47 protein-coding genes and 3 tRNA genes (1 of these 50 running past the window's edge) are annotated in these 57350 nt (G+C 66.9%); 27 read left to right on the forward strand and 23 right to left on the reverse strand.

The features are described 5' to 3' along the window. Positions 1 to 15: 15 nt before the first annotated feature. Together nth and ORK51_RS15215 are read left to right on the forward strand one after the other, a co-directional pair. Entirely contained in the window at positions 16 to 690 is a 675-nt protein-coding gene (gene nth, locus ORK51_RS15210; RefSeq protein WP_266085654.1) for an endonuclease III, read from the forward strand. 180 nt (positions 691 to 870) lie between these two features. After that, positions 871 to 2082, forward strand: coding sequence for an OprO/OprP family phosphate-selective porin (locus ORK51_RS15215; protein WP_070426968.1), 1212 nt, complete (start codon positions 871 to 873; stop codon positions 2080 to 2082). A 109-nt stretch (positions 2083 to 2191) separates the two neighbouring features. Here ORK51_RS15215 and ORK51_RS15220 read toward each other — a convergent pair whose 3' ends face one another. The 4 genes from ORK51_RS15220 to ORK51_RS15235 are packed head-to-tail and all read right to left on the reverse strand — an operon-like array spanning position 2192 to position 5031. Further along, positions 2192 to 3088: a DMT family transporter gene (locus tag ORK51_RS15220; RefSeq protein ID WP_266085576.1), complete on the reverse strand. Its 897-nt coding sequence runs from the start codon at positions 3086 to 3088 to the stop codon at positions 2192 to 2194. Continuing rightward, positions 3085 to 3765, reverse strand: a complete 681-nt coding sequence (locus ORK51_RS15225) for a 2OG-Fe(II) oxygenase (protein ID WP_266085578.1) — start codon at positions 3763 to 3765, stop codon at positions 3085 to 3087. The genes ORK51_RS15220 and ORK51_RS15225 overlap by 4 nt, the downstream gene beginning before the upstream one ends. After that, positions 3752 to 4876: a HesA/MoeB/ThiF family protein gene (locus tag ORK51_RS15230; RefSeq protein WP_266085580.1), complete on the reverse strand. Its 1125-nt coding sequence runs from the start codon at positions 4874 to 4876 to the stop codon at positions 3752 to 3754. Before ORK51_RS15230 ends, ORK51_RS15225 begins: the two co-directional genes overlap by 14 nt. A gap of 56 nt (positions 4877 to 4932) precedes the next feature. Next, positions 4933 to 5031, reverse strand: a complete 99-nt coding sequence (locus tag ORK51_RS15235) for a pantocin A family RiPP (RefSeq protein ID WP_266085582.1) — start codon at positions 5029 to 5031, stop codon at positions 4933 to 4935. Positions 5032 to 5290: 259 nt separating this feature from the next. On the opposite strand from ORK51_RS15235, the gene pstS (ORK51_RS15240) reads away from it, so the two are divergent. The 10 genes from pstS (ORK51_RS15240) (at position 5291) to rnt (ending at position 14205) form a co-directional block, all read left to right on the forward strand. Then, positions 5291 to 6310 (forward strand): phosphate ABC transporter substrate-binding protein PstS, encoded by a 1020-nt coding sequence (gene pstS / locus ORK51_RS15240; protein ID WP_266085584.1) that lies wholly within the window; start codon positions 5291 to 5293, stop codon positions 6308 to 6310. Between the two features lie 301 nt (positions 6311 to 6611). Beyond that, entirely contained in the window at positions 6612 to 7703 is a 1092-nt protein-coding gene (pstS, locus tag ORK51_RS15245) for a phosphate ABC transporter substrate-binding protein PstS (RefSeq protein ID WP_266085586.1), read from the forward strand. A 133-nt stretch (positions 7704 to 7836) separates the two neighbouring features. Then, entirely contained in the window at positions 7837 to 8805 is a 969-nt protein-coding gene (gene pstC, locus ORK51_RS15250) for a phosphate ABC transporter permease subunit PstC (RefSeq protein ID WP_019185892.1), read from the forward strand. After that, positions 8805 to 9671 carry a phosphate ABC transporter permease PstA gene (pstA, locus tag ORK51_RS15255; protein ID WP_019185893.1) on the forward strand — a complete coding sequence of 289 codons (867 nt, stop codon included), beginning with the start codon at positions 8805 to 8807 and terminating at the stop codon, positions 9669 to 9671. The genes pstC and pstA overlap by 1 nt, the downstream gene beginning before the upstream one ends. Positions 9672 to 9690: 19 nt before the next feature. Further along, complete coding sequence (pstB, locus tag ORK51_RS15260) at positions 9691 to 10521, forward strand: phosphate ABC transporter ATP-binding protein PstB (protein ID WP_019185894.1); 831 nt, start codon at positions 9691 to 9693, stop codon at positions 10519 to 10521. 65 nt (positions 10522 to 10586) lie between these two features. After that, positions 10587 to 11294, forward strand: coding sequence for a phosphate signaling complex protein PhoU (gene phoU, locus ORK51_RS15265; RefSeq protein WP_266085589.1), 708 nt, complete (start codon positions 10587 to 10589; stop codon positions 11292 to 11294). Between the two features lie 217 nt (positions 11295 to 11511). Then, positions 11512 to 11886 (forward strand): HvfA family oxazolone/thioamide-modified RiPP metallophore, encoded by a 375-nt coding sequence (locus tag ORK51_RS15270; RefSeq protein ID WP_266085591.1) that lies wholly within the window; start codon positions 11512 to 11514, stop codon positions 11884 to 11886. Then, positions 11873 to 12745, forward strand: a complete 873-nt coding sequence (locus tag ORK51_RS15275; RefSeq protein WP_037554046.1) for an HvfB family MNIO-type RiPP peptide maturase — start codon at positions 11873 to 11875, stop codon at positions 12743 to 12745. The genes ORK51_RS15270 and ORK51_RS15275 overlap by 14 nt, the downstream gene beginning before the upstream one ends. Next, a complete protein-coding gene (locus tag ORK51_RS15280; protein WP_266085594.1) occupies positions 12738 to 13505 on the forward strand; it encodes an HvfC family RiPP maturation protein in 768 nt (255 codons plus the stop codon). Before ORK51_RS15275 ends, ORK51_RS15280 begins: the two co-directional genes overlap by 8 nt. A 112-nt stretch (positions 13506 to 13617) precedes the next feature. After that, positions 13618 to 14205 (forward strand): ribonuclease T, encoded by a 588-nt coding sequence (rnt, locus tag ORK51_RS15285; protein ID WP_046272216.1) that lies wholly within the window; start codon positions 13618 to 13620, stop codon positions 14203 to 14205. Between the two features lie 6 nt (positions 14206 to 14211). Here the strand turns inward: rnt and ORK51_RS15290 are convergent, their stop codons facing one another. The 3 genes from ORK51_RS15290 to ORK51_RS15300 all read right to left on the reverse strand — a co-directional run bounded on the left by ORK51_RS15290 (position 14212) and on the right by ORK51_RS15300 (position 19537). Then, complete coding sequence (locus ORK51_RS15290) at positions 14212 to 17184, reverse strand: ligand-binding sensor domain-containing diguanylate cyclase (protein ID WP_266085596.1); 2973 nt, start codon at positions 17182 to 17184, stop codon at positions 14212 to 14214. Positions 17185 to 17393: 209 nt separating this feature from the next. Then, entirely contained in the window at positions 17394 to 18812 is a 1419-nt protein-coding gene (locus ORK51_RS15295; RefSeq protein WP_266085598.1) for a sensor histidine kinase, read from the reverse strand. Beyond that, positions 18809 to 19537, reverse strand: coding sequence for a response regulator (locus ORK51_RS15300; RefSeq protein WP_019185902.1), 729 nt, complete (start codon positions 19535 to 19537; stop codon positions 18809 to 18811). The genes ORK51_RS15295 and ORK51_RS15300 overlap by 4 nt, the downstream gene beginning before the upstream one ends. A 172-nt stretch (positions 19538 to 19709) precedes the next feature. Between ORK51_RS15300 and ORK51_RS15305 the strand changes: the two genes are divergently transcribed. The 3 genes from ORK51_RS15305 to ORK51_RS15315 are packed head-to-tail and all read left to right on the forward strand — an operon-like array spanning position 19710 to position 24381. Next, entirely contained in the window at positions 19710 to 20978 is a 1269-nt protein-coding gene (locus ORK51_RS15305; protein WP_070427566.1) for an efflux RND transporter periplasmic adaptor subunit, read from the forward strand. Further along, entirely contained in the window at positions 20975 to 22945 is a 1971-nt protein-coding gene (locus ORK51_RS15310) for a MacB family efflux pump subunit (protein WP_019185904.1), read from the forward strand. The genes ORK51_RS15305 and ORK51_RS15310 overlap by 4 nt, the downstream gene beginning before the upstream one ends. Next, on the forward strand, positions 22942 to 24381 hold the full coding sequence (locus ORK51_RS15315) for a TolC family protein (RefSeq protein WP_266085601.1): 1440 nt from the start codon (positions 22942 to 22944) through the stop codon (positions 24379 to 24381). The genes ORK51_RS15310 and ORK51_RS15315 overlap by 4 nt, the downstream gene beginning before the upstream one ends. 129 nt (positions 24382 to 24510) lie before the next feature. Here the strand turns inward: ORK51_RS15315 and rlmB are convergent, their stop codons facing one another. The 3 genes from rlmB to rnr form a co-directional block, all read right to left on the reverse strand. Further along, a complete protein-coding gene (gene rlmB / locus ORK51_RS15320; RefSeq protein ID WP_019184367.1) occupies positions 24511 to 25257 on the reverse strand; it encodes a 23S rRNA (guanosine(2251)-2'-O)-methyltransferase RlmB in 747 nt (248 codons plus the stop codon). A gap of 97 nt (positions 25258 to 25354) precedes the next feature. Then, positions 25355 to 25831, reverse strand: coding sequence for a GFA family protein (locus ORK51_RS15325; protein WP_266085603.1), 477 nt, complete (start codon positions 25829 to 25831; stop codon positions 25355 to 25357). A gap of 94 nt (positions 25832 to 25925) precedes the next feature. Beyond that, positions 25926 to 28394, reverse strand: a complete 2469-nt coding sequence (rnr, locus tag ORK51_RS15330; RefSeq protein WP_070473714.1) for a ribonuclease R — start codon at positions 28392 to 28394, stop codon at positions 25926 to 25928. A gap of 128 nt (positions 28395 to 28522) precedes the next feature. Between rnr and ORK51_RS15335 the strand changes: the two genes are divergently transcribed. The 3 genes from ORK51_RS15335 (at position 28523) to ORK51_RS15345 (ending at position 29166) form a co-directional block, all read left to right on the forward strand. Further along, a tRNA-Leu gene (locus ORK51_RS15335) sits at positions 28523 to 28609 on the forward strand. 175 nt (positions 28610 to 28784) lie between these two features. Next, positions 28785 to 28871 (forward strand) — tRNA-Leu (locus tag ORK51_RS15340). A 208-nt stretch (positions 28872 to 29079) separates the two neighbouring features. Continuing rightward, positions 29080 to 29166, forward strand: a tRNA-Leu gene (locus ORK51_RS15345). A 154-nt stretch (positions 29167 to 29320) separates the two neighbouring features. On the opposite strand, the gene ORK51_RS15350 is transcribed toward ORK51_RS15345, so the two are convergent. The 4 genes from ORK51_RS15350 to ORK51_RS15365 are packed head-to-tail and all read right to left on the reverse strand — an operon-like array spanning position 29321 to position 34035. Next, positions 29321 to 30892, reverse strand: a complete 1572-nt coding sequence (locus tag ORK51_RS15350; RefSeq protein WP_019184370.1) for a DHA2 family efflux MFS transporter permease subunit — start codon at positions 30890 to 30892, stop codon at positions 29321 to 29323. Positions 30893 to 30899: 7 nt separating this feature from the next. Next, positions 30900 to 32081 (reverse strand): multidrug efflux MFS transporter periplasmic adaptor subunit EmrA, encoded by a 1182-nt coding sequence (gene emrA / locus ORK51_RS15355; RefSeq protein WP_266085607.1) that lies wholly within the window; start codon positions 32079 to 32081, stop codon positions 30900 to 30902. Between the two features lie 11 nt (positions 32082 to 32092). After that, positions 32093 to 33586 (reverse strand): efflux transporter outer membrane subunit, encoded by a 1494-nt coding sequence (locus ORK51_RS15360; protein ID WP_266085609.1) that lies wholly within the window; start codon positions 33584 to 33586, stop codon positions 32093 to 32095. Positions 33587 to 33591: 5 nt separating this feature from the next. Continuing rightward, a complete protein-coding gene (locus ORK51_RS15365; protein WP_019184373.1) occupies positions 33592 to 34035 on the reverse strand; it encodes a MarR family winged helix-turn-helix transcriptional regulator in 444 nt (147 codons plus the stop codon). A gap of 143 nt (positions 34036 to 34178) precedes the next feature. On the opposite strand from ORK51_RS15365, the gene ORK51_RS15370 reads away from it, so the two are divergent. After that, a complete protein-coding gene (locus ORK51_RS15370) occupies positions 34179 to 35057 on the forward strand; it encodes an AraC family transcriptional regulator (protein WP_070426954.1) in 879 nt (292 codons plus the stop codon). Between the two features lie 58 nt (positions 35058 to 35115). Continuing rightward, entirely contained in the window at positions 35116 to 37359 is a 2244-nt protein-coding gene (parC, locus tag ORK51_RS15375; protein ID WP_266085613.1) for a DNA topoisomerase IV subunit A, read from the forward strand. A 382-nt stretch (positions 37360 to 37741) separates the two neighbouring features. On the opposite strand, the gene ORK51_RS15380 is transcribed toward parC, so the two are convergent. After that, positions 37742 to 38230, reverse strand: a complete 489-nt coding sequence (locus ORK51_RS15380) for a bacterioferritin (RefSeq protein WP_266085615.1) — start codon at positions 38228 to 38230, stop codon at positions 37742 to 37744. A gap of 144 nt (positions 38231 to 38374) precedes the next feature. On the opposite strand from ORK51_RS15380, the gene ORK51_RS15385 reads away from it, so the two are divergent. Further along, positions 38375 to 40732, forward strand: coding sequence for a penicillin acylase family protein (locus tag ORK51_RS15385; protein ID WP_429000690.1), 2358 nt, complete (start codon positions 38375 to 38377; stop codon positions 40730 to 40732). Positions 40733 to 40762: 30 nt separating this feature from the next. On the opposite strand, the gene ORK51_RS15390 is transcribed toward ORK51_RS15385, so the two are convergent. Further along, positions 40763 to 42142 (reverse strand): cation:proton antiporter, encoded by a 1380-nt coding sequence (locus ORK51_RS15390; RefSeq protein ID WP_266085619.1) that lies wholly within the window; start codon positions 42140 to 42142, stop codon positions 40763 to 40765. Between the two features lie 88 nt (positions 42143 to 42230). Beyond that, positions 42231 to 43922, reverse strand: a complete 1692-nt coding sequence (gene asnB / locus ORK51_RS15395; RefSeq protein WP_019184380.1) for an asparagine synthase B — start codon at positions 43920 to 43922, stop codon at positions 42231 to 42233. 368 nt (positions 43923 to 44290) lie between these two features. Here asnB and ORK51_RS15400 point away from each other — a divergent pair, with 368 nt between their 5' ends. Continuing rightward, positions 44291 to 45169, forward strand: a complete 879-nt coding sequence (locus tag ORK51_RS15400; protein ID WP_266085622.1) for a tetratricopeptide repeat protein — start codon at positions 44291 to 44293, stop codon at positions 45167 to 45169. Between the two features lie 192 nt (positions 45170 to 45361). After that, positions 45362 to 46045, forward strand: coding sequence for a pentapeptide repeat-containing protein (locus ORK51_RS15405; RefSeq protein WP_266085624.1), 684 nt, complete (start codon positions 45362 to 45364; stop codon positions 46043 to 46045). 200 nt (positions 46046 to 46245) lie between these two features. Here the strand turns inward: ORK51_RS15405 and dapE are convergent, their stop codons facing one another. From dapE to map, 6 genes are read right to left on the reverse strand one after another with little or no spacing between them, the layout of a single operon-like run. Further along, a complete protein-coding gene (gene dapE / locus ORK51_RS15410) occupies positions 46246 to 47373 on the reverse strand; it encodes a succinyl-diaminopimelate desuccinylase (RefSeq protein WP_266085626.1) in 1128 nt (375 codons plus the stop codon). After that, a complete protein-coding gene (locus tag ORK51_RS15415; protein ID WP_019184384.1) occupies positions 47370 to 47732 on the reverse strand; it encodes an arsenate reductase in 363 nt (120 codons plus the stop codon). The genes dapE and ORK51_RS15415 overlap by 4 nt, the downstream gene beginning before the upstream one ends. 43 nt (positions 47733 to 47775) lie before the next feature. Next, positions 47776 to 48648, reverse strand: coding sequence for a hypothetical protein (locus ORK51_RS15420; RefSeq protein WP_026069970.1), 873 nt, complete (start codon positions 48646 to 48648; stop codon positions 47776 to 47778). Further along, positions 48645 to 49724: a 2,3,4,5-tetrahydropyridine-2,6-dicarboxylate N-succinyltransferase gene (gene dapD / locus ORK51_RS15425; RefSeq protein WP_266085628.1), complete on the reverse strand. Its 1080-nt coding sequence runs from the start codon at positions 49722 to 49724 to the stop codon at positions 48645 to 48647. The genes ORK51_RS15420 and dapD overlap by 4 nt, the downstream gene beginning before the upstream one ends. Then, positions 49724 to 52345, reverse strand: a complete 2622-nt coding sequence (locus ORK51_RS15430; protein ID WP_429000691.1) for a [protein-PII] uridylyltransferase — start codon at positions 52343 to 52345, stop codon at positions 49724 to 49726. Before ORK51_RS15430 ends, dapD begins: the two co-directional genes overlap by 1 nt. A gap of 20 nt (positions 52346 to 52365) precedes the next feature. Then, on the reverse strand, positions 52366 to 53139 hold the full coding sequence (gene map / locus ORK51_RS15435; RefSeq protein ID WP_026069972.1) for a type I methionyl aminopeptidase: 774 nt from the start codon (positions 53137 to 53139) through the stop codon (positions 52366 to 52368). 273 nt (positions 53140 to 53412) lie between these two features. On the opposite strand from map, the gene ORK51_RS15440 reads away from it, so the two are divergent. The 4 genes in view from ORK51_RS15440 to ORK51_RS15455 are tightly spaced (at most 8 nt apart) and all read left to right on the forward strand, a layout consistent with a single transcriptional unit that may run on beyond the window. Continuing rightward, a complete protein-coding gene (locus tag ORK51_RS15440; protein ID WP_026069973.1) occupies positions 53413 to 53937 on the forward strand; it encodes a Csu type fimbrial protein in 525 nt (174 codons plus the stop codon). Positions 53938 to 53945: 8 nt separating this feature from the next. Beyond that, positions 53946 to 54692, forward strand: a complete 747-nt coding sequence (locus tag ORK51_RS15445) for a fimbrial biogenesis chaperone (protein ID WP_266085632.1) — start codon at positions 53946 to 53948, stop codon at positions 54690 to 54692. A 7-nt stretch (positions 54693 to 54699) separates the two neighbouring features. Further along, on the forward strand, positions 54700 to 57054 hold the full coding sequence (locus ORK51_RS15450) for a fimbria/pilus outer membrane usher protein (protein ID WP_266085634.1): 2355 nt from the start codon (positions 54700 to 54702) through the stop codon (positions 57052 to 57054). Next, positions 57051 to 57350 carry the 5' end (the start) of a Csu type fimbrial protein gene (locus tag ORK51_RS15455; RefSeq protein WP_266085636.1) on the forward strand. 750 nt of this gene lie beyond the right edge of the window, so 300 of the gene's 1050 nt are visible here — the first part of the coding sequence; it begins with the start codon at positions 57051 to 57053; its stop codon lies off the right edge, out of view. The genes ORK51_RS15450 and ORK51_RS15455 overlap by 4 nt, the downstream gene beginning before the upstream one ends.

Here is a 57350-nt window from a genome sequence, read left to right on the forward strand (position 1 = left end):
TGGCCGCACGTCCTGATGGCAACGATGAAGAAAACCGCCGCACGCACCGCACGCATGCCCAAGGCCGACGTGATCGAAATGTTCACGCGCCTGCGCGAACTCAACCCGCACCCAAAGACCGAACTGGAGTACAGCACACCGTTCGAACTGCTGGTGGCGGTGACGCTGTCCGCGCAGGCCACCGACGTGGGCGTCAACAAAGCCACGCGCAAGCTGTTTCCGGTCGCCAACACGCCGCGGGCGATCCTGGCGCTCGGTGAGGACGGCCTGAAGAAGTACATCGCCACGATCGGCCTGTACAACGCGAAAGCCAAGAACGTGATCGCCGCCTGCGCGATGCTGGTCAGCCAGCACGGCGGCGAGGTGCCGCGTGATCGTGCCGCACTCGAAGCGCTGCCCGGTGTCGGTCGCAAGACCGCCAACGTGGTGCTCAACACCGCCTTCGGTGAGCCGGTGATGGCGGTGGACACCCACATCTTCCGCGTGTCCAACCGCACCGGCCTGGCACCGGGCAAGGATGTGCGCGCGGTGGAGGATCTGCTGGTCAAGGTGATCCCCGCCGAGTTCCTGCTCGATGCGCACCACTGGCTGATCCTGCACGGCCGCTATGTGTGCAAGGCACGCAAGCCGGATTGCCCGCAATGCGTGATCCGCGACCTGTGCCGGTTCAAGGAAAAAACCGCCGCCTGAACGGGGCACGCGACTGCCATATGGGCGCAACCCGGCGGTCATCTGCGCCGGGCATCAATAGCAGCCCCTGACGCCGCTTGGGATGCGGGTGATGACGGTTTGTCTGAAACTGTCACATTTACGCAATCTTCACTAATTAGCCTGCGCAGCATCTTCCCACCTGCCTGCAAGGCTCCTTCCATGAAACTGCATCGCCAACTTCTTACTGCGGCCGTGGCGGCTGCGCTGTTCGTTCCGGCCGCTCACGCTGAAGTGGCCATCGATGTGATCGGCGGTTCGGAAATCACGTTCGAGGGCCTGGTCCAGGCCGACGGCAACTGGTTCGACAACGATGTGACCGACCTCAACGGCGGTGATGCCGGCAACGGCAAGAACAGCGAATTCGAGCTGCGCCGCGCCGAGCTGGTGCTCAAGGGCAAGGGCCCGGGCAACGTGGAATGGGTGGTGGGCTACGACGCCAAGGCCGACAAGTTCCTGGACACCAACCTGAAGTACAAGCTGGCCGGCAACGCCAACCACTTCGTACAGTTCGGCCAGTTCAAGCAACCCAACAGCCTGGAAGAACTCTCCAGCACCAAGAACAACGACTTCATCTCCAAGGCCGCGGTCACCAACACCTACGCCGTGGCCCGCCGCCTGGGTGGCGCCTACAGCATTGGTGACAACAACTGGTCCGTCACCGCCAGCGCCTTCGGCCGCGAGCTGACCCGCAACCTGGCCCACGGCAGCGGCTACGGCGCGCGTGGTACCTGGGCCCCGATCAACGAGAAGGGCCAGGTCCTGCACTTCGGCCTGAGCTATGTGGACTACGACACCGACGCCGACACCCTGCGCGTGCGCGCCCGTCCGAACGCCGACCTGGCCACCGCGCGCCTGGTCGACAGCGGCAACCTGGTCGATACCGACCGCGTCAGCACGATCGGTGCCGAAGCGATGTACATCGGTGGCCCGTTCAAGGCCCAGGCCGAGTACTACACCAGCAAGGCCAAGCGTTACTCGCACGACAACTACAGCAGCGACGGCTACTACGTCAGCGGCCTGTGGAACATCAGCGGCGAGACCTGGGGCTACAAGGGCGGTACCCCGACCACCGGCCTGCCGGACGAACCGGGCCGCGGCATGTGGCAGCTGGGTGCGCGTTACGACCACATGGATCTCAACGACGGCAACCTGAACGCGAATCCGGTGGCCGGCCGCCCGCCGATCGTCGATGGCGTGCTCGGCGGCAAGATGGACATCTGGACCGTGGGCGTGAACTACTACTGGCGCTCCAACACCAAGTTCGCGCTGAACTACGTGATGGTGGACAGCAAGAAGTACAGTTCCACCGCCCGTACGTTCGTCAACGACGATCCGAACATCCTCGAAGCGCGCCTGCAGTTCTTCTGGTAAGCCCTGCAGTACGCGTGTGACACAAAGGCGCAGCTTCGGCTGCGCCTTTTTCTTGTGCCCGGCCCCAGCGCCCGACCCGCAAGGGTTGTTACGAAACCGCCGACGGCGCTTACGGCGTCGTTGCGGCCTGTCGGCGTGATACACCACGCTGGATCAGCATGCTGAGGCTGATCAGGCCAATGCCAAGCAGCTCACGCCCGCCCAAGCGCTCGGAAAAGAACGCAGCCGCGAAAGCTGCGCCCAGAATTGGTACGAACAAGGTAAACCAGGAGGCACGCAACGCCCCGAGCCCGCGGATAGCGTAGTACCACAGCCAGAACACCAGCGCTCCATTAAGCAGCCCCGCATACAGGATACCCACCGCGTCGAACTGCGACGGCATCCGCAAGGGTTGATCGAACGCAACGATCGCGACCAGTACCATCGGCAGGCTGGTCATGAAGGCAATCAGCATCTGCACAGTGACCGCCGTAAAAGGCTGCAGGGCCGTGCCAACCTTGCCCGACAACGTCGTGCCCACCGCCCACAGCACCGCATTGCACAGCACCAGCACGGCCCCTGCGCCCAAACTGGCATCTCCGCTGTAGACCCCTACACCGGCAAGGGCAGCGGCGGGCGCCGCCAGTGTCAGCCAGGACCACGACCGGCGGGTGCCGGCTTGGATCAGGCTGGCAAACGCAGGCATCGTATACATCATCGCCAACACGCTGGAGGCGGGAAAGTATGCCAGCGCGAGCATGTTGAGCGACGCTACCACGCTGCCGGTCAACGTTACCGCCCACAACAGGTACCGACGATCCCGCGGTGGCAGGATCCACAGATCGACCAGGCTGCGGCGCACGAATGGCAGCAGCGGCAACATCGCGATCGCCATGCTGTAGCACCGGAACAACCAAGGACCAAGGTGATGGATGGCTTCCTTGGCGAACGAGAAGCTGGTGCTCCAGATGACGATGACGATCAGGGCAGCGCCCAGGCTACGGCGGTCGATTGGTGCGCCTTTCATTCAACAGTGGCGTCGTAGCGGGCAATCGCTGCCATGCGGGCGCATGGTGGGGTCGCTGACACCATGGAGACAAAGTGCGGCGTAGAGCGCTCACTGGTATCGAACACCAGCGTCTGGAACGCAACCGGCACCAGGCACGCTCTTACCGCGCTCCCACCTTCGTCCAAGATGACAGTGAGCCCACCGTGATTGGGGTCCCAGAAACGTGTCAAGTTCACTGCGACGCCAAAGCTCTGCCCCGGGTCGCGGTGGGTGTAGATAAAGTGCCCTTTCCTGAATCGACTGACATAGCACTGCACGATCCTGCTCGGCTTACGGGCGGTGACATGCAGGAGCAGCTCCGACATCGCCGGCGAATTCAACAAGCCTTTCATACATTGAAGTTCGAGAATTGTGGCATTGGCAGGCGTATCGTTCAGCCTCTCGAAGGAGAATGAAAACCTGCCTGCCCTCAAATCATCCTCTGCCAAACGCTGATGGCCGGCCAGCTCACTGAAGCGGTCAAGCGGGTACTCAAACTCTCCCTCATGATTCTTGACGATATGTGACCACGCGTGTTCTGGAACCAGCTCGAGGCCGCTAGCAGCCACCTGCACTTCTGGGAGGTGCGTCGCCAGATTGAAGTGCGCGAACCCGTCGCGCACAAAAGCAGCACGAATTTCATCAAGCGTACTCAAAGACAATTTCCTCTCTGACTTCATAAGACTGCAGCGATAGGTGGAACCGGCGCCCGATTAATCTGCAGCCATCGTGGCGAGTGATCAGTTTCACTATTTGATCAGCCGCCAATCCAGCCATCACTGCCAGTGAAGGAGAGCTTTGCCATGCGTTTACAAGCCGATTTCCATTGCGGAAATCATTTCGCATTCGTGCTTCCTGAAAGGAGCGGACAAGGGGATCCGCGCTGTAGAACGTCCCCTTCGCCGCTTCGCGGATCGACTCATATGAGGCATGTCGCCCATCGTTTGGAAATATGGGGCCAACTGATATATCTAGCGGATCTCCCCCCAGTTCTATGACAGCAATATTGCGTTCATGGGCAATCTTGTGCACCTCGCGGTCCACTGTCCTTTTTCGGTAGTAGCCCAAGCTCGCCCAAGCGAGCACAACCAGATCGACATCCTCAAGAAGCTGCCCAAGCCGGCCTGTGTCCTCGCTTGCAAACTCTGCCAGCGGCTCCACGCATACATTTGGATTGTGCCGCGCCAAACTATCGGCGGCCGCAGCCACCTTCTTTCGACCAACGTGGGAAGACTCGTACAGAACCTGCCGGTTCAGATTCGATACCTCCACGTCGTCGCCATCGACGATGCGTAGCGAGCCAACTCCCAACCTTGCGAGATTCAGACAACACCACGTGCCCCACCCGCCCATCCCCAGCACAAGGACGCGCGCGCTCTTCAAGCGCTCTTGATAAATGGATCCGTGCGCAACCCGTTCCTCGTCAATGAGGGAAAACTGAAGAATTTGCCGGTCGTATCGCTCCATCTCCTCCACGCTGAGCGAACTGGAGACTCTTCCTCCCTCCTCCAGCAGACCAAATCCAGCCAGTGCCTCAATGAAGTTTTCTATCTCGGTACCGTCTACCTTCAGACCCTGTGCTGAAGCAGTCTTGATGATTCGTGGCAACGTGTGCTGCCCGTCCAGCAACGAGAGCACGCCGCTTGCCCATTCCGGCGGCTGGCGAAGAATCTTTGCTCTCCGCGGGATTTCTCCGATGCATATATCTCCGTCATCCGAGACGATTACATGATGAGATCGCTTCAACAGCGGCTTGGTGTAACGCATCGCATACCTCACTTAGCTTTGAAGGAGGCGGGCTTACGCCCGCCTCCCTTTGGCCCTCACGCAAGATCAATACGCTCGCCATCACGGTACATCGCGTCTTCTTCACTGATCGCTGAGATGCGTTCTTCCAGATCCACAAATACAAGATTGGACATGTTCAACCCCTCCGCTTCGTCATGCGCCACCATTGGCGCCATATGAAACTACGCCTCCTTGCCACAACTTTTAGCGCTGTCGGTCAAGGATCTGAACGCTCGCCAGGGGTATACGGGAAGCGTCCGCGGCCCTGCGGGAGCGCCCCGTGACACATGTCACAACCCAGTCATATGACAGACGCTGCGCTGTCATCGAACCGTTATGGAATGAGCACCGGGCGGGACACCCCGCACCTTCATCCATCCCAGGAGCCACCCCGTGATCCACGCCTTCAAATCGCGCGCCGCTATTGCCGTCCTCGCCGCGTCGTCCGTGTTCGCCGCCAACGCCGCCGATGTGACCGGCGCGGGCGCCTCGTTCATCTACCCGGTCATGTCCAAGTGGTCGGCCGACTACAGCACCGCGACCGGCAAGAAGGTCAACTACCAGTCCATCGGTTCCGGTGGTGGTATCGCCCAGATCAAGGCCGCGACCGTTGATTTCGGCTCCTCCGATGCCCCGCTGAAGCCCGAAGAACTGGCGGCGGCCGGCCTGGCCCAGTTCCCGTCGGTGATCGGCGGCGTGGTCCCGGTGATCAACGTGGCCGGCATCGCCCCCGGCGCGCTGAAGCTGGACGGCCCGACCCTGGGCAACATCTTCCTGGGCAAGATCAAGACCTGGAACGACCCGGCGATCGCCGCGCTGAACCCGGGCGTCAAGCTGCCGGACGGCAAGATCACCGTCGTGCACCGCTCGGACGGTTCGGGCACCACCTTCAACTTCGTCAACTACCTCTCCAAGGTCAACCCGGAGTGGAAGACCAAGGTCGGTGAAGGCACCTCGGTCCAGTGGCCGGTCGGCATCGGTGGCAAGGGCAACGAAGGTGTTGCCGCCTATGTGAAGCAGATCAAGGGCGGCATCGGCTACGTCGAACTGTCCTACGCGCTGCAGAACAAGATGTCCTATGCCGCGATGAAGAACGCCTCGGGCAAGATCGTGCTGCCGAGCGACACCTCCTTCGCCGCCGCTGCCGCCAGCGCCGACTGGGCCAGTTCGAAGGATTTCTACCTGGTCATGACCAACGCCCCGGGCGCCGATGCGTGGCCGATCACCGCCACCAACTTCATCCTGGTCCGCAAGCAGCCCAAGAACGTCGCCAACGCCAAGGCCACCCAGGAATTCTTCCGCTGGATCTACAAGAGCGGGGATGCGCAGGCCAAGCAGCTCGACTACGTTCCGCTGCCGGACACCCTGGTCAAGCAGATCGAGACCTACTGGTCGCAGAACCTGAAGTATTGAGCAAGCCACCACCAACGGTGGTGACCTACCGGTAGGCGCCGACCGTTGGTCGGTACGCGTCGCCCCGACGCAACTACTGGACAGTGCAATGGCGCCGGAGGGACCTCTCTCCCCCTTCCGGCGCCATCGGGCGCGGGCCGCAAGGTTCCGCGCCTTTTTGTTGCCTGCCCCCGACGGGGCGGCCCTTGTGGGACAAGGCTTTGCGTGCGCCAGGTCACGGCGTCATCAAGCTGTAACAAAAACATCATTTCATAGTCGCGTCGCCGGAAAGACCGGCCCTTATCCCGCTATGGAGTGACGCATGAAACTGCACACGGCCAGCATTGCCGCCCTTTCCCTGGCCATCGCGCTGGGTCTTTCCGCCTGCAAGCCGGGCGCTGAAGGCCAGGCCGCCGCGCCGGCCACCGATGCGCCCGCTGCCGCTCCGGCCGCTGGCGATCGCCTGACCGCCGAGATCTCCGGCGCCGGTGCATCCTTCATCTTCCCGCTGGTGTCCAAGTGGTCGGCCGACTACAACGCCGCTACCGGCGCCAAGATCAACTACCAGTCGATCGGTTCGGGTGGTGGCATCGCCCAGATCAAGGCCGGCACCGTTGATTTCGGTTCTTCCGACAAGCCGCTCAGCAGCGAAGAGCTGGCCCAGGCCGGCCTCGGCCAGTTCCCGTCGGCCATCGGTGGCGTGGTCCCGGTGGTGAACATCGACGGCCTGGAAGCCGGCAAGCTGCGCCTGAGCGGCGCCCTGCTGGCCGATATCTTCCTGGGCAAGGTCAAGACCTGGAACGACCCGGCCATCGTCGCCGCCAACCCGGGCGTGAAGCTGCCCGACGGCAAGATCACCCTGGTCCACCGTTCGGACGGCTCGGGCACCACCTTCAACTTCTCCAACTACCTCTCCAAGGTCAGCCCGGACTGGAAGAGCAAGGTCGGCGAAGGCACCTCGGTGCAGTGGCCGGACGGCGTGGGTGGCAAGGGCAATGAAGGCGTGGCCTCGTACGTGAAGCAGATCAAGGGCTCGATCGGCTACGTCGAACTGGCCTACGCGCTGCAGAACGGCATGCCGTACGCCTCGATGCAGAACGCCGCCGGCAACTGGGTGCAGCCGAGCGCGGAAACCTTCGCCGCGGCCGCCGCCAGCGCCGACTGGGCCAGCGCCAAGGACTTCAACCTGGTCATCACCAATGCCCCGGGCGACCAGGCATGGCCGATCACCGCCACCAACTTCATGCTGATGCACAAGCAGCCCAAGGATGCCCAGCGCAGCAAGGACACCCTGGCGTTCTTCAAGTGGGCCTTCGAGAAGGGCCAGGCCCAGGCCAATGAACTGCACTACGTGCCGCTGCCGGCCGAGCTGGTCACCCAGATCGAGGCGTACTGGACGGCCGAGTTCAAGTGAAACAGCCAGGCCCGCGCGCGTCGCGGGCCTGAGCGGTCGTAGTGCCGGGCACTGCCCGGCAGCACCACGCTGCACATGTGTTGCCGGGCATGGCCCGGCACTACCCCTCTTCTTACGGCCCCCGCCTTTTCCCATGAATGCCATCGCCCAGCCTGTTCCCGCACCGTCCCTCCGCGACCTGCGTGATGCCCGCAACGACACACTGTTCCGCTGGGTACTGATCGCCACCGTCATCCTGGTGCTGGTCGCCCTGGCCTGCGCCGCGCTCTCCATGCTGTGGGGCGGCCGCCATGCCCTGCAGGAGCAGGGCCTGAGCTTCTTCTACTCGTCCGAATGGAATCCGGTCGAGAATAAATTCGGTGCGCTCGCACCGATCTACGGCACCCTCGTCACCGCCCTGATCGCGATGGTCATCGCCGTCCCGGTGAGCTTTGGTATCGCCTTCTTCCTGACCGAGGTCGCCCCGCGCTGGCTGCGTGGCCCGGTCGGTACCGCCATCGAACTGCTGGCCGGTATCCCCTCGATCATCTACGGCATGTGGGGCCTGTTCGTGCTGGTGCCGGTGATGACCGAATACGTCACCCCGTTCCTCAACGACCACCTCGGCACGATGCCGATCATCGGCCCGCTGTTCCAGGGCCCGCCGCTGGGCATCGGCGTGCTCACCGCCGGCTTCGTGCTGGCGATCATGGTGATCCCCTTCATCTCCTCGGTGATGCGCGAAGTGTTCCTCACCGTGCCGACCCGCCTGAAGGAATCGGCCTACGCGCTGGGCTCCACCAAGTGGGAAGTGAGCTGGGACATCGTGCTGCCCTACACCCGCTCGGCGGTGATCGGCGGCATCTTCCTCGGCCTCGGCCGCGCCCTGGGTGAAACCATGGCGGTGGCCTTCGTGATCGGCAACAGCGTGCGCCTGTCGCCGTCGCTGCTGGAACCGGGCACCACGATTGCCGCGCTGATCGCCAACGATTTCGGCGAAGCCACTGAAACCTACCGCTCGGCGCTGCTGCTGCTCGGCTTCGTGCTGTTCATCGTGACCTTCGTGGTGCTGGCGATCGCCCGCCTGATGCTGATGCGCCTGGCCCGCAAGGAGGGCAACTGATGTCCACCGCCAACGCCCAACCGCTGTACCTGCGCCGCCGCATCGTCAACGTGGTCGCGCTGCTGATGTCCTGCCTGACCGCGCTGTTCGGCCTGTTCTTCCTCGGCTGGATCCTGTGGACGCTGGCCTCCAAGGGCCTGGCCGGGATCAACCTGGACCTGTTCACCAAGATGACACCGCCGCCGATGCAGGAAGGCGGCCTGGCCAATGCGTTCTTCGGCAGTGCCGTGATGTGCGGCCTGGCGATCGCGATCGGCACCCCGCTGGGCGTGCTCGCGGGCACCTGGCTGGCCGAGTACGGCAACTTCCGCAAGGCCGGCACGGTGGTCCGTTTCGTCAACGACATCCTGCTCTCGGCGCCGTCGATCGTGCTGGGCCTGTTCGTCTATACCCTGTATGTGATGCAGACCGGTGGCCAGTTCTCGGCCTTCGCCGGTGCGCTCTCGCTGGCCTTCATCGTGCTGCCGGTGGTGGTGCGTACCACCGATGAAATGCTGCGCCTGGTGCCCTCGCAGATGCGCGAAGCAGCGCTGTCGCTGGGTATCCCGCAGTGGAAGGTGACCGTGCAGGTGCTGTACCGCAGCGCCGCCGCCGGCATCGTGACCGGCATCCTGCTGGCGCTGGCCCGCATCTCCGGTGAAACCGCGCCGCTGCTGTTCACCGCCTTCGGCAACCAGTACTGGAACAGCAACGTGTTCCAGCCGATGGCCTCGGTGCCGGTGGTGATGAACCAGTTCGCCGGCAGCCCGTATGAATCCTGGCAGGTGCTGGCCTGGGCCGGCGCGCTGGTGCTGACTGTGTTCGTGCTGCTGGTCAGCCTTTCCGCGCGCGGCATCCTGCTGCGCAACCGTATCTCCCATGACTGACCTTTCCACGGACATCGCCATGAACGATCTCTCCAACGCCGTGCCGATGCAGCGCATCGTGGTCCCGGCCTCGCATGAAAACCTGCAGACCCCGGCGCCGATCAAGCTGGCCGCGCGCGGTCTGGATTTCTACTACGACAAGTTCCATGCGCTGAAGGGCATCGACCTGGAGATTCCGGAAAAGCGCGTCACCGCGCTGATCGGTCCCTCCGGTTGCGGCAAGTCCACCCTGCTGCGCATCTTCAACCGCATCTACGCGCTGTACCCCAAGCTGGAAGCGCGTGGTGAAGTGCTGCTGGATGGCGAGAACATCCTCTCGCCGAAGTACCCGATGAACCGCCTGCGCAGCAAGGTCGGCATGGTGTTCCAGAAGCCGGTGCCGTTCCCGATGACCATCTTCGAGAACGTGGCCTACGGCATCCGCCACCACGAGAAGCTCTCCAAGTCCGAGATGACCGACCGCGTCGAACAGGCCCTGCGCCAGGGCGCGCTGTGGGACGAGGTGAAGGACAAGCTCAACCAGAGCGCGCTGGGCCTGTCCGGTGGACAGCAGCAGCGCCTGTGCATCGCCCGCGCCGTGGCCCTGCGCCCGGACGTGCTGCTGCTCGACGAGCCGACCTCGGCGCTGGACCCGATTTCCACCAGCCGCATCGAGCAGCTGGTGGAAGAGCTCAAGCACGACTACACGATCGTCATCGTGACCCACAACATGCAGCAGGCCGCGCGCGTATCCGACTACACCGCCTTCATGTACCTGGGCGACCTGATCGAACACGACCGCACCGAAGTGATCTTCTCGCAGCCCAACAAGCAGCAGACCGAGGATTACATCACCGGTCGTTTCGGTTGATCGGTGCTGTTCCCTCACCAACTGTCCCAGCCAGGCATGGCCTGGCGCTACCCGGATTGCAGACCATGAATCTTCCCAACGACCACATCGTCAAGAGCTACGACGAAGAACAGCAGCGCCTGGTGGCCGAGATCGTGCGCATGGGCGAGATGGCCGTCGCCCAGCTGGAGGCGTCCATGGACGTCATCGAGAAGCGCGATGAGAACGCGGCCCAGCGCATCATCGCCAACGATGAAGCGATCGACGCGCTCGAGCAGCACATCAGCCACGACGTCATGCGCCTGGCGCTGCGCGGCCCGATGGCGCGCGACCTGCGCGAGATCCTGGCCGGCCTGCGCATTCCGGCCGACATCGAACGCATCGGCGATTACGCCGCCAACGTGGCCAAGCGCTCGATCGCCCTGAGCAAGGTGCCGCCGCTGCCGCAGATCCAGGGCCTGCGTGCGCTGGGCCGGCTGGCCGCCCAGCAGGTGCGCCGCGCGATCGAAGCCTACCGTGACAACGACGCCGCCGCGGCGCTGGAACTGCGCGACGACGATGCCCGCCTGGACGCGCAGTACACCGCGCTGTTCCGCGAGCTGCTGACGTACATGATGGAGGACCCGCGCAACATCACCCCGTGCACCCACCTGCTGTTCATGGCCAAGAACCTGGAGCGCGTGGGCGACCATGCCACCAACATCGCCGAGAACGTGTGGTTCCTGGTGCATGGCGAGCAGGGCCTGCCACCGCGCGAGAAGCGCGACGAGACCAGCAGTACCGATCACGTCTGAGCGAGCGCTTCAAAAAAGCAAAGCAAAAGCCGCTGCCTTCGGGTGGCGGTTTTTTTGTGGCCAGAGCGTCCGGACGCTCCGGGAATGAGGCGCTGCACTTCACGAAACGTTGAATCCTGTGTGAGGATTCGATGAGCCGGGCTGGTCGAGCATGGCCGCACCTGCTGCCCCCACGCCGCCATCCCGGGCCCCGGCCCCTTGCAAGGAGATCCACCCGATGAGCACACCCACCCGCTCGCAGTCCCTGTTGGCAGCGGCTGCGCTGGCCGCCGGCCTGGGCGTGGCCGCCTCGGCGTCCGCGTTGAGCATGACCGACCTGGCCCAGGGCTACCTGGTGGCTGGCCAAGCGGCGACCAAGGCGGCCGAAGGCAAGTGTGGCGAAGGAAAATGTGGTGCGCACGGCGACAAGGCCGGCAGCACGGCGGGCGACAAGGCCGCGACCGCCGGTGCCAAGACCGCCGAAGGCAAGTGCGGGGAAGGCAAGTGCGGTGCCGACAAGGGCAAGGCCGCTGGCGGCAAGGCAACGAGCGCCGGCGACAGCAAGGCGGCGGAAGGCAAGTGCGGCGAAGGCAAGTGCGGTGCCAGGCACTGACGCTCCCGCCACTGGGCTGGACCGGTTGCCGCTGCCTGCGGCGGCGACTGGACTTGGCCTGCGCCGCGCCCTGCTGCAGGACCTGCGCGATGCGCCCGCGGGAGATCTCGACTTCCTCGAATGCGCGCCGGAAAACTGGATCGGCGTCGGTGGGCCGGCCGGCGATGCACTGGCCGAACTGGCAACGCGCTACCCGCTCACCTGCCATGGGCTGTCGCTTTCGCTGGGCAGCACCGCGCCACTGGATACCTCCCTGCTCGACCAGGTGGGACGCTTCCTGGAGCGGCACAAGGTGCCGCTGTACAGCGAACACCTGAGCTACTGCAGCGATGACGGCCACCTCTACGACCTGCTGCCGATTCCCTTCACCGAGGAAGCAGTGCGGCACACCGCAGCGCGTATCGCCCGGGTGCAGGACCTGCTGGGCCGGCGCATCGCGGTGGAGAACGTCTCCTATTACCTCGCCCCGGAGCCGGCCATGGACGAACTGGCCTTCACCACGGCGGTGCTCGCCGAGGCCGATTGCGACCTGCTGCTGGACGTCAACAACGTCTACGTCAACGCCTGCAACCACGGCTACGACGCTGATGCCTTCATCGCCGGGCTGCCGGCTGCGCGTATCGTCTGCCTGCATGTGGCCGGTCACCTCGATGAGGCTCCTGACCTGAAGATCGATACCCACGGCAGCGCGGTGATCGATCCGGTCTGGGCGCTGCTCGGCCGCACCTACGCGCGCATCGGGCCCCGCCCGACCCTGCTGGAACGCGATTTCAACTTCCCCCCGTATGCCGAGCTGCGTGGCGAGCTGCAGACCATCCGCCAGCGGATGGCCGCTCATGCCGGAGGCCGGCATGACTGACGTCCCGGCGCGCCTGCACGCGCAGCAGCGAGCCCTCGCCGCGCACCTGCGCGACCCGGCCCAGGTCCCTGCCCCGCCGGGTCTGGACGCGCGCCGGCTGGGCATCCATGAGCGGCTGGTGTTCAACAACGTGCTCGGGCTGCTGGGCAACGGTTTCCCGGTCTGCGTGCGCCTGCTCGGCGAGGCAGCGTGGGCCGCCCTGGTCCGGCGGTATCTCGCAGTACACCGTGCGCAGACCCCGTTGTTCACCGAACTGGCCGCCGAGTTCGTGCAGTGGTTGCAGGGCCAGGCCACGCTGCCGCATCCGGCGCTGGCCGAACTGGCGCACTACGAGTGGGTGGAAACGGCTCTCTACCAGTTGGACGCGTCCCCGCTGCCGCCCGCGCCCGGCCTGGACCCGATGCGCGCGGCGCTGCAGCGCTCACCGCTGGCCTGGCCGCTGCGCTATCGCTGGCCCGTGCACCGGCTCGGCACCGATGACGCGCCGACGCGGCCCGACCCCGAGCCGACCGCGTTGCTGGTCCGCCGCGACCCGGATGGGCAGGTCCGCTTCGCCGCGGTCAGCCCGATGGCCGCGCAGCTGCTGGAGCTGATCGGTCAGCATCCCGGCAGCACCGGCACCACGTATCTGCAGCAGCTTGCGCAGGCACACGGCATGGCTGCCGATGCCCTGCTGCTGCCAGGCGCCGCCCTGCTGCGGCAATGTCACGACAGCGGGGTAATCGGACCGGCCCCCGACGCTGGCCGCCGCAGCGCCTGAGCGCGGGGGGGCATACAGGTCGCTCTGCTAAACTGGGGCGATGACTGACGACCTCCCCCGCTCCGACGCGCCGGCTGCTGCCGACGCACTGCCCGCTGCCGCCCAGCGCTTGATGGCGACCCGCTTCCGCGGCTTCCTGCCGGTGGCGGTGGACGTGGAAACCGGTGGATTCGACTCGGATCGCCACGCCCTGCTGGAGATCGCCGCGGTGCCGATCGAGATGGACGAGACCGGCCTGCTCTACCCCGGCCAGACCGCCAGCGCCCATGTGGTGCCCGCCGAAGGCCTGGAGATCGATCCCAAGTCGCTGGAGATCACCGGCATCATCCTGGACCACCCCTTCCGGCTGGCCAAGGTCGAGCGCGACGCGCTGGACCACATCTTCGCCCCGATCCGGGTGGCGATGAAGAAGTACGGCTGCCAGCGCGCGATCCTGGTCGGGCACAACGCCCACTTCGACCTGGGCTTCGTCAATGCGGCGGTCAACCGGACCGGCCACAAGCGCAACCCGTTCCACCCCTTCAGCGTGTTCGACACCGTCACCCTCGGCGGTATCGCCTATGGCCAGACCGTGCTGGCCCGCGCGGCCACCGCAGCCGGGCTGGGCTGGGATGCCGATGAGGCGCACAGCGCGGTGTATGACACCGAGCAGACCGCCAAGCTGTTCTGCAAGGTTGCCAACAGCTGGCCGCGCCCCTGAGCGGCATCAACCGATAGCGGTTCTGTCGCGCCCTTCGCTCTTGGCCCGGTACAGCGCGCGGTCGGCGCGCTGGTAGAGCAGCATCGGCGTGCGGTCGGCGGCATCCAGTTCGACCAGGCCGGCGCTGAAGGTGACCGTCAGCCCCGGGATGCCTGCCCAGTCGGGGTGGTCATGGAACAACCCGCGCAGGCGCGCGCAGACCTGGGCGGCTTCGTCCAGGCGGGTGTCATTGAGCAGCAACGCGAATTCTTCGCCGCCGGTACGCGCCGGCATGTCCGAATCACGGCAGGCCGAGGCCAGCAGCCGTGCCACTTCCACCAGCACCACATCGCCCACCGAATGGCTGTGCCGGTCGTTCACTTCCTTGAAGTGGTCGATGTCCAGCACCACCAGGCACAGAGGGTGGTGGCTGCGCTGCGAGCGCGCGAAATCACGCGCCAGCGCTTCATCGAACGCGCGCCGGTTCGGCAGCCCGGTCAGGGCGTCTTCGCGGGCCTGCCGCTCGAAGGCCTCGGCCTGCACTGCCAGCCGGTCAGCCAGTTCGGTCTTCTCCAGATTCAGCGCCTGCAGGTTCACCGTCTGCGTCTGCAGATCCAGCGTCGCTTCCTTCACCATCCGTGCCAGCCGTACATTGCTGGCCTTGTAACGGTTGATCAGATACCGGTACAACGCGATCAGCCCGGCCAGCAACATCAGCGCGGCGACCAGCTGCACACTGCGGCGTTGCCACAGGAACGGTTCCACCGTGAATTCCCACACCGCTTCACTGTCGCTCCAGGCACCGCCCGGATGCGCAGCGGACACGTGCAGCGTGTAGTCGCCCGGCGGCAGGCCGATGAACTCCACGCTGCGTTGCTGGCCGCGCTCGATCCAGCCTTTGTCCAGGCCATCCAGGCGGGTGCGGTAGCGGATACGCTCGGAAAGCAGATAGCTCAGCCCGACGTAACTCACGCTCAAGCGGCGCCCGCCGGGAATCGAATTATGGTCGCTGCCCTGCCAATGCAGCGGCGCCCCATCGACCTGCACGCTCTCGATCACCGCCGGCGGCGCCAGGCGCTCGCGGAAGCGCTGCAGCCGCAGCGGGTCGACCGTGCTCAGGCCACCAGCGGTCACCACCCAGAACGTGCCGTCCTGACGCAGGATCGCCGATGGCCCGGAGCTGCCGTTGGCCTGTGAATTGGCCATGCCGTCGATCTCGTTGTAATGCTCGACCTCCACCCGCGCGGCGCGCCCGTCAGCGACGGCATTGAGCATCGCCATGTCGGTGCGCAGCACGCCGCGGTTGCTGCTGATCCAGACATTGCCGACCCGGTCGGGCACCAGCTGGAACACCGTATCCACCGGCATGCCCTGCTCCAGGCCGACCCGCGCCAGCGTGCCTTGCTGGTAGCGGTACAGGCCGCGGTCGGTGCTGATCCACATCGCATCGCCGATCTGCTGGAAGCCGAACACGCTGCGCCCGCCGCCCAGGCGCTGCAGGTCGATGGCCTGCACCCGGTCGCCGCGCAGCACCCGGATGCCCTCGATGGTGCCGATCCACAGCCCGCCCTCAGCATCGTGCGCCAGCGCGGTGATCAGCCCGGTCGGCATGCCGGGAATCGCCGGCTGCCCGACCTGGCCGGCCTCGATGCGGATCACGCCTTTCTGGGTCCCGGCCCAGACCACCCCGTCGCGGTCGATGCTGATCGCGCGGATGTTGCCGCCTGGCAGCCCTTCGGCGTTGCCGTAGACGTGCAGGCGCTGGCCCTGTTCGTTGATCTGGAAGATGCCGTCGCCGAACGTGCCCACCCACAACCTGCCCTCACGATCCTGCGCCAGGCTCAGCACCGAGGGGCTCTTGCCAACGTTGTTGCGCAGCGGCACCGGGCTGAAGCGCCCCTGCGCGTCGCGCCGGTCCAGGCCGCTGGCGCTGCCGATCCATAGCTGGCGCAGGCGATCCTCGAACACCGTGCGCACGTAGTCGCCGCTGAGCCCGTCGCGCTCGGTGAAGCTGCTGAACAAGGTTTCGCGCAAGCGGTACAGGCCGCCATTGGCGCCCACCCAGATGCTGCCCTCGGCGTCTTCGCGCAGGCTGACCACGCGCCCCCCGGGCAGCGACAGCCCGGTCGGCAACCGCTCCAGCCCGTGCCGCGACAAGCGCAGCAGGCCCTGGTTCTCGGTTCCCAGCCACAGGTCGCCGTGGCGGTCCTGCAGCATCGCAGTGATGTGGGTCACCCCCGGCAGGCGGTGCTGCAGCAGCGGCGCGCCATCCTGCATGCGGTAGATGCGCTCACCGGCCACCACCCACATCACCCCATCGGGCGCGCGGTACGGCCATACCAGGCCGCGCCCCAGTCCCCAGCTGTCCGGCGCGCGGCGCTGCACGCCATCGGTGTCGCGCACGACCAGGCCGTCCAGCGTGCCGACCCAGACCCGGTCCTGCGCATCCACCACCAGCTTGGTGAAACTCATCGCCATCGGCACGTCGGCCGGCGGCGTCTGATAGTCGAACGTGCCGTCCGGGCCCAGGCTGCCGATGCCCTTGCCTTCGTACAGCAGCCACAGCCGCCCATGGCTGTCCATCTGCATCGCCTGGATCAGCACCTGCGGGGTATCGGGGCGATGCTCCCAGACCTGCCAACGGCCGTCCGCGCCGCGCCGGGTCACATTGCCGCGCGAATCACTGATCCACAGCCCGCCACTACGGTCCACCAGCAGCGCGCCGACGCCGTTGTCGCGCAGGCCCGGCGTGGTGCTGCGGTCGAATACCGTGAAATCCAGCCCGTTGTAGCGGACCAGGCCTTCCCAGGTGGCGAACCACAGATGCCCTTCCGGGGTCTGGGCGATGTCGCGCAGCGAGTTGTGCGGCAGCCCGTTGCGCGAGGTCCAGACATCGATCGCATAGTCACGCAGCGGCGGCGGGCCATCCTGGGCCGAGAGCGGCCACGGGACCGCGCACAGCAGCATCAGCCACAGCGCAGCCGCCTGCAGGGTCGGCATGCCCGGAAACTTCAGTTGTGCCGGCCGCCACCGGTGCCTGCCCCCCCGATCGCTCATCCGTATGGATCAGCCTTGGGCAGGCGCCGTGCGCATGGGGGGAACGGCCGTGCACCAGCGCGGGGGCTGGCAGAGTCGTACGCTCTCATGGGGGAGACGCTGGAAAGAGATGCCCATAGTAGGCAAATCCTTTCGTTTTGGGGGAGCCGGCGTCAGCCGCCGCGGGATCCGGCCGGGGCCCGCGCCGGCGAGCTCCAGCGCACGATGGCCTCCAGCCCGCCCTGCGGATGGTTGCGCAGGTGCAGGCTTGCCCCATCCTTCTCGGCCAGTGCGCGGGCGATGGTCAGCCCCAACCCGGCCCCGCCAGTCTGGCGCGAACGCGAGGTTTCCAACCGCACGAACGGGTCGAACACGGCTTCCAGTTCGTCCTCGGCCAGGCCCGGGCCGCTGTCCCGGATGCGGACCTCGACGTCCTGCCCGACCTGCTTCACCCGCACCCGGGCCGTCTGGCCGTACATCACCGCGTTGTCGACCAGGTTGGAGAACAGGCGATGCATCGCCAGCGGCCGCAACATCAGCACCGCCCCGCTCGGCTGCTCGAAGCGCACATCCCCACCGGCCTCGGCGGCATCTTCCACGATGCTTTCCAGCAGCGAATCCAGGTCCAGCGCGGCCCGCTGTTCGGCGCTCTCGGCGCTGCGGGCCAGCTCCAGGCCTTCGCGGATCAATGCCTGCATCGCGCCCAGGTCGCCGATCAGGCGCTCACGCAGGGTCTCGTCGGTGACGTTCTCCAGCCGCAGGCGCAGGCGGGTCACCGGGGTCTGCAGGTCGTGGGTGATCGCCGCCAGCATCTGGGTGCGTTCACCGAGGTGGCGCTGCAGGCGTTTCTGCATGGCGTTGAACGCCTCCGCGGCGCGGCGGACCTCGAACGGGCCGGTGACCGGCATCGGCGCGCCCTGCAGGTCATCGCCCAGCGCCGCGGCGGCATCAGCCAAGCGCTGCAGCGGTGCACTGGCCATCCGCGCCACGATGTAGGCAAGGATCGCGATCGCCACCACCAGCAGGGTCAGGAACAGCGGGTCCACGGCAAGCACGCCGTTATGCGCAACCGCCGGGGAATCCAGCGCCAGCCGCAGCGGCGTGCCATCGCTCAGCTGCAGGGTCACCACACGGCACTTGGGCGGAATGAAAGACGGGTCACGCTCACGCGGCGGATGCCGCATCTTTTCCTTGTCGCGCGGCGGCGGCGGCAGCAGTTCCGGCAGCCGGGGCAGGCAGGAGCGGAACGAGGTGAAGGCGACCTGGCTGCTCGCCACCGGCCCGGGCCGGTCATCGAGGATCTCCATCAACGCCGCGTCGGGCCGGCCGATGCGGGCGCCCTCGGGCAGCTGGTGCACGCTTGGCCCGCCACTGGTGAGCAGGCGCTGGCGTAGTTCCGGATCGCCGTCGAGCAGGTTGACGAAGCCCTGCAGGCGATCAGCGATGCGGTTGAGGTTCTGCCGTTCGAATTCCTGCTGGCGCTTGGTGCTGGCCAGCATGGTCGCGCCGATCGCGGCCACGCTCATGCCCAGCAGCAGGATGACGAACAATCGTCCCACCATCGAGGAAAAGAAACGGCGCAGGCGTGTCATTCCAGGGTGACCGCCGCCGCAAGCACATAGCCTTCGTTGCGCACGGTCTTGATCAGGCCATCGCTGCCCCCGTCATCGGCCAGCTTGTTGCGCAGGCGGCTGACCTGCAGGTCGATCGCACGGTCCTGCGACTCGTAGTTGCGGCCGCTGCTCAGCGAGACCAGCTGCTCGCGGGACAGCACCTTGTTGGCATGCCCCACGAAGACCCGCAGCAGGCGGAACTCGGCGCCGGACAGCACCACCACCCGCCCATCGGGATCGACCAGGTGGCGGTGTTCCAGATCGAATATCCAGCTGGAGAAGCGCGCGCGGCGGATCGCCAGCGGCTCCAGGTTGGCCGGCAGCGCCTCGGTGCGACGCAGCACGTTGCGGATGCGGGCAAGCAGTTCGCGCGGCTCGAACGGCTTGGCCAGGTAATCGTCGGCGCCCATCTCCAGGCCCAGCACGCGGTCGATCGGCTCGCTGCGCGCGGTCAACATGATCACCGGCGTGCTCGAGCGCGCACGCAGATCGCGGCACAGGGTCAGGCCGTCTTCGCGCGGCAGGTTGAGGTCGAGCACGATCAGGTCCACGTGCTCGCGCTCCAGCAGCTGGCGCATGCCGTGGCCATCGCCGGCAGTGCTCACCAGGTAACCGGCGCGGCCGAGCTGCTCGGCGAGCAGTTGGCGGATATCGTTGTCGTCATCGACGATCAGCAGTCTATGCATGCTGTTGGCAGTCTCCATGCGGTGATCATCCCCTGTCGGGAGCTGAACCGCATCTCCTGGTTTGCGTACGTCTGTTTCAAAGGGTCATGCAGATACATAACGAAATGTGCTGTGCACCGCAGGGATACATCTTGGTACACGGCGAGCATTGAGCCGGCGGTGAACGATCTTCACAATGCTGACAACGCCGATGCACCGGCCTGCCGAGTTGACGATCATCGTGAAGCCCCGTTTGCCCAGAACCCGCCGTGCCCGTCTGCTGCTGTTGCTCGTGGTCGTCATCCTGATCGCCGCGATTGTGGCATGGATGCTGCGCAAGCCGGCCGCCCCCACCCTGGCCACGTCACCGGTCAGCCGCGGCGACATCGAACAGACCGTGGAAGCCACCGGCGTGATCGACGCCTACAAGCTGGTCAGTGTCGGCGCGCAGGCCTCCGGCCAGATCAAATCGTTGAAGGTCCAGCTCGGCGATACGGTCAAGGAAGGCGACCTGATCGCCGAGATCGACGCCACCACCCAGCAGAACCAGGTGCTCAATGCCCAGGCCTCGCTGGACCAGGTCAAGGCGCAGCGCGCGGTGCAGCAGGCCAGCCTGCGCGAAGCCGAGCTGGAGTTCGCCCGCCAGCAGCAGATGCTCGCCGCCGAGGCCACTTCGCGCGCCGAGTTCGATGCGGCCGATGCCCAGCTCAGGACCGCGCGCGCCCAGATCCAGTCCTTCGATGCACAGATCAAGGGCCGCGAAACCGAACTGGGCACCGCCCGCGCCAACCTGGCCTACACCCGCATCACCGCGCCGATGGACGGCACCGTGGTCGCGGTGGTCGCCGAAGAAGGCCGCACCGTCAACGCCAACCAGACCGCGCCGACGATCGTGATGCTGGCCCGCCTGGACCTGGTCACGGTGAATGCCGAAGTTTCCGAAGCGGACGTGGTCAAGATCAAGGCCGGCATGCCGGTGTACTTCACCACGCTGGGTGAGCCGGACCGCAAGTTCCACGCCACGCTGCGCCAGATCAATCCGGCGCCGGCCTCGATCGCCAACGACAGCTCGAGCAGCTCCAGCTCGTCCAGTTCCAGCTCCAGCACGGCGGTGTACTACAACGCGCTGTTCGACGTGGAAAATCCCGACGGCACGCTGCGCATCGACATGACCGCGCAGGTCTCGGTGATGCTCAAGCAGGCCAAGGACGTGCTGATCATCCCGGCCGTTGCACTCGGCCCCAAGACCCGCGACGGGCAGTACATGGTGCGCGTGGCCGATGCCGATGGCATGCCGGCGCCGCGCAAGGTCAAGATCGGCATCAACAACGGCGCCAATGCCGAGGTGCTGTCCGGGCTGGCCGAGGGCGACAAGGTGATCGTCGGCGAAGGCGGCGGCCTGCAGGGCACCGGTGGCGGCAACCGCGGCGGCAGCACGGTGCGGATCGGCGGCCCCGGCATGGGCGGGCCGCGCCGATGAGCAGCGCCTCGACGGGCACGCCGCTGCTGCGGCTGCGCGACCTGCGCCGCGAGTTTCCGGCGGGCGATGAGACCATCGCAGTGCTGCGCGACGTCAACCTGGACATCGCCGCCGGCGAGATGGTGGCCATCGTTGGCCAGTCCGGTTCGGGCAAGTCCACGCTGATGAACATCCTCGGCTGCCTGGATCGGCCGACCCGTGGCAGTTACCAGGTCGCCGGCCGCGAGACCGGCCGCATGGAGCCGGACGAGCTGGCCGAACTGCGCCGCGAACATTTCGGTTTCATCTTCCAGCGCTACCACCTGCTCGGCGATCTGGATGCGCGCGGCAATGTCGCCGTGCCGGCCGTGTACGCCGGCAGCCCCGGCCCGGTGCGCACCGCACGCGCCGAACAGCTGCTGCAGCGGCTCGGCCTGGGCGACCGCATGAACCACAAGCCCGGCCAGTTGTCTGGTGGCCAGCAACAGCGCGTGTCGATCGCACGGGCGCTGATGAACGGTGGCGAGGTTATCCTGGCCGATGAACCGACCGGCGCGCTGGACACCCGATCCGGCGAGGAAGTGATGGGCATCCTCGGCGAGCTGCATGCCGAAGGCCACACCATCATCATCGTGACCCACGACATGAGCGTGGCCGAACACGCCCAGCGCATCATCGAAATCCGCGACGGCGAGATCATTGCCGACCGCACCAATCCGAATGCACCGCGCTACCGCGCGCAGCGCCAGCCCACCGTGGCCGCCGGCAAGGGCCACAGCTGGCGGGCCGCGCGCGACCGCTTCACCGAAGCGTTCCGCATGGCCCTGCTGGCGATGAACGCCCACCGCCTGCGCACCTTCCTGACCATGCTCGGCATCATCATCGGCATCGCTTCGGTGGTCTCGGTGGTGGCGATGGGCAATGGCTCCCAGCAGCAGATCCTGCAGAACATCAGCGCACTGGGCACCAATACGATCGATGTGTATCCCGGGCGCGGCTTCGGCGACATGCGCTCGGCCCGCGTACAGACCCTCAAGGCCAGCGACGCCGATGCACTGGGCAGGCAGAGCTATATCGACAGTGCCACGCCGAGCGTCTCCTCCTCGGTGACCGCGCGCTACCGCAACCAGTCGGCCACCGCGCAGGTCAACGGCGTGGGCGAGCAGTTCTTCCGGGTCAAGGGCGTGACCCTGGTCGCCGGCAGCTTCTTCGATACCGATGCGGTGCGCAGCCTGGCCCAGGTGGCGATCATCGACGAAAACACCCGCACCCAGTTCTTCCCCAATGGCGAGGACCCGGTGGGCCAGGTGATCCTGCTCGGCAACGTGCCGGTGCGCGTGGTCGGCGTGGCGCAGCGGCAGAGCTTCGGTTTCGGCGGCAGCACCAGCCTGAGCGTGTGGGTGCCGTACACCACGGTGATGTCGCGGATGCTGGGCCAGAGCCATGTGTCCAGCATCACCGTGCGCGTGGACGATGCCACCCCGATGGATGCCGCGCAGGCCGCGATTTCCAAGCTGCTGATCATGCGCCACGGCACCGAGGACTTCTTCCTCAGCAACAGCGCCGAGATCCGCCAGACCATCGAACAGACGACCCGCACGATGACGCTGCTGATCAGTGCCATTGCCGCCATCGCGCTGCTGGTCGGCGGCATCGGCGTGATGAACATCATGCTGGTCTCGGTGACCGAACGGACCCGCGAGATCGGCGTGCGCATGGCCGTCGGCGCGCGGCAGAGCGACATCCGCCAGCAGTTCCTGATCGAGGCGGTGCTGGTGTGCCTGCTCGGCGGTCTGCTCGGCGTCGGCCTGTCGCTGGTGGTCGGCTGGCTGTTCGGCAAGTTCGCGCCGGACTTCCAGATGCTGTTCTCGACCGCGTCCATCGTGGCCGCCTTTGCCTGCTCCAGCCTGATCGGCGTGGCGTTTGGTTTCCTGCCGGCCCGCAATGCCGCCCAACTTGATCCCGTGGAGGCGCTGGCGCGCGAATGAAGATTTCTCCTGCTCTGCTGCACCCCGCTTCGCTGCGTCCACTGGCCCTGGCCTGCGTGACCGCACTGGCCCTGTCGGCCTGCGTCAGCACCGGTCGCTACCAGGTCGACGCGCCGGCAGTGCCGGCCACCTATGGCCGCGGCGATGCCACCCTGAACACCCCCACCGAGCCCGTGAGCGAACAGCCGCACGCCACATCGGCCGATGTCCGCACCGATGCCTGGTGGACCCAGTTCGGTGACCCCGGCCTGGACCGTGTGATCGACCGCGCCCTGGCCGCCAACACCGACCTCGTCTCGGCCGGGCTGGCAGTGCAGCGCGCGCGCCTGCAGGCCGGGCTGGCCGACAACGCACTGTGGCCGCAGCCGTCGGGCAGTGTCAGCAGCAGCGGCAACCGCGCCATCGACCAGAGCGCGGACTGGAACCGCGGCAGCTCGGCCGGCGTGTCACTGGGGTGGGAAATCGACCTGTGGGGGCGCCTGCGCACCCAGCGCGACATCGCCCAGTGGGAAGCCCAGGCCAGCCAGGAGGACCTGCAGAACACCGCCCTGCTGGTGATCAGCGACGTGGCCACGCAGTACTGGACGCTGGCCTTCCTCAACCAGTCGATCAACGCAGGGCAGGCCAACCTGGAGCGCCTGCAGCGCACCCGCGAACTGGTCCAGGCCCGCTTCGATGCCGGTGCGGTCTCGCGGCTGGACGTGCGCCAGGCCGCCCAGAGCCTGGAGGCACAGCGTGCCGCGCAGAGTGCGCTGGTGCAGCAACGCGTTGCCGCGCGCAATGCACTGACCGTACTGCTGGATGGGCAGCCGCTGGCCGTGGCCGACGAGCCGCAACAGCTGCAGCGCGTGGCCAGCCCGGTGATCGCCGAAGGCCTGCCGGCCGATCTGCTCGGCCGCCGGCCCGACCTGCGCGCGGCCGAGCTGCGGCTGCGCAACAGCCTGAAGACCATCAAGGTGACCGCGACCCAGTACTACCCGGCGCTGAGCCTTACCGGCAGCGTGGGTACGGGCGCTACCTCGCTGTCGGACGTGCTGAAGAATCCGGTCGCCACGCTCGGCGCCGGGCTGTCGCTGCCGTTCCTCAACGTGCGCCAGGCGCAGTTGAACACCCGGCTGGCCGGCACGGATTATCAGATCGCGGCCAACGGCTTCCGCCGCACGCTGTACACCGCGCTGTCGGAGGTGGACAACGCCTTGTCGGCGCGCACGCAGTTCGCCACCCAGGTGGCGGCCTCGCAGGCGTCCTACGACGAAGCGGTCGAGATCGAGCGGATGTATGAAGTGCGCTACCGGGTCGGCGCCACCGACCTGCGCACCTGGCTGGAAGCGCAGCAGACCCGGCGTGATGCGGAGCTGTCGCTGGCATCGGTGAGGCAGCGCCAGTTGATCAACGATGTGACGCTGTTCAAGGCATTGGGCGGCAGCGCAGGCTGACGCCCTGGGGGGTAGAGCCGACCGTTGGTCGGCTGCTCTACGCGGGCGGACGGCAGCCGACCAACGGTCGGCTCTACGTGGGTGGGTCGGCAGCCGACCAACGGTCGGCTCTACCCCCGCGCGTGGGGATTACAGGCCGCGCTGGCGGACGGCCTCGAACAGGCTCACGCCGGTGGCGACGGAGACGTTCAGGCTCTCGATATCGCCCGGCATCGGAATCTTGACCAGGCCATCGCAGTTTTCACGGGTCAGGCGGCGCAGGCCGTCGGCTTCGCCGCCCAGCACCAGCGCCACGTTGCCCTTGAGGTCGATCGCGTACAGCGACTCGGTGGCTTCACCGGCCAGGCCGTAGATCCACACGCCCAGCTTCTGCAGGTCCTTCAGGCAGCGCGAGAGGTTGGTCACCTGCACGACCGGAATACGGTCGGCTGCACCGGCCGAGGTCTTGCGCACGGTGGCGTTGACCGAGGCCGACTTGTCCTTGGGAATGATCACCGCCGTGGCACCGGCGGCCGCTGCGCTGCGCAGGCAGGCGCCGAGATTGTGCGGATCCTGCACTTCATCAAGGATCAACAGCAGGGCCTTGCCCTCGGCCGCTTCGACCAGCCCTTCCAGTTCGTTCTCGCCCCAGGTCCGCGCGGCCTGGTAGCGCGCCGCCACGCCCTGGTGACGCACCGAACCGCCCACACCGTCCAGCGCCTGGGTGTTCACCTTGCGCACGTCGATGCCCTTGCGGCGTGCGTTTTCCTCGATCTCGGTCAGACGCGGATTCTTCGCACCGGCCTCGATGAGGACCTCGCGGACGTTCTCGGCATCATTCTCGATCGAAGAGGCGACGGCGTTGACGCCGACGATCCACTGGCTTTGCTTGCTCATTGCGGGGGGCGGGACCGGTAAAGGGGTTGGTAATGGTAGAGCATCAAGGCCCACCCTGCCCTGCCGGGCGTTCACGGGGGGCGTTCACGGCCTGCCTTCAGCGGGGTGGCCAGTCGCTGGTGTCGTGGTCGGGGTGCTGGTGGGAAACGATATGCAGCAGGAAGTCGCCGGCCTCGGCATCCTCCTCGCTGCGCAACGCGCTCAGCGAGCCCAGGCGGTCCACGAAGGGAAGCTTGGCTTCGATCCCGTACTGGATCCTCGGCGGCAGGCGGGCCGGCTCGTCGAAAGCGCCCGCCGCGATCGCCACCCCATCCGGGGCTTCGTAGGTCAACGGGGTGCCACAGTCGGCGCAGAAGCCGCGCTGGACCATGTTGGAGGACTGGAAACGCCGGGGCTCGCCGCGGGTCCAGCGGAATTCGCTGCCACGCACCGACACCAGGGGGGCGTAGTACGCGCCGAACGCCTTCTGGCACATCCGGCAATGGCAGATCGAGCTGTGAGTCAGCTCACCGACCACATGGAAGCGGATCGCGCCGCACTGGCAGCCGCCGCTGTATTCGGGAAGGGACGGCATGGGATCGCTCCGACGGGGTCCGTGGGAAACACCATGCCACCCGCGGGGGGCGGGTGGACGGTCCGCGTACCGGCCGTGGGCCGGTACGCGTGGATCAATACTTCTGTTTCTGGCGCTTGGCCGGCTGGCCGCGCGGCGGCAGCTCGGGCAGCGAATCGTCCTTCTCTTCGACCAGGCGGAAGTCGATCTTGCGCTCTTCCATGCTGGCCTTGAGCACCAGGATCCGCACCCGGTCGCCGAGACGGTAGATCTTGCCGCGGCGCTCGCCGTTGAGCGTCTTGCGCACCGCGTCGAACTGGTAATAGTCGTGCGGCAGCTGGGTCACGTGGACCAGGCCGTTGACCTTGGATTCGTCCAGTTCCACGAACAGGCCGAAGCTGGTCACGCCACTGATCACGCCATCGAACTGGCCACCGACGTGCTTTTCCATCCACGCGGCGCGGTAACGCTCGTCCACTTCGCGCTCGGCTTCATCGGCACGACGCGCACGCTCGGAGCACTGCAGCGCCAGTGCCGCCATCTCGCGCGGCGAGTAGGTGAACTTCTCCGGTGCGGCCCCGCTGAGCGCGTGCTTGATCGCACGGTGCACCAGCAGATCGGGGTAGCGGCGGATCGGCGAGGTGAAGTGTGCGTACGCGTCCAGCGCCAGGCCGAAGTGACCCAGGTTGTCCGGCGAATACACCGCCAGGCTCTGGCTGCGCAGCAGCACCGATTCCAGCAGTGCCGCGTCCGGTCGGTCGCGCACCTTCTTGAGCAGCTTGGTGAAATCGGCCGGCTGCACCTTCGACCAAGGCGGCAGGCTCAGCTTGAATTCCTTCAGGAACTCGAGCAGGTCGGCGTACTTGGATTCCGGCGGGCGCTCATGGTCACGGAACGGCGCCGGCACGTGCTTGGCCAGCAGGTAGCGCGCAGCCTGCACGTTGGCCGCGATCATGCATTCTTCGATGAGCTTGTGCGCATCGTTGCGCACCATCATCCCGGCCTGGGTGACTTCGCCGGTGTTGTCCAGCACGAAGCGCACTTCGGAGGTTTCAAATTCGATGGCACCGCGGCGGGTACGGGCCTTGGCCAGCACGTGATACAGCTGGTACAGGCGATCCACCTGCGGCATCAGCGGACCGATCGCCTTGCGCGCGGCCGGGTCGTTCTCGCCCACCGCTTCCCAGACCTGGTTGTAGGTCAGGCGCGCGTGCGAGTTCATCACCGCTTCGTAGAAGCGCGAGTGGATGACCTCGCCCTCGCGGTTGACCTGCATGTCGCAGACGAAGCACATGCGGTCGACCTTGGGCATCAGCGAGCAGATGCCGTTGGACAGCGTCTCCGGCAGCATCGGCACCACGAAGCCCGGGAAGTAGACCGAGGTCGCGCGCTTCTGCGCTTCATCATCCAGCGGCGTACCAGGACGCACGTAGTTGGAAACATCGGCGATCGCCACGACCAGGCGGAAGCCTTCGGCATTCGGTTCGCAATAAACGGCGTCGTCGAAGTCCTTGGCATCCTCGCCATCGATGGTGACCAGCGGCGTGTTGCGCAGGTCTTCGCGATGGCCGATCTGTTCCGGGGTGACCACCATCGGCACTGCAGTGGCTTCAGCCAGCACTTCCGCCGGGAACTCGAACGGCAGTTCATGGCCGTGGATGGCGGTTTCCACCACCAGCGACGCGGTCAGCTTGTCACCAAGCACGGCGATGATGCGGCCGATCGGCGGGCGGCGGGTATCCGGCGCCTGGGTCAGCTCGCAGACCACCAGCTGGCCATCCCGGGCATCGCCGGTCTGGTCGGGCGGGATCTGTACGTTGCGCTGCACGCGCTTGTCGTCGGGCACCACGTAGTTGATGCCGAATTCGACGCTGAAGCGGCCGATCAGGCGGCTCATGCCGCGCTCAAGCACACGCGAAATGCTCGCCTCGCGGCGGCCACGGCGATCGATGCCGGTCACGTTGACCAGCACACGGTCGCCATGCAGCACCTTGCGCATTTCAAACGGCGGCAGGAACAGATCGTCGCCACCTTCGACCGGGCGCAGGAAGCCGAACCCTTCCGGGTTGGCGATCACCACGCCGGTGATCAGGTTGACCGCCTGCAGCGGCGCGAAACCGCCACGGCGGTTCTGCACCAGCTGGCCGTCACGGCACATCGCGCCCAGGCGCTTGCCGAGGGCATCGGCGCGGTCCGGCTCGGTCAGGCCAAGATGGATGGCGATCTCTTCGGCGGTCTGCGGGCCATCGCAGCGGTCGAGCAGCTGCAGGATCGCCTCGCGGCTGGCGATCGGCTGGGCATAGCGCTCGGCCTCGCGGGCGGCGAAGGGATCCAGCTGTACTTCACCGTCCAGCGGGGTCGGATGCGGGCGGCGGCGGGTAGGGATGGGCCCGGCGTGCGCGGGCTTGGGGCCCCGCTTGTTGCCACGCGGCGGCTCAGGGGTGTTCAGGGATTCGGGCATCCAGGGTGGCAGCTTGCCGGCCTTCTTGGCGGCAGCGCGGGGCTTGCCCGACGGACCGGCTGCCTTCTTGGGCGCCGGGGACTTGGGGGCTTTCGCGCCCTGGGTCGGTTTCTTTGGTTTCATTGACCTCAATAGTAACCGCTGCGGGTGTGCAGAACCGGTCAGCGGCACTGCCTGTGCAGGATTGTGAAGAAATTTCACAAAACCGTTGACAAGCCTCACGCACATGCCCAGAATTCGCCCCCTGAGTCGCCCAGGTGGCGGAATTGGTAGACGCACTAGCTTCAGGTGCTAGCGGGGGCAACTCCGTGGAGGTTCGAGTCCTCTCCTGGGCACCATGACTCGGAAAATGATCAAACCCGCGCAAGCGGGTTTTTTCGTTTCTGGCGCCGGCACCACGCACGAATCGCGCGGCATGGACCGCGATGACGCTGCATCGCACGGCAAATGAAATTTCCTGCGAAATCCTGTTGACACAATTCCGGATCTCCCGCAGAATTCTCCTCCTGAGTCGCCCAGGTGGCGGAATTGGTAGACGCACTAGCTTCAGGTGCTAGCGGGGGCAACTCCGTGGAGGTTCGAGTCCTCTCCTGGGCACCATGACTCAGAAAATGATCAAACCCGCGCAAGCGGGTTTTTTCGTTTCCGGGCGTCGGCGATGCGCGGCCCTGACCTGCGCCGACGCGCGACGCCCGATGGTCGCCGCATCGAACGTGCGATGACGCGACGAACGATCTGGCACGAAAAAATTTCCACCCGATCCTGTTGACACAATCACGCTTCTCCCGCAGAATTCTCCTCCTGAGTCGCCCAGGTGGCGGAATTGGTAGACGCACTAGCTTCAGGTGCTAGCGGGGGCAACTTCGTGGAGGTTCGAGTCCTCTCCTGGGCACCATGACTCGGAAAATGATCAAACCCGCGCAAGCGGGTTTTTTCGTTTCTGGCCGCCGCGCCCGGAACCGCACGGAACACATTCCACGCTGGTCAGGAACCACAAAAAAACCCCGCCTTTCAGCGGGGTTTCTTCGTTTCAGCTTACCGCGAACACCTCAATGCCCACCGGCCGAGGCAGCACCCGCACCTGCGCCGAACGGCGGCTTGGCCAGCCACAGGAAGGCGATGATGGCCAGGAAGATCCAGCCCAGCAGGAAGAAGATGTCGTTGAAGCCCATCTGCGACGCCTGGTGGTTGATCATGTTGTTGAGCGCGGCCGCGCCATGCTGCAGGTCGCCCTGCCCCATCGCGGTCACCTGGTCCTGCATGCCCGGGGTGTAGCCGGAGATGTGTTCGGTCAGATGCGCGTGGTGTTCCTGGGTACGGCGTGCCCACAACCACGTGGTCAGCGAGGCGGCGAAGCTGCCGCCCAGCGTGCGCAGGAAGGTGGCCAGGCCGGAGCCCGCGGCGATCTCGCGACCGTCCAGATCCGACAGCAGGATCTGCAGTACCGGCATGAAGAACAGCGCCACACCGATACCCATGATCAGCTGGATGCCGGCCACGTGGCCGAAGTCCACCTGCAGGTTGAACCCCGAGCGCAGGAAGCTGGTGAAGGACAGGAAGATGAAGGCGATCGTGGCCAGCATGCGCATGTCGAAGCGCGAGGCGTACTTGCCCACGAACGGCGTCATGATCACCGGCAGCACGCCGATCGGCGCGGTCGCCAGACCGGCCCAGATCGCGGTGTAGCCCATGTCACGCTGCAGCCACTGCGGAATCAACAAGGCCACGCTGAAGAACGCCGCGTAGGCCACCACCATTGCCAGCGTCCCGGCGCGGAAGTTGCGGTGCCGGAACAGGCGCAGGTCGACGATGGGATCCTTGTCGGTCAGTTCCCAGATCAGGAACACCGCCAACGCCACCACCGACACACAGGCCAGCACGATGATCTTGGTCGAACTGAACCAGTCTTCGTCGTTGCCCAGGTCAAGCACCAGCTGCAGCGCGCCCACGCCGATCACCAGGGTGATCAGGCCGACGTAATCCATCTTCGGCTTTTCAACGTGTTCCGGGCGACCCTTGAGCTGGTTGCCCACCACCAGCGCGGCGAAAATGCCGAGCGGCACGTTGATCAGGAAGATCCATTCCCAACTGTAGTTGTCGGTGATCCAGCCGCCGAGGATCGGGCCGGCGATCGGCGCGACCACGGTGATCATCGCCAGCAACGCCAGCGCCTGCCCGCGTTTCTCACGCGGGTATAGCGAAACCAGAAGGCTCTGCGTGATCGGGTACATCGGGCCGGCGACGAAGCCCTGGATCGCACGCGACACGACCAGCATGCCCATGCTCTGGGCCAGGCCGCACAGCAGCGAGGCCAGGGTGAAGGCCAGCGTGGCCCATACGAACAGCTTGGTCTCGCCGAAACGGCGGCTGAGGTAACCGGTCAGCGGCAGCGCGATCGCGGTGCTGACCGCGAACGAGGTGATGACCCAGGTGGCCTGCTGCGAACTGGCACCGAGATTACCGGCGATGGTCGGCAACGAGACGTTGGCGATGGTGGTGTCCAGGACCTGCATGAACGAGGCCATCGCCAGCCCTGCGGTACACAGGGCGACGTTGGCCGGCCGGAAGGCCATGCCTGGCGCCGCGGGGGCGCCCGGCGCGGCGGGAGCTTGTGCGGACATGGTGGCCTCAGCTCGCCTTGGCCTGCTGCGGCAGGTTGCTCTGGATGATCTGGTGGATCACGTCGTCGGCGCTGTGCAGTTGCTTGGCGTAGACGTCGGTATCGAACACCTGGCCCTTGGCGGTTTCGGTCGGCAGCACGGTGCCCTTCTGGTCACGCAGGCTCACTTCGGCCTTGATCGACAGGCCGATGCGCAGCGGATGCTCGGCCAGCTGCTTGGCGTCGATGGCGATACGCACCGGCACGCGCTGCACGATCTTGATCCAGTTGCCGCTGGCATTCTGCGCCGGCAGCAGCGAGAACGCAGAGCCGGTGCCCAGGCCCAGGCTGTCGATGCGGCCCTTGTAGGTCACGTCGCCGCCGTACAGGTCCGAACGCAGTTCCACTTCCTGGCCCAGGCGCATGTGGCGCAACTGGGTTTCCTTGAAGTTCGCTTCCACCCACATCTGCTCGGTCGGCACCACGGCCATCAGGGCAGTGCCCGGCTGCACGCGCTGGCCGACCTGCACCGAACGACGCGCCACGTAACCAGTGACCGGTGCGACGATACCGGCGCGGGCGTTGTTGAGGTAGGCCTGGCGCAGCTGCGCGGCGGCGGCCTGTACGTCCGGCTGGGTGGCGATCACGGTGTCATCCACCAGCGCATTGCTGCGCTCGAAGGTTTCGCGCGAGCCGGCCACGCCCGCTTCGGCAGCGGCCAGTTCGGTGCGGGCATGCGCCAGTTCTTCGTTGGAGATCGCGCCGGTGCTGGCCAGATCCTTACGGCGGTTGAAGTCTTCGCGCACGCGCTTCAGGGTCACCTGGCGCGCGTTCAATTCGGCCTGGGCGCCTTCCACACTGCGATACAGACCGCGCACCTGGCGGACCGTCTTGGCGAGGTTGGCTTCGGCCTGCTGCAGGGCGACTTCGGTATCGGCCGGATCCAGTTGGACCAGCAGCTGGCCGCGTTCGACCCGCATGCCGTCATCGGCGTTGATCCCGACCACCGTACCGCTGATCAGCGGGGTGATCTGGACCTGGTTGCCCTGCACGTAGGCATCGTCGGTTTCTTCGAACCAGCGGCCGAACATGAAGTACCACAGGGCCAGCGCGGCCAACAGCAGCACCACGATGACCAGCAGGCCGCGCAGCAGCTTGCCGCGACGGGAGGGAGCTGCCTTCTCGGCAGCGGGAGCGGAGGTCTGACTCATGGGGATGACTCTCAGGAATGCGAGGATTCGGGGGTGGCGGCGACCGTGGCGGCATCGCTGGTCGGGGTGAAACCACCGCCCAACGCCTGGCTCAGGCGGACCGAAACAAGGATCTGGCGCGACTGCAGGTCGGCCAGCCGCTGCTGGGAGACCAGCAGCTGCTCTTCGACACTGAGCACGTCCAGGTAGCTGCCGATGCCGGCGCGGTAGCGCTGCTCGGCCAGGTCATGGGCGGCGCGCGCGGTGCTGACGGCCTGGGCCTGGGCACTGGCCTGGTCGGCCAGCGAATGCACCGCGTTGACCTGGTCGGCGACGTCGCGCAGCGCGTTGACCACCGACTGGTTGTAGTCGGCCACGGCCAGGTCGTACTGCGCGTCGGTCTTGCCCAGGTTGGCACGCAGGCGGCCACCGTCGAAGATCGGCAGGCTCAGCGCGGGGCCGAGGAAGGCGAACGTCGAGCCACTCTTGAGCAGCTGGTCCACTTCACTGGAGACCACACCGCCAAGGGCGGTCAGGTTGAGGCTGGGGTAGAACTCGGCCTTGGCCGCATGGATCTGGCGGTTGGCCGCTTCCACGCGCCATCGCGCGGCGACGATGTCCGGGCGGCGGCCCAGCAGTTCGCTGGGCAGCACGCCGGGCAGCTGCAGCGCCAGCGGGTTCAACACCTGCGGGCGCTGGATCTGCAGCCCGCGGTCCGGGCCCTGCCCGACCAGCGCGGCGAGCGCGGTGCGCGCCTCGTCGATCTGCTGCTGTGCAGCCTGCTGCTGCTGCTGCGCGGCTGGAATGCGCGCTTCGGCCTGGCGGGTCTGCAGGTCGCTGTCGATGCCGGCAGCACGACGCTGGCGGGTCAGCTCCAGGGTCTTCTGCGAACGTGCCAGTTCTTCGCTGGCCACGTCATGCAGCGTCCACGCGTAGCCCAGCTGCGCGTACGCCTCGGCGATGGCGGCAGAGAGGTTCAGGCGCGCGGCCTGGGCGTCCACTTCGGCGGCATGGCCGCTGTCCACGGCCGCTTCCCAGGCGGCGCGCTTGCCGCCCCACAGGTCGATGCCGTAGCTGAAGCTCAAGTAGGCCTGGCCACTGCCGGCATAGCTGCCACCCAGTTCGTCGCCAACCATCGATTCGGGCAAGCGCACACCGGTGTAGCCCCCGGAAGCAGAGAGGCTGGGCAGGCGTGCGGCACGCGCGGTGCCGATCTGGGCACGCGCCTGGCGCAGGCGCGCATCGGCCGCCTCCAGGCCAGGATTGCGCTGCAGGCCTTCGGCGATCAGCGCATCGAGCTGGGGGTCGCCCAGCGCGCGCCACCAGTCGGTGGCCGGCCAGCCGGGCTGGCTCAGGCCGTTGGCGGCCAGGGTGCGCTGGGTCTGCAGGCTGTCGGCGTCGAGCAGGCGGCCCTGCGGCTCCAGGCCGCGGCTGCTGGCACACGCGGCCAGCGCAAGCGCCAGCGCGGAGACCAGCACCGGCCGCAGCGGCCGCATCGGGCGCAGTGAATGAGAGCGTTCAAACATGGAAGTCATGGCGTTACCAGTGAGTCGCGTACACGGGTCATGAGGGAAAGCAGCTGTGCGCGTTCGTCCGAAGACAGGTCACGCATGGCGTCGTCGATGGTCTGGTCGCCCCGCTGTTTGAGGCGGGCCCACAACTGGCGACCCGGCTCGGTCAGCACGATCTGCAGTGCCCGCCGGTCCTGGGCATGCGGTTCGCGCCGCACGCAGTCCAGGGCTTCCAGCTTGTCCAGCAGGCGGGTGACCGCGCTGGGTACCTGGTCCAGGGCCTGGGCCAACTCGTTGGCGGTACACGGGGCACGCGCCGCGAGCACCTTCAGGCCGAGGTAGTGGGTGAAGCCAATGCCGAGGTTTTCCTCGGCCATCGACGTGTCTAGCTGACGGACCAGTCCATCGCGCACTTGGCGCAGCAGGAGTCCGAAGCTGGGGGGATGGGCATCAGGGCAGATCATGGGTGAGCATTCTCTTCCAAAAAATATATTTCTCAATAGAAATATTTAATTTGGAACCAAATGCTGTGTTGCAGCAATCAGAACAATGGGCAGGCGGCTACCTTAATGGCGGCCCGGACTGGCCGGGTATTACAATCTGGACAATGGATAACACTTTCAGGCCAGAGCGGGAGACGGCCGCCACCCAGATGATCCGCAACCAGGTGCTGGACTGGTTCGAGCGGGATGACGGGCTGGGGGTGCTCGGCTTCCGGATCGAAAGCGCCCGCGGGCTGGACCGGGAGATCGACTGGCACCAGCACCGGCGTGCCCAGCTGATCTGTGTGGAAGCCGGGCTGCTCACCGTCCGCACCCGGCATGGCACCTGGTCGCTGCCGCCCGGCTGCGCCGGCTGGATGCCGCCGGGCGAGCCGCACACGGTGGATATCTGCGGGCCCTTGCGCGGCTGGGGGGTGATCGTCAGCGCCGCGATGGCCCATGACCTGCCCGACGCGCCGTGCGTGGTGGCCATCTCCGATCTGCTGCAGGCGCTCGCGCTGCGCGTCACCGAATGGGTACCGGCGGCCGAGCCCAGCCTGCGCCAGCAGCACATGATCGAGGTGCTGCTGGACGAGATCCGCAATGCCCCGCGCCAGCGCATGCACCTGCCGATGCCGCAGGACCGCCGCCTGCTGCGCATCGCCTCGCAGCTGATCGCCAACCCGGCCGATGGCCGCAGCCTCGACCAATGGGCGCAGTGGGCCGGCCTCTCGCCGCGTACACTGACCCGGCACTTCCGCGATGAAACCACGCTCAGCTTCGCGCAGTGGCGTCAGCAGGCCAGGCTGGCCGAGGGCCTGCGGCGGCTGTCCGATGGCCGGAGCGTGTCCGATATCGCGCACGAACTGGGGTTCAGCAGCCCCAGCGCCTTCGTCACCGTGTTCCGCCGCCACTTCGGCAGCCCGCCCGGGCGCTATCTGGCACGCAGTGGACACCCCCTGAACCCATCACGCGGCTTGGCATCCCCGGCCGCATCCGGATAATCGTCCGCCTGCGAGGGCGACAGCCGTCGCCGTCCCTTGCCACAGGTAACAATCCCGCATGACCGATCTTGCCCGCCCCGCGTTCCACGGCTTTGAACAGCTGCCCCTGCGCGAGTACGCCGAACGGGCGTACCTGGACTATTCGATGTACGTGGTGCTCGACCGCGCATTGCCGTTCCTCGGCGACGGTCTCAAGCCGGTGCAGCGCCGCATCATCTATGCGATGAGCGAGCTGGGCCTGAATGCCGCCTCCAAGCCGAAGAAGTCCGCGCGTACCGTCGGTGACGTGATCGGTAAATACCATCCGCACGGCGACAGCGCGTGCTACGAGGCGCTGGTGCTGATGGCCCAGCCGTTCTCGTACCGCTACCCGCTGATCGAAGGCCAGGGCAACTTTGGTTCGACCGACGATCCCAAGTCGTTCGCGGCGATGCGCTATACCGAGTCCAAGCTGACCCCGATCGCCGAAGTGCTGCTGGGCGAGATCAACCAGGGCACCACCGACTGGACCCCGAACTTCGACGGCACGCTGGAAGAGCCGACCTGGATGCCGGCGCGCCTGCCGCACCTGCTGCTCAACGGCACCACCGGCATCGCCGTGGGCATGGCCACCGACGTGCCGCCGCACAACCTCAACGAGATCGTCAGCGCGCTGCTGCACCTGCTCGACGACCCGGATGCGACGGTCGCCGAGCTGTGCGAGCACGTGAAGGGCCCGGATTACCCTAGCTTCGCCGAGATCATCACCCCGATCGCCGATCTGCGCACCATGTACGAAACCGGCTACGGCAGCGTGCGCGCGCGTTCCACCTTCCTGAAAGAGAACGGCAACATCGTGGTCAACGCGCTGCCGTTCCAGGTGTCGCCTTCGAAGGTGATCGAGCAGATCGCCGCGCAGATGCGCGCCAAGAAGCTGCCGTGGCTGGAGGACATCCGCGATGAGTCCGACCACGCCAACCCGGTGCGCGTGGTGCTGGTGCCGCGCTCCAACCGCGTGGACGCCGAACAGCTGATGGGCCACCTGTTCGCCACCACCGACCTGGAGCGCAGCTACCGGGTCAACCTCAACGTGATCGGCCTGGATGGCCGCCCGCAGGTCAAGAACCTCAAGACCCTGCTCAGCGAGTGGCTGCAGTTCCGTGGCACCACCGTGACCCGCCGCCTCAACCACCGCCTGCAGAAGATCGAGCGCCGCCTGCACATGTTGGAAGGCCTGCTGGTGGCCTTCCTCAACCTGGATGAAGTGATCCACATCATCCGCACCGAGGATGAGCCCAAGCCGGCGCTGATCGCACGCTTCGGGCTGAGCGAGGAGCAGACCGAGTACATCCTGGAGACCAAGCTGAAGCAGCTGGCGCGCCTGGAAGAGATGAAGATCCGTGGCGAGCAGGAGGAGCTGGCCAAGGAACGCGACAAGATCCTGGCCATCCTGGACAGCAAGGCCAAGCTGAAGAAGCTGATCCGCGATGAGCTGGTGGCGGACGCGAAGAAGTTCGGCGATGACCGTCGCTCGCCGCTGGTGCAGCGTGGCGCAGCGCAGGCCATCGACGAAACCGAGCTGGTGCCGAGCGAGCCGATGACGGTGGTGCTGTCGGAGAAGGGCTGGATCCGTGCGGCCAAGGGCCACGACATGGACCCGTCGACCCTGTCCTACCGCGATGGCGATGCGCTGCTGGGCTCGGTGCGGGCCCGCAGCACGCAGCAGGTGGCATTCCTGGACAGCGAGGGCCGCGCGTATTCGACCCTGATCCACACCCTGCCCTCGGCACGTGGCAATGGCGAGCCGCTAACCGGTCGCTTCTCGCCGGCCCCGGGCAGCGCCTTCATGACCTTGGCCAGTGGCGAGAACAACACCCGCTTCGTGCTGGCCTCCACGCACGGCTACGGCTTCGTGACCCGCTTCGAGAACCTCACCGGCCGCAACAAGGCCGGCAAGGCGATGCTCAACCTGACCTCCGGCTCCAAGGTGCTGACCCCGGCCGTGGTCGCCAACCCGGAAACCGACCGCATCGTAGCGGTGACCAGCTCGGGCAACCTGCTGGCCATCGCCGCCAGCGACCTGCCGGAACTGGACAAGGGCAAGGGCAACAAGATCATCGACATCCCCAAGGCCAAGCTCGCCACCGAGCGCGTGGTCGCGGTGGTCTCGGTGGCGCCGGGCAACACGCTGCTGGTGCGCAGCGGCCAGCGCACGATGAACCTGTCGTTCAAGGATCTGGACACCTACCTGGGCACCCGCGCCACGCGTGGCCACCTGCTGCCGCGCGGCTGGCAGAAGGTGGAAGGTCTGGCGGTCGAATAACCGCACAGGACCGTAGCGCCGGGCTCTGCCCGGCTGCATCCGCCGCGCGTTGCACGGTTGCCGGGCAGAGCCCGGCACTACGCATTGCTGGCGAACGTGTCCGGAAAACGAAAAAGCCGGGAAATCCCCGGCTTTTTCGTTCGTCGCTGGCTGGCGGATGCTGGCTGGCGGACGAGGGCTTCTGCAGCGTGCTGGCGAAAGCTGGCTGGCGAGCAGAACCCGATGACGGGTCGGTGGATCGTCACGCGTCCAGGACACCGTCTGGAGAAACAGCCCCCTTGGAGTCCAAGGGGGCGCGCCGACAGGCGCGGGGATGTGGAAGGTGATACGCCGGGGCCCGCGATGTGCGCGGCACATCGTGGGGCTGATGCGCGTATGCGCGTCAGTGCGCGGCCGTGCCCTTCGCATCCATCTTGCTGGTCTGGTACAGCGCCAGCCCGATGCGCTTGATCAGGCCCAGCTGCTGCTCCAGCCACCAGGCATGGTCTTCTTCGGTGTCCTTCAACTGCACCAGCAGCATGTCGCGGCTGACATAGTCCTGGTGCTGTTCGCACAGCTTCATGCCGGCGGCCAGGTTGTCGCGGACGCTGTATTCGGTATCCAGGTCCTTCTGCAGCATCTCTTCCACGCTCACGCCGGGCTCGAACACATGCGGGCGCATGTCCGGATCGCCGCCGAGGAAGAGGATGCGACGCAGCAGCGCATCGGCGTGCTGGGTCTCCTCTTCCATCTCGTGGTTGAGGCGCTCATAGAGCGCGAACAGGCCCTGGTCTTCGTAGCGGCGCGAGTGGATGAAGTACTGGTCGCGCGCGGCCAGCTCGCCGCGCAGCAGTTCCTTCAAGCAGGCGATGACGTCCGGGTTGCCTTTCATGGGGGTGCTCCTGATGAATCAATGCGCGCATGGTGCCCTATCTGAAAATCCGGTGGTCTAATCGGAATCACTTGCAGTTGCGCTTCGGTAGCCGTGCACAGGACGTTCACGCCTCCCCTACAATCAAGCCCTACCTACACGGGGATGCGCAGGATGCGGCACTGGCTGAAGCGGTTGCTCTGGGGCGTGCTGATCCTGGCGCTGGCGGCGGTGTTCGCGGTGTGGTGGCTGCTGCGCGGCAGTCTCCCCGCCCTGGAAGGCGAGCAGGCCATGGCCGGGCTGCAGGCGCCGGTGAGCATCACCCGGGATGCCTTGGGCGTGGTCACCATCGACGCGGCAAGCCAGGCCGATGCGATGCGGGCGCTGGGTCTGGTACATGCGCAGGAGCGCTATTTCGAGATGGACCTGATGCGCCGTACCGCCGCTGGCGAGCTGGCCGAGCTGTTCGGCCCGGCGGCGATCGAGATGGACAAGCGCATGCGTGTGCACCGGCTGCGGGCGCGCACCAGGGCCCACCTGGAGGTTGCCACGGGCAGCAGTGCCGGCGCCCTGCAGGCCTATGTGGAGGGTATCAACCAGGGCGTCGCCGAGCTTCGGGTACGTCCTTGGCCGTATCTGCTGCTGCGCCAGGCGCCGGCACCGTGGCGTGCCGAAGACAGCGTGCTGACCGGGCTGGCGATGTATGCCGACCTGCAGGACCCCACCAATCAGAACGAACTGGCGATGGCGCGGATCCGTGCGGTGGTGCCACCGGCGCTGTATGCCCTGCTCAGCCACGATGGCAGCGAATGGGATGCGCCGCTGTTTGGCGAAGCGCGCGGCAACGCGCCGTTACCGGAGGCCGCCGCTCTCGATCTCCGGCGGGCCGATCCGGCGCGGACCACCGGTGCCGTCACGGCAGGTCATCTGGATCCCGACGTGCTGGGCAGCAACAACTTCGCCGTGGCCGGTGCACTGACCGCGGACGGTCGCGCCATCGTCGCCGACGATATGCACCTGGGATTGCGCGCGCCCAATCTCTGGTTCCGGGTACGGCTGCGCTATCCCGATGCACAGGCTCCCGACGGCCGCGTCGACGTCAGTGGCTTCTCGCTGCCCGGCCTGCCGGCCATCGTGGTGGGCAGCAACGGGCACGTGGCCTGGGGCTTCACCAACAGTTACATCGACACGGCCGATTTCCGCAGCGTACCCGCCAATGCAGCGGGCATCACCACGCACGAGGAGCGTATCCGCGTCGCCGGCCAGGCACCGGTGACGTTGCGCGTGCGCGAGACCGCCTGGGGTCCGGTGCTGCACACGCGGCAGGACGGCAGTGGCGAGGCACTGCGCTGGACGGCACAACTCCCCGGTGCGGTGCGCCTGGACTTCGCCGAGATGGCGCGCGCGGCGACGCTTGACGAGGCGTTCGAGGTGGCCGACCGCAGCGGCATTCCCGCGCAGAACCTGGTGCTCGCCGACCGCAGCGGTCGCATCGCCTGGCGCTTGATCGGCACACGCCCTGACCGCGCTGCGGACTGCCCGCCGAACGGCAACGCCACCACCGCGCCTGCACGCTGTGCGCCGTGGCCAATCCGCAGCGATGGCGCGCCCGCATTGATCGATCCCCCCACGCATCGGCTGTGGACCGCCAACGGCCGCGTGCTCGATGGGGACGCCCTGGCCATTGCCGGGAACGGTGGCTACGACCTGGGCGCACGCGGTCGGCAGATCCGCGATGGCCTGCTGGCGAAAGAGCGCTTCACCGAGGCAGACCTGCTGGCGATCCAGCTCGACGATCGCGCCCTGTTGCTCACGCGCTGGTGGCATCTGCTGCGCGAGGTCGTCACCACCAGTGACGACCCTGCCCTGCAGCGGCTTGAGGTCGCAACCCGGCGGTGGGACGGCCGTGCGGGGGTGGACTCGGTCAGCTACCGGGTCACCCGCGGTTTCCGCGGCATGCTGATCGACCGTGTTGGCGAAGGCCTGCTCGCCCCGGCGAAAGCACAGCTCGGAGAGGACTATCTGGAGCCACGACTGGGGCAGTTCGAGGGCGTGTTGTGGCCGCTGGTGAGCGAACGTCCCGCGCATCTGCTGCCACCCCCCTATTCCAGTTGGGATGCACTGCTGGTCGATACCGCCAAGGCGCTGGAAGCAGACCTGGGCAGTCAAGGCCCGCTGGACGCGCGTACGTGGGGCGAACGCAATACCGCTGCGATCTGTCACCCGGTCAGTCGCGCCCTGCCCGCCTTTGCCCGGTCGTGGCTGTGCATGCCGGCCGACCGCCTGCCCGGCGACCGCGACATGCCCCGCGTGCAGGGCCCCGCGTTTGGCGCCTCGCAGCGCATGGTGGTGTCACCCGGGCACGAGGCCGAGGGATGGATCCACATGCCCGGTGGGCAGAGCGGTCACCCGCTGTCACCGTTCTGGGGCGCGGGACACGAGGACTGGGTCAACGGCAGGCCGACGCCGTTCCTCCCCGGCACGACGGTGCATACCCTCAGGTTGGTGCCGGCGCAGGAGTGACACGCGAGGTGGCACCGCATGCCGCCCGCCTCAGCGCCGGCAACGCTCGATCAGGTTCAACAACGGCCCGGTCATGGCGGTGGTCACCAGCGCCATGATCACCAGCACGGCGAACAGGCGGTCGCCCAGGAAGCCCAGTTCGTAGCCCAGGTTGAGCACGATCAGCTCCATCAGGCCACGGGTGTTCATCAGCGCCCCCAGTCTCCACGCGTCATGGTTGTCCATGCCGGCACTGCGCGCTGCGCTCCAGGTGCCGATCAGCTTGCCCAGCGTGGCGACCACGATCACGATCAGGCACAGCACCAGGTCGCTGGCCTGCAGGGCGTCGGCGCGCATGCGCAGGCCGGTCATGGCGAAGAACAACGGCAACAGCAGCGTGACGGCGAATGGCTCCACGCGCTCGGCCACGGTGTGCCGCAGCGTCGCGTTGCCGGACACCGCGACGCCGGCCGCGAACGCGCCGAACAGCGCATGGATGCCCAGCATCTCGGTGACCAGCGCGCAGCCCAGCGCCATCAGCAACATGATCAGCAGCCAGCGTCCTTCCTGGCCCGGTGCGATCACCAGGCGCGAGAACCACGGCCGCACCACCCCCAGCATCAGTGCGACGAAAGCGACCACGCAGACCAGGTTGATCGTGGCCGGCACCCAGCCCTGCGACTGCGCGGCGGCCACGATCAGCGCCAGCAGGCACCATGCGGTGGCATCACCGAGCGCGGCGCAGGCGATGGCGGTCTGGCCCAGCGGTGTGCCGGTCATGCCGCGGTCGGCAAGGATGCGCAGCAGCACCGGGAAGGCCGTGATGCTCAATGAAATACCGACGAACAGCGCGAAACCGGTGAAGCCCACGCCGGGCGGTGCGTGCGCGCCATACAGCCAGATCGCCAGCAGCACGCCGAGCACGAAGGGCACGGCGATGCCGGCGTGGCTGACCACGAACGCGAAACGACGCCGCCCTCGCAATCCGCCCAGATCCAGTTCCGCCCCCGCCACCAGCAGGAACATCAGCACGCCAAGCTGGCTGAGCAGGCCGAGCGAGCCGAGGGAGGCGGCCGGGAACAACACGCCATGCACCTGGGGCAGCACGGCTCCAAGCACCAGCGGCCCCATCATCAGACCGGCCGCCATTTCCCCGATCACCCCGGGTTGACCCAGCCGGCGGAACAGCCACCCCGCACCCTTGGCCACCAGCAGCAGGACCAGCAGCTGCAGCAGGAACAGACCGAGCGGCGCATGCAGGTGCGCGGCCCAGTCGGCGCCCAGCGACGCCTCGGCACGGGCCACCCGTGCCGAGACGGCCGGACCGGCAAACCGTGCCAGGCCCAGGCCGATCAACAGGGGCAGCGCCACCCAGCCCAGATAACGCCAGGCCAGCCCGCTGCGGCGCATGCCGGTGGTGTCAGAGTCCATGATCGATCCCCATCGATTGAAGGGGCGATTCTACGGGCTGCATGCGGTGCCACACCACCGCGATCGACGCGGCGGCGTGGCACCGCGATCAGGCCAGCGCCTGCTCGTGCACACCGGCGATCGCGCGCCCGGAGGGATCGGCCATCGCCGCGAAGCTGGCATCCCAGGCGATGGCCGCCGGCGAGGAGCATGCGATCGACTTGCCACCCGGCACCGTTTCCGCCGCCGCCTGGGTCGGGAAGTACTGCTCGAACACGTGGCGGTAGAAGTAGGCTTCCTTGGTCTGCGGCGGGTTGTGCACGAAGCGCTTGTCCGCCGCGGCCATCACCCGGTCACTGACCTGGGCTTCGGCATGCGCCTTGAGTCCGTCGATCCAGCCGTAGCCGACACCATCGCTGAACTGTTCCTTCTGGCGCCACAGGATCGAGTCCGGCAGGTAACCTTCGAAGGCCTCGCGCAGCACCGCCTTCTCGATCCGGCGCGCACCGGCGGGGCCCTGCCCGACCATCTTGTGCCTGGCATCGATGCGCATGGCCACATCGAGGAACTCGCGGTCCAGGAACGGCACGCGCGGCTCCACGCCCCAGGCCATCATCGACTTGTTGGCGCGCAGGCAGTCGTAGTTGTTGAGCGCATCCAGCTTGCGCACCAGTTCTTCATGGAACTCACGCGCGTTGGGGGCTTTGTGGAAGTACAGGTAGCCACCGAAGATCTCGTCGCTGCCCTCGCCGGACAGCACCATCTTCACTCCCATCGCCTTGATCCGCCGCGCCAGCAGGAACATCGGGGTGGAGGCGCGGATCGTGGTGACGTCATAGGTTTCCACGTGGCGGATCACTTCCGGCAGTGCGTCCAGGCCTTCTTCGAAGGTGTACTCGAAGCCGTGATGCACGGTGCCCAGTGCTTCGGCCGCGATTGCCGCGGCGGCCAGGTCGGGTGAGCCCTTCAGGCCGATCGCGAAGGAATGCAGGCGCGGCCACCACGCTTCGCTCTGGTCGCCATCCTCAACGCGGTGGCGGGCATAGCGTGCGGCCACCGCGGCCACCAGCGACGAATCCAGGCCGCCGGAGAGCAGCACGCCATAGGGCACATCGGTCATCAGCTGGCGGTGTACCGCGCGCTCGAAGGCCTCGCGCAGCTCGACCCGGTCGGCCTCGACGCCTTCGACCGCGTCGTAGTCGCGCCACGGGCGCTCGTAGTAACGGGTCAGGGTGTCGGTGGCGCTGTCGTACCAGTGGCCCGGCGGGAACTGCGCCGCATCGGCGCAGATGTCCACCAGCGACTTCAGTTCGGAGGCCACCACCAGCCGGCCATCCTTGTCGTGGCCCCAGTACAGCGGCACCACGCCGATCGGATCACGGGCGATCAGCACGCGCTGTGCGGCCCGGTCCCACAAGGCGAAGGCGAAGATGCCGTTGAGGCGGTTCAGGAACGAGGCCGGGCTGTCTTCGCGGTACAGGGCGTTGATCACCTCGCAGTCCGAGCCGGTCTGGAACGCATAGGGCTGGGCCAGCTCGGCCTTCAGTTCGCGGTGGTTGTAGATCTCGCCGTTGACCGCCAGCGCCAGGCCGCCGTCTTCGGAGAGCAGCGGCTGCGAACCGCCAGCCGGGTCCACGATGGCCAGGCGCTCGTGGACCAGGATGGCGCCGTCATCGACGTACACCCCGCTCCAGTCCGGCCCGCGATGGCGCTGGCGCTGCGAGAGGTCCAGCGCATGGCGGCGCAATGCGGTGAGGTCGTCGCCGGCCTGCAGGCCGAAAATACCGAAGATCGAACACATGGGAACAGCTCCTGATGATGGGGGAATACACGTATTGCAGGCATTCGACCGGCCACCCAGGCCCGGAAGGGGTAAACCCGGGCCACAAAAAAACCCGCATCGGTCGATGCGGGTTTTCTGGGGTCCGGGCGTGTTGCTTGTACTAGCCCTGGTCGCAGTCCCGCATCGGCCGCGCACGATTATTCGCGCGCAGATTATTGCGGTTGGTATTGCTGACAGCGGTGGCCGGGAACGAGGACATGGACCGACCGTAACCGGGTTTTGACGGCGGCGCAACTGTTGCGATGGCAACCAAACCGGCCGCCGCGGACAACCCGGCGCTTCGGGGCCGCGCGATAATCACGGTCCTTCTGCACCATCCGGCTGGCATGATCCCTCGCATTGGACGCATCGCTACACGCCTGGGCGGCATCGCCCTGGCCCTTTCCCTGATTGCCTGCAGCAGCACCCCTGCACGGACGCCTGCGAGCATCGTGCAGTCGGTCGAGGCCAAGGCGGCCGATGGCAGCTTCGACAGTGCCTGGGAGGCAGCCAGGACCTTTGAAACCTTCAACGACCCGCGTGCCGTGGGCTGGTACGAGCGTGCGGCAGCCGTCACCCCGTGGACCTTCCACAACCCGCAGGCCGAAGAGGCCCTGGGCAGGATCTGGACCCACGGTGAGCTGCTGCATGGCACCGGCCCGAACATCCGCCAGGGCACTGCCCTGCGCGCCTCACCGCGCAAGGCCGAGCGTTGGTACCGCGCTGCCGCCGAGCACGGCAATCCGATGGCGATGCTGATGCTGGCCAAGTTCCATCGCGACCGCGGTGACGCGGCCAGCGCGCTGCGCTGGGACCTGCGCGCGACGATCTACCATCACATGCCGTCCGAATCCTCGCGACTGCCACAGGCGATCGCAGCGCAGCCGGATGGCACCGTGCATCCGCTGGTCGCCGAGATCCAGCGACGTGCGCAGCGCGGCGAAGCCGACGCCCAGGTGGATCTGGGCGCCATGTACGAACTCGGCATGGGCCTGCCGCGCGATGGCGTGGAAGCGCTGCGCTGGTACCGGCTGGCGGCCGACCAGGGCAATGTGTACGGGCAGTATTTCAGCGGCCTGCTGCTGGGCCGTGGCCGCGCCGGCGTAACGCGCGATCTGGACGCAGCCGCCGGCTGGTTCGCCAAGGCGGAGGCGCAGAAGTTCTACCTGGCCGGGGAGACGTATTGGCGCGACCGGATCAAAGCCCCGTTCTGGACCTTCGACTGACAGGATAACCACCCGGTAGAGCCGACCGTTGGTCGGCTGCACGTGTCGCCCCACGTGTCGGCGCCAACGGCAGCCGACCAACGGTCGGCTCTACGTCGGAGGGGACCACGTATGCGCGCCGGTGACGCTGTACACACTCCGCCGCTGCCTTCAAGACTGCCGCCTGCGCCCCCCATCCTCCAGAATGACCGCATGAACTCCGCCACCTTCCGCGATGAAATCCTCACCCGCGAGCGCATGCAGGCCATCATTGCCGCGCATCCGCGCGCGGCCGCCTTCGAGAACTGCACCTTCGATCACGGCGACTTCTCGCGGCTGGACATGGATGGGTTCCAGTTCAACCAGTGCTCGGTCACCGGTGCCTCCTGGCTGGCCGCCTCACTGGAGGAAAGCCAGTGGACGAAGTGCCGCGGCAGCCAGTGCGATTTCAGCTCGGCGTTGCTCAGCGACGCACGCTTCTCGCACTGCGATCTCAACAACAGTCATTGGCGACGCGCGACGCTGTCCTCGGTGCGGTTCCAGGACTGCAAGCTGACCGGCGCGCATCTGCAGGAAGTGACCGGCTGGGCGCTGGAGTTCCGCGAGTGCCTGCTGGTCAGCGCTGACCTGCGCGGGATGTCATTCCGCAAGGCGCAGTTGGAGGGCATGGATTTTTCCGAGGCCGAGCTGTCCGGCTGCGATTTCCGCGATGCGGTGTTCAACGGCGGCAGCCTGCGCAATGCACAGACGCGGTTGACGCGCTTCGAAGGTGCCGACCTGCGTGGCACCGACATCAGCGGGCTCAACGTGATGGACGCCAAGCTGTTCAAGAAGGCGGTGATTTCGCAGCGCCAGGCGGCGGCCGCGTTGGCGTCGTTCGGGTTGATCGTGGCGTAAGGGCGAACCGACCAACGATCGGTTCCTACATGGCGCGGTCGTTCGTCAGTGACGCGGCAGGGGCCGGCTGATGGTCGGCGCAGCACGTACACCCGGTAGTGCCGGCCGCTGGCCGGCTCTCCTTCAGGTCTGACATTCGCGAGGGCCGGCCAGCGGCCGGCACTACCGTGATGGTCCGACAGCAGTGCTGCCCCAGGGACTCAGGCGAGCAGGCGCTCGATCAAGCGCTGGTACAACGCCGGCAGCGCCTCCAGATCCGCGACGCGCACGTTCTCGTCGACCTGGTGGATGCTCGCATTGACCGGCCCCACTTCGATGCACTGCGCACCCAGTGGCGCGATGAAGCGCGCATCGGAGGTGCCACCGCCGGTGCTCTCTTCCGGCGGCGCCCCGGCAAACTCGCCGAGCACGTCACGCGCGACGCGGCGCAGCGTGCCTTCCGGGGTGTAGAACGGCTCGCCACTGCGATGCCACTTGAGCGTGTACTCGAGCGCATGGCGGTCCAGCAGCGCGGCGATCTCCTGCTCCAGCGCCGGCGCATTCCAGTGCGGGTTGTAGCGCAGGTTGAACAGCACCTGCAGCTCGCCGGGAATCACGTTGTTGGCACCGGTCCCGGCATGGATGTTGGAGACCTGCAGGCTGGTCGGCGGGAAGCTCTCGAAGCCGTCATCCCAGTGCCGGGAGGTGAGTTCGGCCAGGGCGGCGGCGGCCAGATGGATTGGATTGCGCGCCTTGTCGGGATACGCGACATGGCCCTGCACGCCCTTCACCGTCAGCGTGGCCGAGAGGCTGCCGCGGCGACCGACGCGCAACAGATCGCCGAGCACGGCCGTGGAGGAGGGCTCACCGGTGATGCACCAGTCGATGGTCTGGCCACGCTCGCGGAAAATATCGGCGACGCGACGCACACCGTCGATGGCATCGCCTTCCTCGTCACTGGTCAGCAGCACCGCCAGCGTGCCGGGGTGATCCGGATGCGCGGCGACGAACTGCTCGGCGGCCACCACGAAGGCGGCCACACTGCCCTTCATATCGGCCGCGCCACGTCCGTACAGCACGCCCTCACGGATCTGCGGATCGAACGGATCGCTGGTCCAGGCCGAGACCGGGCCGGTCGGCACCACATCGGTATGCCCGAGCAGCACCAGCACCGGCGCGCCCTGCCCGTGTGTGGCCCACAGGTTGTCGACCTCGCCCAGGCGCAGGTGTTCGCAGTGGAAGCCCGCTCGCTCGAGACGGCCAGCCAGCAGTGCCTGGCAGCCGGCATCCTCGGGGGTGACCGACGCGCGCGCGATCAGGTCGCAGGTCAAGGCAACGACGTCGTTCACGCGCCCACTCCGAACCGCTGCTTGAAGCCGTTGTCCGAGAAACCCTGGGTCATCACGCCATCGGCGCTAACCACCACCGGGCGCTTGATCAGCTGCGGGTACTCGCGCAGCAGCAGCTTCCATTCGGCCTCGGAGTCCGCCGCTTTGCGGTTCTCCGGCAGTTGCCGCCACGTGGTGGAGGATCTATTGATCAGCGCAGGAAAGCCACCGGCCTGACCGGCCCAGTCGATCAGGGTCTCCGGCGTCGGCGGGTGGTCGCGGTAGTCGACGAAGGTGTACGGCACCTGGAATCGGTCCAGCCACTTGGTGGCCTTCTTGCAGGTGTCGCAGTTCTTCAATCCGTACAGAATGGTGGTCATGGCGCGGCGTGCAGCATCGATCAGGAAGGACGTCGTGAGGATGTCACAACAGGCGTTCGGACACGACCCGGAACGGTACCTGCGGCACCCGGAAACAGAACGCCTCGGCCAGATCGACGCCCATGGCGGCAAGGTGCGGGCAGGACACCGGGCCCTCCAGTTGCAGGGGCTGCACGTCCGAAAGGGCAATCGGCAGATCGATATGGGTCAGGGCCAGCCGACCATCCGCGGCGACCGCGAACGCGGCCTCCTGGCAGGCCAGGAACGCCATGGCCTGCGCTGCATCGGTGAACGCCCCGGCCGCCCACGCCGCCACCAAGGCCGTTGCCGGGCGCACCTGCGCCTGTAGTGCGGGCGCGCTGCCCTGCCCCGGCTCGATCACGGTGTGCCCGCCATCGGCATCCACGGCATGCTCGAAACGCCCGGCCAGATGCGGTTGCATGGCGTCGCTCCACAGGCGTGCACCGGCCGCGTGCATCACGCTGTCGATCACATTGCGATCAAAGACGACAAGCGGCGTGGTTGACATGCCGGTCGCGTGATCCGGCACCACATACCAGCGCCAGTTGCTCTGCAGAGGGGAAGGGAAAATGCGACGCAACGGCCCCGCCAGCGCCGGACCGAAATGGCCGTGACGGTAGGTCAGGATCGTATAGGGCGTACGCCCGTCATGCACGAACAGGCGATGGCCCGGCGGGGGCGGCGGTGCATGACGCACGTCCACCCACCAGCTCAGGTACACCACCTCACGCACATCACTGATCAAGGCCGGTACCGGCAGCACGCGGGTCAGCGCGCGCCGGGCGGCGGTCAGGTGCGAGCAGCCGAGCAGGCCCTGCAGCGCGCGTCCCGGCCACCCCGCGAACGGGTGCCGGTAGCGCGCCGCCTGCGCCAGCGCGGGCTGCGGCGTGCTCAGTCGGCCAGGCCGCGCAGCAGCTCGTTGACGCTGGTCTTGCTGCGGGTCTTGGCATCGACCTGCTTGACGATCACCGCGCAGTACAGCGAGTGCGAGCCGTCCTTGGACGGCAGCTGGCCGGACACCACCACGCTGTACGGCGGCACCGAGCCGTAGCTGATTTCGCCGGTGGCGCGGTTGTAGACGCGGGTGCTCTGGCCGAGGAACACGCCCATGCCGATCACGCTGTGGTGGCCGACCACGAAGCCTTCCACCACTTCCGAACGCGCACCGATGAAGCAATGGTCTTCGATGATGGTCGGGCTGGCCTGCAGCGGCTCGAGCACGCCGCCGATGCCGGCGCCGCCGGACAGATGGCAGTGCTTGCCGATCTGCGCGCACGAACCCACCGTGGCCCAGGTGTCGACCATGGTGCCCTCGCCCACGTAGGCGCCGATGTTGGTGAAGCTCGGCATCAGCACCACGTCCTTGCCGAAGTAGCTGCCGCGGCGCGCGATCGCGCCGGGCACCACGCGCACGCCGGCGCGGCGGAATTTGGCTTCATCGAAGCCGGCAAAGCGCGATTCGACCTTGTCCCAGAACGGCGCCGGACGCGCGTCGACCACGGCCATGTCGTTGACGCGGAAGTACAGCAGCACCGCCTTCTTCAGCCATTCGTTGACCTTCCAGCCACCGTGGCCATCGGGCTCGGCGACGCGGAATTCGCCGGTTTCCAGGCCGTCGATGACGCGGCCGACCAGCGGCTTGGTGGAGCCTTCGATCTCGTGCAGGGTCAGCGTCGCGCGGCGCTCGAAGGCGCTTTCGATGCCGAACTTGAGTTCTTCCACGCCCGGCGTGGCCGGCTTGCGCAGCGACTTGCGCGCAATGGTGGCATCACGGCTGGCGCTGCGCTTGGCCGCGCTCTCGGCCGGAGTGGCGGCGACCTTGCGTGCCGGCGCCTTTTTCGCAGCGGCCTTCTTGACTGCCGGCGCCGCCTTCTTTGCCGCGGCGGTGGTCTTCTTCACCGCGGGTGCGGCAGCAGGGGGCTTGGCCGCCGGGGTCTTCGCGGCGGTCTTCTTGGCAGGCTTGGTGGCCATCAGTGGGGGTCTCCGGCTTTTCGATCAGGGTCCAGGCAGGCGAGCATGGCGTCTTGCAGCTGCTGTCTGGCGGATTCGGTGAGGGCGTGATCATGCTCATCGCTGATCACGAACATGTCTTCGGCGCGTTCGCCGAAGGTGGCGATGCGCGCATCATGCACGCGCAGCCGCTGGTTGCGCAGCACGAACGCCACGTCGGCCAGCAGGCCGGGGCGGTCGGGCGCGACCAGGCTGAAACGGGTGCTGGTGGTCTCGCCATCGGTGACATCGCGGAACTCGATGCGCGGGGCGAAACGGAAGTGCCGCAGCTGGCGCGGAATGACCCGCCGCGACGGACGCAGCCGGGTCAGGTCGCCGGACAGCGCTTCACGCAGGCCGGCCTCCAGGCGCAGCGCGTCGCCATCGGCGAAGCTGTCGGCCGGGGTCACTTCGAACGTATCGAAGATGGTGTCCACCGGGCCGTCCAGCACACGCGCGCGGTGGATGCCGTAGCCCTTGCGATCCAGCGTCATCACGATCGCGGCAAACAGGCCATCGCGATCCGGCGAGTGCACGAACACCTCCAGCGCGTGGTCGTCCGGGGTGATCCGGCGCACCTTGACCAGGGTCTGGCCCTGCTTGACCGGCACCAGCGCGGCGGCCTGCCAGGCAAGCTGCTCGGGCCGCAGCCGGATGAAGCTCTCATCGGGCATCACGGTGAACTGACGCTCGATCGTCGCGTCGTCGTAGCCGCGCTCGCGCACCAGCTGGCGCACCGATTCGCGCGCTTCGGCAACACGCTCGGCGGCTGGCATCTGGTTCTCCAGCCCGTCGCGCAGCGCGCGCCGCGCCGCGAAATACAGGTCGGCCAGCAAGCGGTCTTTCCAGGCATTCCACAATTTGGGGCTGGTCCCGGCAATGTCGGCGCAGGTCAGCAGATACAGGTAATCGAGCCGGTCGCGGCTGGCCACCAGGGTGGCGAAGCGATGGATCACGTCCGGATCGGAGATGTCCTGCTTCTGCGCGGTGACCGACATGCGCAGGTGCTGCTCGACCAGCCAGGCCACCAGCTCCGTATCGGAACTGCTCAGCGCCAGCGCCTGGCAGAATTCGCGCGCATCCACCGCACCGAGTTCGGAGTGATCGCCGCCGCGGCCCTTAGCGATGTCATGGAACAGGCCGGCCAGCAGCAGCAGCTCCGGTTTGCGCAGGCGCGGCCAGACCTCATGCGCGATCGAGAAACGCTCGTCGGCGCGGCTGCTGGCGAACAGGCCGATGTTCCGCAGCACCATCAGGGTGTGCTGGTCCACGGTGTAGACGTGGAACAGATCGAACTGCATGCGCCCGGAGACCTGCGCGAAGGCGGGGATCCACTGGCCGAGCACGCCCAGGCGCGCCATCCGCGCCAGCGTGTCGACCGCGCGCGGGCTGCGCAGCAGGGCCAGAAACTGCTCGCGTGCGGCGGGACTGGCGTCGGTATACGCGGCCAGGTCCGGCAGCGCTTCGGCCAGCGCGCGGGCGGTCAGCGAGTGCAAGCCGCGCACATCCGGGTTGTAGGCCCAGCTGGAGAACAGCGCGAACACCTGTTCGATGTCGCCCTCGGGCCAGGCCGGATCGTTGGCCGCCAGGTAGCCACGGCGCAGCGAGAACCCCACGCTGACCGGCTCGGGCACCGCCTCGCCATCGAACTGTTCCTCGAAGCGCTGCAGCAGGCGGTCGCTGATCCGCCGCACCACGGTGGCGCTGCGGTAGAAGCCCTGCATCATTTTTTCCACGGCCAGGCTTTCGATGTCGTCTTCGAAACCCAGGCGGGCGGCAAGTGTCTTCTGGTAATCGAAACGCAGGCGCTCTTCGGGCCGGTTGGCGACCAGATGCAGGCCGAAGCGCAGCCGGGCCAGGGCGCAGCGTTCGCGCTTGAGCGCGGCCGCTTCATCCGGGCCGAGGTGGCCCAGGCCGACCAGTGCTTCCAGGTCGCGCACGCCGAAGGCACGCAACGCCATCCAGCCCAGGGTATTGAGATCGCGCAGGCCGCCGGGGCCGTCCTTGATGTCCGGTTCCAGGTTGTCGGCGGTATCACCAAAGCGCTGATGGCGGGCGAGCAGCTCTTCACGCTTGGCGAGGAAAAACTCGCGCGGCGGCCACAGGCCGTCCACGTTCACCGCGGCCTTCAAGGCCGCGCGCGCGCTGTCGTCGGCAACCACCGGGCGCGATTCGATCAGTGCGGTCAGCACGGTCTGGTCGGCGCTGGCCTGGGTGCACTCGGCCGGCGAACGCACCGCGTGACTCACAGGCAGGCCGCAATCCCACAGCAGCGCGAAAAAGCGCGCCAGCCCGGATTCGTGCCGCCGCTGCTGTTCCGGCGTACCCAGCACCAACACGTCGATATCCGAGCGCGGGAACAACTCACCGCGCCCATACCCACCGACGGCAAACAAGGCCAGTCCAGACCCGGCCGGCAGGCAGCGATGCCACGCCAACCGGATCAGGTGGTCGGCCGCGCGGGCGCGCAACGCGAGCAGGCGCTCGATGTTGTCGCCCTGGTCGAAACGGCGGTACAGCCGTGCGTCGGTCTGTTGCAGCGACTGGCGCGCCAGCGCCGCCCAGTCCGGGTCGGCGACGGATTCGGCCGGCGCGTCCAGCATCGGGCTCGCCGGCAGCATGCTCAGACCTGCGATTCGCCGGGCGAGAGGGTCAGCACGTCGACGCCGGTCTCGGTGACCGCGACCATGTGCTCCCACTGCGCCGACAACTTGCGGTCCTTGGTGACCACGGTCCAGCCGTCGGGCAGCACCTTGTTGTAGCGGGTGCCCTCGTTGATCATCGGCTCGATGGTGAAGGTCATGCCCGGCTGCAGCACCAGGCCCTGGCCCGGACGACCGTAATGCACCACCTGCGGCTCGTCGTGGTAGACCTTGCCGATACCATGGCCGCAGTACTCGCGCACCACGCTGAAACGCTCGGATTCGGCATAGCTCTGGATCGCGTGGCCGATATCGCCCAGCGTCGCGCCCGGCTTGACCGCGCGGATGCCGCGCCACATGGCTTCGTAGGTCGCATCGACCAGGCGCTTGGCCATGACCGACGGCGTGCCCACGTAGTACATGCGGCTGGTATCGCCGTGCCAGCCATCCTTGATCACGGTGACATCGATGTTGACGATGTCGCCGTCCTTGAGGACCTTGGCTTCACTGGGAATGCCGTGGCAGATCACGTTGTTGACCGACGTGCAGACCGTCTTGGGGAAGCCGCGGTAGCCGACATTGGCCGGCGTGGCCTTCTGCACGTTGATGATGTGGTCGTGGCAGATGCGGTCCAGCTCTTCGGTCGTCACGCCCGGCTTGACGTGGGGGGTGACGATGTCGAGCACCTCGCTGGCCAGACGGCCGGCGATGCGCATCAGTTCGATTTCCTCGGGGGTTTTCAGATTCACGCTCATGGCGCCCATTATCGCCGATCCGGGGCCAATCTGAACGGGATGGGGTAGAACGCTGACAGCCGCGGTTTGGGCGGCCGGGCCGGTCAGGTCCATGAATGACTGCGATGCACGTCCCAGAACGCAGGATTGTGCCGAAAACGGCCATTGAATCTGTCAAATCTCACGGTCTCCCAACAAGACGAAACCTATAACCGGGTCAACACCGTTCCATCGCCCCACCCGTTCGGCAGCATCGTGTTGTTCAGCAAGGACCCGCGTCCAAGGAGCATGCCCATGCGATTTCTCCGTCCTGCCCTGTTGAGCCTGGCCATTGCCAGCCTCGCTGCGCCCGCCCTGGCGGCCGATACCACGACCTTCAACGTCAAGATCATCATCACCAAGGCCTGCACGATCACCGCAGCGGCCGCCACCGATGTGGATTTCGGCTCGGCCCTCTCCACGGCCACCACCCCGTCCAACGCCCAGGGCACGATCACCGCCCAGTGCTCGGCATTGACCCCGTACACCGTCGCCCTCAATGCCGGTGCGAACGCGGGAACCGCCAATGACGTGACCACCCGCCGGATGAAGAACACCGATGCGAGCGTGACGGCGAACAATTTCGTCGGCTACCAGCTCTATCGCGATGCCGCCCATACCAATGTGTGGGGCGCGACCACCGGCACCAATACGACGGCCGGCATCGGCACTGGCCTGGCGCAGACATTGAATGTCTACGGCCAGATCGCCAACCCCAGCGTCAACAACGCCGCTGCGGGTAACTATCAGGACACGATCACCGCCACCATCACCTATTGAGGTCCGCCATGCCGATTTCCGCAGGGCGTCGCCCTGGGCGGTTCGGGTGCGCGGTGCTGGGCTGGCTGTGGCTGCTGATGGGGAGCGCCACCGCCGCAAGCCTGCAGGTCGCCCCCACCTCATTGCAGCTGACGCCACGGCAGAACGCCGATGCGCTCTGGCTGACCAACAGCGGTACGACGCCGGTGCAGGTGCAGGTGCGGGTCTTCGAGTGGCGCCAGGACACCGGCCAGGACCAGCTCCTGCCCACCACCGACCTGCTGGTCAGTCCGCCGATGCAGTCGTTGGCGGCCGGCCAGCAGCAGCTGATCCGCGTAGTGCGCAGCGACGCTGAGGCACCCTCATCGCAGCGCGCTTACCGGGTGATCGTCGATGAACTGCCCACGGTGGATCCGCGTCGCAGCGGGATGCAGTTCGTGCTGCGCTATTCGATGCCGGTGTTTGTCCAGCCCGGTGCGGAGGGCCCGCTCGGACACGCGCTGCAGGTACGCCTGACACGCCTGGATGACGGGCGCCCGGCCCTGGAGGTGCACAACAGCGGCAACAGTTACGCGCAGCTGGCCGACATCGGCCTGGGGCCCGTCGACCGACCGCAGATCATCCATCCCGGCCTGCTCGGTTACGTACTCGGTGGACAGACCATGCGCTGGCCACTGGATGTCCCGGCCGCCCGCCTGGCGGGCGCCACAGTCTCGGCAAAGATCAATGGCGAGTCGGCCCAGACGCCACTGCCCGCCGCGCCGCCGGCTCGCTGAGGCCTGCATGCGGATGCTGCTTACCGCGACGCTGGCCCCGTGCGCCGCGATGGCAGCGGACGCCGACGCGGGCATCGACGCATCGGCCGACACCCTGTTGCCGCCGCCGACACCGTTGACGGCCGCACAGACGCTGCACCTGGATGTGACCCTCAACCAGGCACCGCGTGGCCTGCTGCCGTTCACCGAGCTGCAGGGCAGGCTGATGGCCTCGGGCGCGACGCTGCGCCAGCTCGGGTTTTCCGCACGGGGCGAGGAGCAGGTCGCGCTGGACCAGCTCAGCGGGGTTGTCGTGCGCTACGACGCAGCGCTGCAGACGCTGGCCCTGGACGTCCCGCTGGAACAGCTGTCGTTGCCTACCACGCGGCTGGAGCGTGCAGCCGATACTGCGCCGCCTGCAGCGTCCTCGCTTGGCATGCTGGTCAACTACGATCTTTACGGCAGCCACAACGAGGGCGGCGGCAACCTGGCCCTGACCACCGAACTGCGCCTGTTCGGGGTGGGCCACGGCGTACTGGAAACCAGTGCATTGCAGCGCACCTGGCAGGATCCGGCCGATCGTCGGTGGCGGGGCGAAAGCGTGCGGCTGGATACGGCGTGGCGCCTGGACTTCCCGGAAGCGGCCGTGTCGCTGACGGTGGGCGATTTCTACAGCGGCTTCGTCGACTGGAGCCGGCCGGTGCGCATGGGCGGTGTGCAGATCGGCCGCAACTATGGCCTCCAGCCCTATCGTGTGCTGAGCCCCACCCCCACGTTCCTGGGGGAAGCGGTGGTTCCGTCCAACGTGGAGCTGTATGTGGATGGCCTGCGCCAGTACAACGGCGAGGTCCCGGTCGGGCCGTTCCAACTGGCCGCCCAGCCGGGCATCAACGGAACCGGCAATGCCCAGGTCGTGATCACCGATGCGTTCGGCCGGATGCAGACCCTGGACTTCGCCTTCTATGGCACGCAGCAACTGCTCGCCAAGGGCCTGTCCGACTGGTCGGCCGGCGTGGGCAGGATGCGGAAGGACTACGGCATCCGTTCGTTCGCCTATGAAACGCCCGTGATCGGCAGCGCCACCTGGCGCTACGGCGCCAGCGATCGCTTCACGGCCGAAGCGCACGTGGAAGGAGGCGGCGGCGTGGTCAATGGCGGCGCTGGCGGCTGGTGGCTGCTGGGCGGCGCCGGCGTGCTCAACGCCGCCTACGCACGCAGCCGCCATGACGCTCTCCAGGGAGGGCAATACGCGCTGGGCTACAGCTGGAACAACCGCCGGTTCAACGTCAACCTGCTGACCCGGCGAACCCACGGCCACTACCGCGACCTGGGCGCGCTGCAGGACACCCTGCCCCCGGACATCAGCGAGCAGGCCACCCTGGGCATCAACCTGCAACGCGCCGGCTCGCTCAGCGCCAGCTACCTCCGGCTGCGTTACCCCGACGGCGACGACAACCGCTACGCCAGCGTGTTCTGGTCGCGCAGCTTCGGCGATCGCTGGTCGGCCTATCTCTCGTTCAACCAGAACCTGGCCGACAGCGATGACCGCAGTGCCTATCTGTCGGTCTCCGCTGCGCTGGGACGCAACCGCCAGAGCAGCCTGTCGGCACAACGCAACGGCGAACGGATGACCTATGTCGCCGATCTGTCCCAGCCCGTGCCCGGCGATGGCAGCCAGGGCGGCTACGGGTGGCGGGTGCAGGCGCGCGGCGGCGACGATGGCGGCGGTGGCCTGGCCGAACTCGGCTGGCTCAACCGGGTCGGGCGCTACTCGATGGGCTACGCGCGCCAGGGCGATCTTGACTACGGCTACGCCAGCGCCAGTGGCAGCGTGGTGTGGATGGGCGGACATGTATTCGCCGCGCGCGAGGTGCCCGACGCCTTCGCCGTGGTCTCCACCGACGGCTACCCGGGCATCCCGGTGCGGCTGGAAAACCGGCTGATCGGCAGTACCGACAGGAACGGCCTGCTGCTGGTGACCCCGCTGCTATCGTGGCAGCGCAACCGGATCTCCATCGATACGCTGGACCTGCCGGCGGACATGCGCGCCGACCGGGTGGACACCTGGGTGACGCCGCGACAGAGCGCCGGGCTGGGCGTCGACTTCGGCCTGCGCCGCACCCGGGCCATGCGCGTGATCCTGCACGATGACGCCGGGGCCCCGCTGCCGGTCGGCAGCAGCGTGCGCCTGCCCGCTGGCGGCACTGCCTCGGTGGGCTACGACGGGGAGACCTATCTGGAAGATGTCGTGCTGCCGGCCCAGTTGCAGGTCGAGTTGCCCGAAGGGCACTGCAGCGTACGCCTGGACCCGCCCGTCACCGCCACCTCCCCCGGCGTACCCCGCGTCGGGCCGCTGCGCTGCGTGCCGACCTCCCCACCATGACCGGCGCGCGTACGCTCATGATCGTGCTGATGCTGATGGCCCTGTGCTGGGCACCCCGGGCACGCGCGGATACGACCTGCACGGCCACGGCGCCAGGCGCATTGGCGTTCGGCACCATCACCAATGGCGCGGCCAGCGCGACCGATGCCATGACCAGCTTCACCATCACCTGCAACACCACCGCGCTGAGCGTGCTGGGCAGCGCCAGCGTGCGCGCCTGCCTGAAGATCGGCACCGGCAGCACCGGCAGCACGCTGCTGCCGAGCCGCAGCATGAGCAACACCACCGCCGATCCG

Source organism: Stenotrophomonas sp. RIT-551 (genome assembly GCF_026241915.1).
In the GTDB taxonomy this organism is placed as follows: domain Bacteria; phylum Pseudomonadota; class Gammaproteobacteria; order Xanthomonadales; family Xanthomonadaceae; genus Stenotrophomonas; species Stenotrophomonas bentonitica_A.

What these genes read in the sequence shown, in the direction of transcription:
- nth (WP_266085654.1), top strand. Translation starts at nt 16, where the DNA reads ATGGCAACGATGAAGAAAACCGCCGCACGCACCGCACGCATGCCCAAG.
- ORK51_RS15215 (WP_070426968.1), top strand. Translation starts at nt 871, where the DNA reads ATGAAACTGCATCGCCAACTTCTTACTGCGGCCGTGGCGGCTGCGCTG.
- ORK51_RS15220 (WP_266085576.1), bottom strand. Translation starts at nt 3,088, where the DNA reads ATGAAAGGCGCACCAATCGACCGCCGTAGCCTGGGCGCTGCCCTGATC.
- ORK51_RS15230 (WP_266085580.1), bottom strand. Translation starts at nt 4,876, where the DNA reads ATGCGTTACACCAAGCCGCTGTTGAAGCGATCTCATCATGTAATCGTC.
- ORK51_RS15235 (WP_266085582.1), bottom strand. Translation starts at nt 5,031, where the DNA reads ATGTCCAATCTTGTATTTGTGGATCTGGAAGAACGCATCTCAGCGATC.
- pstS (WP_266085586.1), top strand. Translation starts at nt 6,612, where the DNA reads ATGAAACTGCACACGGCCAGCATTGCCGCCCTTTCCCTGGCCATCGCG.
- pstC (WP_019185892.1), top strand. Translation starts at nt 7,837, where the DNA reads ATGAATGCCATCGCCCAGCCTGTTCCCGCACCGTCCCTCCGCGACCTG.
- pstA (WP_019185893.1), top strand. Translation starts at nt 8,805, where the DNA reads ATGTCCACCGCCAACGCCCAACCGCTGTACCTGCGCCGCCGCATCGTC.
- pstB (WP_019185894.1), top strand. Translation starts at nt 9,691, where the DNA reads ATGAACGATCTCTCCAACGCCGTGCCGATGCAGCGCATCGTGGTCCCG.
- phoU (WP_266085589.1), top strand. Translation starts at nt 10,587, where the DNA reads ATGAATCTTCCCAACGACCACATCGTCAAGAGCTACGACGAAGAACAG.
- ORK51_RS15270 (WP_266085591.1), top strand. Translation starts at nt 11,512, where the DNA reads ATGAGCACACCCACCCGCTCGCAGTCCCTGTTGGCAGCGGCTGCGCTG.
- ORK51_RS15280 (WP_266085594.1), top strand. Translation starts at nt 12,738, where the DNA reads ATGACTGACGTCCCGGCGCGCCTGCACGCGCAGCAGCGAGCCCTCGCC.
- rnt (WP_046272216.1), top strand. Translation starts at nt 13,618, where the DNA reads ATGGCGACCCGCTTCCGCGGCTTCCTGCCGGTGGCGGTGGACGTGGAA.
- ORK51_RS15290 (WP_266085596.1), bottom strand. Translation starts at nt 17,184, where the DNA reads ATGCCGACCCTGCAGGCGGCTGCGCTGTGGCTGATGCTGCTGTGCGCG.
- ORK51_RS15295 (WP_266085598.1), bottom strand. Translation starts at nt 18,812, where the DNA reads ATGACACGCCTGCGCCGTTTCTTTTCCTCGATGGTGGGACGATTGTTC.
- ORK51_RS15300 (WP_019185902.1), bottom strand. Translation starts at nt 19,537, where the DNA reads ATGGAGACTGCCAACAGCATGCATAGACTGCTGATCGTCGATGACGAC.
- ORK51_RS15305 (WP_070427566.1), top strand. Translation starts at nt 19,710, where the DNA reads ATGCACCGGCCTGCCGAGTTGACGATCATCGTGAAGCCCCGTTTGCCC.
- ORK51_RS15310 (WP_019185904.1), top strand. Translation starts at nt 20,975, where the DNA reads ATGAGCAGCGCCTCGACGGGCACGCCGCTGCTGCGGCTGCGCGACCTG.
- ORK51_RS15315 (WP_266085601.1), top strand. Translation starts at nt 22,942, where the DNA reads ATGAAGATTTCTCCTGCTCTGCTGCACCCCGCTTCGCTGCGTCCACTG.
- rlmB (WP_019184367.1), bottom strand. Translation starts at nt 25,257, where the DNA reads ATGAGCAAGCAAAGCCAGTGGATCGTCGGCGTCAACGCCGTCGCCTCT.
- ORK51_RS15325 (WP_266085603.1), bottom strand. Translation starts at nt 25,831, where the DNA reads ATGCCGTCCCTTCCCGAATACAGCGGCGGCTGCCAGTGCGGCGCGATC.
- rnr (WP_070473714.1), bottom strand. Translation starts at nt 28,394, where the DNA reads ATGAAACCAAAGAAACCGACCCAGGGCGCGAAAGCCCCCAAGTCCCCG.
- ORK51_RS15350 (WP_019184370.1), bottom strand. Translation starts at nt 30,892, where the DNA reads ATGTCCGCACAAGCTCCCGCCGCGCCGGGCGCCCCCGCGGCGCCAGGC.
- emrA (WP_266085607.1), bottom strand. Translation starts at nt 32,081, where the DNA reads ATGAGTCAGACCTCCGCTCCCGCTGCCGAGAAGGCAGCTCCCTCCCGT.
- ORK51_RS15360 (WP_266085609.1), bottom strand. Translation starts at nt 33,586, where the DNA reads ATGTTTGAACGCTCTCATTCACTGCGCCCGATGCGGCCGCTGCGGCCG.
- ORK51_RS15365 (WP_019184373.1), bottom strand. Translation starts at nt 34,035, where the DNA reads ATGATCTGCCCTGATGCCCATCCCCCCAGCTTCGGACTCCTGCTGCGC.
- ORK51_RS15370 (WP_070426954.1), top strand. Translation starts at nt 34,179, where the DNA reads ATGGATAACACTTTCAGGCCAGAGCGGGAGACGGCCGCCACCCAGATG.
- parC (WP_266085613.1), top strand. Translation starts at nt 35,116, where the DNA reads ATGACCGATCTTGCCCGCCCCGCGTTCCACGGCTTTGAACAGCTGCCC.
- ORK51_RS15380 (WP_266085615.1), bottom strand. Translation starts at nt 38,230, where the DNA reads ATGAAAGGCAACCCGGACGTCATCGCCTGCTTGAAGGAACTGCTGCGC.
- ORK51_RS15385 (WP_429000690.1), top strand. Translation starts at nt 38,375, where the DNA reads ATGCGCAGGATGCGGCACTGGCTGAAGCGGTTGCTCTGGGGCGTGCTG.
- ORK51_RS15390 (WP_266085619.1), bottom strand. Translation starts at nt 42,142, where the DNA reads ATGGACTCTGACACCACCGGCATGCGCCGCAGCGGGCTGGCCTGGCGT.
- asnB (WP_019184380.1), bottom strand. Translation starts at nt 43,922, where the DNA reads ATGTGTTCGATCTTCGGTATTTTCGGCCTGCAGGCCGGCGACGACCTC.
- ORK51_RS15400 (WP_266085622.1), top strand. Translation starts at nt 44,291, where the DNA reads ATGATCCCTCGCATTGGACGCATCGCTACACGCCTGGGCGGCATCGCC.
- ORK51_RS15405 (WP_266085624.1), top strand. Translation starts at nt 45,362, where the DNA reads ATGAACTCCGCCACCTTCCGCGATGAAATCCTCACCCGCGAGCGCATG.
- ORK51_RS15415 (WP_019184384.1), bottom strand. Translation starts at nt 47,732, where the DNA reads ATGACCACCATTCTGTACGGATTGAAGAACTGCGACACCTGCAAGAAG.
- dapD (WP_266085628.1), bottom strand. Translation starts at nt 49,724, where the DNA reads ATGGCCACCAAGCCTGCCAAGAAGACCGCCGCGAAGACCCCGGCGGCC.
- ORK51_RS15430 (WP_429000691.1), bottom strand. Translation starts at nt 52,345, where the DNA reads ATGCTGGACGCGCCGGCCGAATCCGTCGCCGACCCGGACTGGGCGGCG.
- map (WP_026069972.1), bottom strand. Translation starts at nt 53,139, where the DNA reads ATGAGCGTGAATCTGAAAACCCCCGAGGAAATCGAACTGATGCGCATC.
- ORK51_RS15440 (WP_026069973.1), top strand. Translation starts at nt 53,413, where the DNA reads ATGCGATTTCTCCGTCCTGCCCTGTTGAGCCTGGCCATTGCCAGCCTC.
- ORK51_RS15445 (WP_266085632.1), top strand. Translation starts at nt 53,946, where the DNA reads ATGCCGATTTCCGCAGGGCGTCGCCCTGGGCGGTTCGGGTGCGCGGTG.
- ORK51_RS15450 (WP_266085634.1), top strand. Translation starts at nt 54,700, where the DNA reads ATGCGGATGCTGCTTACCGCGACGCTGGCCCCGTGCGCCGCGATGGCA.